The organism is Christiangramia aestuarii, from assembly GCF_009735585.1.
In the GTDB taxonomy this organism is placed as follows: Bacteria; Bacteroidota; Bacteroidia; order Flavobacteriales; family Flavobacteriaceae; genus Christiangramia; species Christiangramia aestuarii.
The window spans coordinates 518,861-576,531 of the sequence record NZ_VJVW01000002.1; the positions used below are offsets into that span (position 1 = coordinate 518,861).

The following is a 57,671-nucleotide window of genomic DNA, read 5'->3' on the forward strand; positions in this document are numbered from 1 at the left end:
ACGGTACACATCTATCTCATAACCGGTTAGCTGACCAGCCAATCTAATATTGTGCCCACCTCGACCAATCGCCTTGGAAACTTCTTCCGGCTTCAGCATAACCTCAGCGGTCTTAGCCTCTTCATCCATTTTAATGGAAGTTATTTTCGCCGGACTTAATGCTCTGGTGATAAATAACTGCTCATTATTGGTGAAATTGATCACATCTATATTCTCATTCCCCAATTCACGTACAATACTGTGAATTCTGGAACCTTTCATACCCACACAGGCACCAACGGGATCGATCCTGTCATCATAAGAATCTACCGCCACCTTGGCCTTTTCACCAGGAACACGCACTACTTTCTTGATCGTGATCAAACCATCAAAAACTTCAGGGATCTCCTGTTCGAATAACTTCTCAAGGAAACCTGGAGCGGTTCTGGACATTATAATGGTAGGCTTGTTACCTTTTAATTCGACGCTTTCTATGATTCCCCTTACATTTTCTCCTTTACGGAAGAAATCTGAAGGAATCTGACGGTCTTTAGGAAGCACTATTTCATTTCCTTCATCATCAAGAAGAATAATGGCTCTGTGCCTTATATGATGAACTTCTGCAGTATAGATCTCACCTTCAAGATCTTTGAACTGCTTGTAAATATTCGTGTTGTCGTGCTCGTGGATCTTTGAGATCAAATTCTGGCGCAGGGCCAGGATCGCTCTTCTTCCAAGATCTACCAGCTTCACTTCTTCAGAAACATCCTCACCAACTTCAAAATCGGGCTCGATCTTTCTTGCCTGAGAAAGGGAGATTTCCCTGTTAGAATCCTCAACTTCACCATCTGCCACTACGATTCGGTTTCTCCAAATCTCAAGATCTCCTTTATCAGGGTTTACAATAATATCAAAATTATCGTCTTCTCCATACTTTTTCTTCAAAGCATTTCTAAAAACATCCTCAAGGATCGCCATCAGCGTTACACGATCTATCAGTTTATCATCTTTAAACTCTGAGAATGACTCAATCAACGCGATATTTTCCATATCAATTTGTGATTAAAATGTTATTTTAACTTTTGCTTCCACAACTTCAGCATAGGGCAAAACCGCCTCTTTCTGAACTGTAACTTTGCCCTTACCTACCGGTTTTGGCTCTCTTGCTTTCCATGAAAGCTTTATTTCGTTTTCATCTGCAGATACCAGGTCACCTTCGAACTTTTCATTCTCGGTCTTCACCTTTAACCTGCGACCTATATTCTTTTTGAATTGTCTTGGCATTAAAAGAGGTTCGGAGACCCCTGCCGAAGTAACTTCCAGAGAAAAATCTTCCTCTTCCCTGTCCAGGTTGTGCTCTATGGCACGGCTCACCATGATACAGTCATTTACCGATACACCTTCATCACCGTCTATTACAATCTTGATATGATTGGCGGAGTTTACATCAAGGCTTATTAAAAATAAGGAATTATTTTCTTCGAATACCTTCTCTGCTAACTTTTCTACCTTATCCTTCAGCATATGTTTATAAAAAGAGGGGACTTCTGTCCCCTCGCTGTACTTTTTTTAGTTTCAACGCTGCAAATATAGCAATATTTTTCAAGTATAAAAACGTGAAAATAAATGAAATAGTAAGAATGTTTCACAGCCCGGCGCTTTTCAGAATATTTCTGAAGAGGCTGCTTCCATAAAAAAGGAAATATTTAAGAGGAGATAAATTATTCTTTGTAATTTTAATAATGCATTCACTCATAAGCTATTAACTACAGTCATGAAAAATATTCTTGTTCCCACCGATTTCAGCGACCAGGCTGAAAAGGCCTTAAAAGTTGCCGCGCAATTAGCAAAAAAATTCGACGGAGAGATCTATTTACTGCATATGCTGGAATTACCACTGCAGCTGATCGATCCCGTTGGCGGTGGAAGCCAGAATATTCCGGAAGCCATTTTCTTTATGAAACTGGCGCACCAGAGATTCGCCAAGATCATGAAGGAACCTTATCTGAAAGATATCAAGGTACATGAAGTAGTAGAGTTCCACCGAGCCTTTGACGGGATCATGGAAATAGGAAAAGAGAAGAATTGCGACCTTATCGTGATGGGTTCTCATGGCGCCAGCGGATTCCAGGAAATGTTCATAGGCTCCAATACCGAAAAAGTGGTAAGACATTCGGAGATCCCGGTACTGGTGATCAAGAACGAGATCCCCGATTTTAAGATCCAAAATTTCATTTTCGCTACAGATGCCAACCCAAAACATAAAGAGCTACTGGCCAAGGCCCGGAATTTTGCCAAAACCATGGGCGCCAAACTGCATCTTCTGTTCGTGAATACACCAAATGACTTCTTAACCAGTAAGGAAGCTCAGCAGAGATTGGAGAAATATATGGGTAATACCGACCATAAAGATCTGGAAGTGCATATCTACAACGACGTTAGCGTAGAGCAGGGAATTCTGAATTTCGCCAAAAAGCTGGATGCGGGACTCATTGGTATTGGCACCCACGGTCGTAAGGGCCTGGCCCATTTCTTTAATGGCAGTATAAGCGAAGACCTGGTAAACCATTCCAACCGGCCCGTGGTAACCTTCAAGATCTAAATAAAAGATTTAAAGGCTCCGGTCTTGACCATGTTCCAGAAGTAGTTCCAGAAAGATTTGGACTTATCCCTTTCTACGTTGATCTCTTTTTGGGTTTTCTCTCCCTTCACCGCCTTGTTGCGCACAATTAGATTGGCGAGTGCAGATATGACCTTGTTCTTTCGTTGCCCGTCCTTCCGGAGCACCTCGATCTTAAAATCCTTATACTTCAGCCTCATATCTCCCCTGGCCCAATCATTATTACCGTAGAAATTAAAATACATGTCCAGTATTTCTCCGGAAGCCTCCACATTCATGGCTGCAGTAAGGAACCTGTTCATTTGCCCTGCCTGCAAACGCCCCATCTCCCCGCTTATCTGAAATTCATCGGTAGGGTCGCTAATGTCGAATTTCCAGTCTATACTTAAAGGAGCGGCCTTCATAAAATCGGCCCTGGCCTTTACCCGGGTCTCCGGAAAATCCTGCCTGCTAAGATCAAGGTTGGTAATGTTCCAGATAGTTCCGTTTAAGTTGGAAAATTCTACTATGCCGGAAGGCCTGCCCGCCTGTATCCTTTCTTCATATCTTATATAAGAATCCCGGATCTTAATACTATCCAATTGCAACAGAAAAGGTAGCTGCCTTATCATTTTACTGTACATAGGCTTGGTAGAGTTATCATCTGGCGGCAGCTTATCCCGGTAGATATCAAAGTTCACCCCAGCAATTCGGGTAAATGGATTCTGAAATTTCAAGGAATCATTCTGTACAGACCAGTTAAGATCGTTAAATGAAATCGAGTCTATGCTAAGATCATACCGGTCTTTCTCTACCCTGATGGTTTTTTGGTGCCCGGCCTTAGAGTATTTCGGAATGATCCTAAAATCGCTGATTTGCACATTCTCGTCCCGCATAAGGAACTTGCCTATCGCCAGTTCGTGCTGCTGGTCCAGGTCGTAGAAAATACTGTCTACCTCCAGCCTGATGATCTCATAGTTAAAAGGAACAGTTTCATTAAGGGTCTTCGCATTCACCCGAACATTTTCCATCTTCAGCGAGGCAAGGCTGGTATAAAGCCTGTGCTCGTTACTATCCTTTTCGAAGATCCTGAAATCACCCCGGCTCACATTTACCTTTTTAATAAGGATACGGTTTTTGAAGCTGGATCTTTTTCGGGCAGAAGCAGAGTCTTTAGCTTCCTTCTCAAACCTGTAGAATTTCACCACCGGTTTAGAGATCCTGAGGTCACCAATGATAATGTCCTTATTCGAAATATAATCCCAAAGATGAATGTCATTTAATAGAATGGTATCTACTTTAAGGGTCTTTCCCTTTATCTGGATAAACGGGTTGATCACCTCTGCCGTGCGGTCCAGTAATTTCACATCTACCTTCTCAAAAGTAGCATTCGCCTTCTTTAGATTCTCTTCTATGCTGGACTTTATCCTTGCCTCCAGGTAATTATTCAGAACGACCAGGCTTATCGCAAGTACACCTATACCTATTAGAACACCTATGGCAAGTTTTTTGGATTTCTTCAATTTCAGATTGGTTTTGTGAAAACCAATTTACAATTCCGGGGCATTCTCAGAGCCGGTTTAAGATTTTTTAACTTAAAAGATTGTAAGACAGAAGTTACCAGAGTTAAATAATTGTCAAACTTGGTTCGGCGCTTTTTTGGTATAATAAATGGATGCTATATTTGGGACAGATATAAAAGGAAAATGTTTTTAAAAGTTGGAATAAAAATTTTGTTTGTGATCACCGAGATATTCCTTGGTTTTTACAGTTTAGTGGTCAGTGAAAGTTTACTGATCAAGTTCATCTTTTTTGCCGTTACCGCGGCGATCATTGCCTTTGGTATGCTTAAAACGATTAATAAGATCTTACCTGCAGACAGGGATAGTTTTCAATTAGACCCTGCAGCTGAAGAATTAGAAATAGAAAAAGAAGAATAGCATAAAGGTTTAGCATAAACCAGGAAGATCCACTGAAAATTTCAGTGGATTTTTTGTTTAACTTGATCCCAAATACTAATTATTTAATGAGGCTAATAGGTATTGCCGACACCCATAACAAACATCATCAGATCCCGATTCCGGATGGGGACATTTTAATTCATGCCGGCGACTGTACCGATGGAGGTACCCGGAACGAAACCAAGAATTTCCTGGAATGGTTTTCCAGGCAGCCTCACCAGTATAAATTACTGGTACCCGGAAACCATGATTTCTTTTTTGAAAAACCGGAATACCTTAAGAACATTCCTTCGAATATCCACTTGCTAATAGATAATGGAGTAGAAATAGAAGGTATCAAATTCTGGGGTTCACCGGTCACACCCGGACTATCCAACTGGGCATTTAACCGGGAACGCGGGGAACAGATTAGAAAGCACTGGGAACTTATTCCGCAGGATACAGATATCCTCATTACCCACACCCCGGCCTTCGGCATTCTGGACGAAATTAGCCGCGGAATTAACCTGGGCTGCGAAGAATTGGCTCAAATTTTAAAAGTTGTCCAACCATCTCATCATTTATTTGGACACATTCACCATGGTTCGGGCTCTGTTCTAAGGTCTGGCATCAGGTATTCCAACCTATCAGTTCTCGATGAAAGGCTGCAGGCAGTACATTCCCCCGCGGTCATAGATACTCACACCCAATGACTTCTTAAGACCGGGCTTGCTGAAGTTAAATAATTATTAAACTGGGAAGTATTACATTTTTTTTAACAGCTTTTATACTGTCTAATAGTAATTTAGCCAATGGTGAATATGAAGAATCAGACAGTTATGAATAGAATTACTACCCCGGAGATTATTGACGAAGTCAAAAATCTAATTTCTTATAGCATTACCCAGAAGGATACGAATAAATCGGAATTCCATACCCTGCATCGCGCTATTATCAAGAAATATTTCGAAGCCAAACACGTGAATATCGATTATAAAGAACAAACGATAGATCTTAAGCTTCCTGTGGGACAGAAAAAATATACCAGCATTACATTTGAATGCCAGGATATCGAGAGATTCCTGAAATCATGCCTTAAGAAAGACGAAAAAAGTCTTTTCTTTTATCAAAGCCTGCTGAATCAATTCAACGTGATCTCTGCGGCATAAAATTCGATTACCCCAATCTCGAAAATCTAAAGCTTGGTCCCTACGCCGGGCTTTTTTTTATGGATAGCCTCGCCGATATTCCTCAGCTTCTCTACGGTCATAGGCTTGGAAATAAAGCCCGAAACCTCGGGATACCTCTCTGCCCTCTCCCTGTCTGAATAAGCTATGGAAGAAGATACTATATAGATAGTAGTCCTGCATGAAAAATCCTCATACCTGGATTTTAATTTATCGATGAACTGCCATCCATCCAGCATCGGCATATTTATATCCAGCAGAATGACATCTGGAAGAAAGACCTGGGAAGAATCCAGTTGTTCCAGGACCTCCCTGGCACTTCTAAAATATAACTGCTCTTCGAAAACCTCTGACCTCCTGATCAGCTTTTTTATGATAAGCTGGTAGATCTCGTCATCGTCTATTACCCATACACTCTTTTTCATTTAAAACAGACTTTAAAAGTTGTACCCACCCCCGGTGAGCTTTCCACGCTAACACTGCCTCCCATGGCATTAATCTGGTTCTTGGTAATGAAAAGGCCAACACCCCTGGAATCCTTACGCTCGGTAAAGGTCTTATAAAGACCAAAAACCTTATCCCCATGCTGCTCCAGGTCTATGCCTATCCCGTTATCTGAAATTTCCAGCATCCAGTGACCATTCTCCCGGTAACCAAAAATTTCTATTTCAGGGTTTCGCTGTGGGTGGCTATATCTTAAGGCATTGGTGAGGAAATTGAGCAGGACGCTCTCCATATAAGAAGCATTGAAAGCTACCTGCATCTCTTCCGGAAGGTCGATCTTGATCTCAGCATCCTTCTTTTCTATTTGCAGTTGCAATACTTCCAGGGTCCTATCCAGATAATCTCCAACATTTAAAAGCTCCACATTTATGTCCAGGTTATTGTTGATGGAAACCACCTCGTTAAGATCGTACAGCGATTCATTCAGGTTTTTGGAGACATTCCCCAGCAAACTAATGTAGTTTTCCTTTTCATCAGGACAACTTTCAATTTCATAAAGCTCGAGAATAGATTCCAGATTACTGGAATGCGAACGCAGGTTATGGGAAACTATATAGGCGAAATTCAGCAATCGCTTATTCTGCTCCATCACAAAATCATAAGATTTTATAAGGTTGAGTTCAGCCTCCTGCTTCCCGGTGATATCCCTGAAATTTACCACATAGCCATTGATACTTTTCTCGTGGGTAAGATTGGTGATGGTAGCTTCTACCCAGATGTATTTCACACATTTGGTCTGCAACCTCATCTTGATGCCCGAAAAAGGAAATCCCGGGTTATTCCTGGAAGCCTTGAACTGTTCTATCAAACCGGGAGCATCCTCGGGATGGATAAGCGAAAAGATCTCGTTTTCCATGGTAGGCAACTCCCGGTAGCCGGTGATCCTCTCTAGAGACGGGGAAGAATATACGGTATGCCCCCTGGTATCTACGATAAGGATCACCTCGCTGGAATTTTCCACGAGTGAACGGAAGCGCTTTTCGTTCTCCTCTCTCTCCCTTTGCGCCTTTACCCTTGCTGAAATATCTTCCACTAGGGCGATATGAGAAGAAGCAGGTTCACCTTCAGACCAAAGTGCGGAAACATTCAGTTTTATCCAGATGATCTCGCCGTCCTTGCGAACCAGTCGCTTTTTTAGATTGTACTCCCTGATCTCGTTCTTCCGAAGCCTGTCCATCAGCTGAACGTTCTCCTGCCGGTCCTCGGGATAGGAAATGCTCGTATGGTCCTTTTTCACCAGTTCGCTGTTGTCGTAACCCAGCAACTGCTGAAACCTTTTGTTGGTCTCAAGTATCTTCCCGGTATTGGAATCTACCCTGGCCATTCCAATCGCCGCCTGGTTGAAAATAGTCCTGAAATGAAGTTCGCTTTTCGCCAGGTCTCCCGCCTGCTTTTTCACCTTCGCAGCCAGGATGGCCGGCTGCTTCATGGTATTAAAAATTATCCAGCCCAGGGCCGCCGCCATAAGCAGGATAAGAAAAGCCACGGGGATCACCGCAAAGAAGGGCTGATGTGGTTCCACCGGGGTAATATGTATCTTCCAGTCGCCATCGGGCAATAAAATACTTTCTGAATGTGAATTCTTAAGGTCGGAAGCCCTTCCCAGGAAGAATTCTTCCTTTCCGGTTAGTGGGTTTACCTTGGAGAACTTGAATTCGAATTTGCCAGCCGCCAGGTCCTGTACTCCAGATTGGGCTATAAGATTATCAAAATCGATGATCACGGCAGAAAAGCCCCAGAATTCATTATCTATGAAAACGGGCAAGCGGCCAACAATGGCCAGGCCACCCTGTTTTAATTTCAGCGGTCCCGCGAAAAACATCTTCCTGCTTTCTATGGCCTTATAAGCCTCCTCGTTACGGGTGGAATCCTTGAGAATGTCATAGCCGATGGCTTCTTTGTTTTCCCCGTATGGGTAAACCTGGGTAATAACCCCTCCGGGTACAATTTCTATGGCATCGATGTTAGGGTTACCATCCACGATCTGCGAGGCGATCCTGTCGAAATCTCGAATCTCACCATCATTATCTATTTGTAAAGCCAGGGAAAGTGCCGCGGAGTAGCTGTATTTGAGCGATTGGTCTATGTTCTGCTCCACCAGGTCTATCATTCCGGTCATTTCCTTTTCCCGGGTTTCCAGCAGGATCTGGTAGCGTTGCCAAAGCATAAAAAATCCCAGCGCAAGAAAGAATATTGCAGCGAGCAGGCCAACCATTAAAGGCTTCCTGGAGGTATTTGGGGGCATAGTCTTTGTCATTTAGATCAGCATTTCGAAAACTGAAATTCGGTGACCATCAGAAATTCGGGCAGGCAAATATAATTTAATTAATTGTGAACATGAAACTTAGAATTTAGTAGTGAGATGTTAGTATTGATATCTGAAAAAAACTTATTTATTGTTCATTGTTTATTGCTTGTTTGGGGCTTATTGTCATTTCGAAGGAGAGCAGCGACTGAGAAATCTTTTTCTTAATTGTTACTAATTACGAATCAGGTTTTTTTAAAGTTTCAGAAACGTCAGAATGGTCTAAAAAGGTTTTTAGAACAGATTTTGATGGAATATCAAAAGATCCTGAAATGAATTCAGGGTGACGGCTACTCCACTATTTACACCCGTCATGCTGAACTTGTTTCAGCATCTCTAAAAAAAAGCTTACTTCAAAAACTCGTGAATTCGCGGCTAAAGCCCTTAATTGATTTAGCAAGGATACCTTGATCCATATATTATTATGGCAAAACAAAGACAACCTAAGCAAACAAAAAACCCGACGCAAGGCCGGGTTGTAATTCTATTAATTTTCAGATTCTACCAAAAAGCAGCTCTATTTTTCAGTTTTCTCCAGAAATTATCATTCTCGTCTCCATAGGCGTAGCCGTATGCATATCCGTATTTATTTCCATAACCAAAATTGGCTGCCTTTACATCATTCAAAATAAAGCTAAGGTTCTGAAGCTTGCCTTCCTTCCTGGAATTTTCAGGGAAATCCAGAAGTTTCCTTTCCGTAAACCCAGCCCTAACCACGTAAAGCGTTAGGTCGGCATAATCATTTATCAGGAATGTATCAGAAACCAACATAGAAGGCGCTGTATCAACGATAATATAATCGTAGGCTTCCTCCAGGTTCTCAAAAAGATTTTTGGTTTTAGAATGCCTTAAAAGTTCAGAGGGATTGGGAGGAATGGAACCTGAAGAAAGCAGATCAAGATTCTCATGAAGACTCGATTTCTTTATCAGCCTGTTCAACTCCAGTTCTTCATTGGCCAGATAATCACTAACCCCCTGCCAGTGTTTGGCACCGGCTTCAAAACGCTGAAGCTGTGGATTTCGAAGATCTGCCCCCATGATAAGAACTTTCTTTCCTGAGTTGGCCAGGGTGGTTGCCGTATTAAAAGCAATGAAGGTTTTTCCCTCACCTTTTATAGTAGAAGTTATAAAGATCTTCACACCTTTTTTCTTGTTTCCACTGTTGACCAGCAAATACTGAAGATTGGTATGTAATATCCTGAAGGATTCCGCAAGTACCGACCTGTCATTTTTTTCGATCAGTTCAGCCATTCCTTTGCCTATACGCGGTATCTCTCCAACTATGGAGACGTTTGATATTATATCCTCAAGATCGGTCCTGCTTTCTACCTTATTGTTCAACAGGTTCCTGATGTAAAAGAAAGCAAATGGTACGCCAAGGCCCAGTAAAAGTGCGGTTAGGTAGATACTCCTAATATTAGGAGACACTGGTATATTTGAACTCAAAGCGGTATCAACAATTTTTGCTTTAGGGGCAGTAACTGCCAGCGACAAAGAATTTTCCTCTCTTTTCTGAAGCAGGAAAAGATATAAAGATTCCTTGATTTGCTGCTGACGTTCGATCCCGCGGAACTGTTTTTCCTGGGAAGGCACTGAAGATATTCTCGATCCTACCGAAGCCACCTGCTGATCCAGGTTACTCTTGGTGATATTCAGGTTCTTCTTTAATTGATTTAAACTGCGAACTATATTACTCTCCAATTGAGAAATTTCGGCATTCAGCTTTTTCACTACCGGATTCAATTCACTAGAGCCAGCCAGGATCCGGTTACGTTCCAGAACAATATCATTATATTGCGAGATAGCCTCATTAACATTAGCTTCTTCTATGCCAAGATTTGCAGGAAGCAGGTCTGAAGAGCTTTCATCAGAAATATAAGAAAGCACTGCATTCACCAGCTCCAGCTGTGTCGCAAGCCTTTCCTGCTTTATACGATACTCCTTAGCCGATTCCACATACATTTGTGACTCACTCTGTATATCGGTTAACCTGTTCTGCTCTTTGAATTCAACTTTTCCTGATTCTACAGAATCCAATTCTCCATTGATTATTTTTAATCTTTCATCTATAAAATTAGCTGTATTGGTAGCTACGAGGTTCTTATCTTCTATAGTTTCACGGTTATATTCAAGAATGAGCTGATCTAATATATCCTCTGCTTTCTTTCTAACCGGATCATTCAGGCTCAATTCGATCAAACTTGAGTTCTTCTCCTTGAGACTTACCGCCAGAGAATTACTGTAATGTTTGGCAAGATTCAAAACCGGGTGCACTTTAAATATGATCTCTCCCGGATAACCTGCCCATGAGATATTCTCATTTTCCTGAATACTGACAACTCCAAAATCCAGATCTACTGGCTTACCCAATTTGGCAGAAACCTCATTTCCATTAGACAGGTTGCTTATGATAATTCCGTCTCCACTCCGGCTTATCTTGTATTCATAGTAAATTGCATCATCCTTATTCTTCCTACTGAGAACTTTTATTTCCACCGGACTTACCTCATACAACTCAGAATTTCTCAAGGCATCAGCATCATGGTAAGTGATATTAAGGTCGAGGGCGTTTACCACATTCCTCATCAGCCCGCGGCTTTTCATAAGCCCAATCTCGTTCTCTATAGAATTAGAATTCATTCCGTTGAACAATCCCAGATCCTGGAATGCAGCCATTTCAGAATTCTGGCTGTTTTTACCGTCTTTGATGATAACACTGGCCGAGGCCGAATAAACCCTTGAGGTGTGTTGTAAGTAGAAAAACGCAATAAGAAGTGCCAATAGCGCACTCAAAACGAACCAGGGCCAGTATCTCAGATACTTTTCAAGCTCTTCCCTGATATTAATTTCGCTGGCTCTGGCCTGAATATTTCTTTGATCTTGTGCCATGATTAATTTGTAAATAATAATACTAACGAAATCGCCACAGATGCCACTCCCAGATATCTGGAAACAGTGCCAAGATATCCTGCACCCTGTTTTGCGGCACCGGTTGGCTCTACATAAACCACGTCATTCTGCTGTAAATTGTAAAACGGGGAATTTATCACATTTGCATCGGTTAGGTCCAGGTAGGCGTGCCTCTTCTCTCCATTTTTTCCTTCGCGCATCACCAGCACGTTCTTGCGCTTACCTGAGATCATAATGTCACCGGCCATACTCAGAGCCTGAGGCAGGCTTATATAATCATCTTCGACCTTGTACAGCCCTGGAGATCGCACTTCCCCAAGTACGCTGATCTTAAAGTTCAGAATCCGCACATTCACTATAGGATCTTTAACATAAGGCGAAACCAATTCCTTTATTTTAGAGGCTAGCTCAATACTGGTATACCCCTGTACCTCTACAGTCCCAATCACCGGAAATTCAATAGTTCCATCATTAGAGACCATATAGGTTTCCAGTTCCACATTGGCATTTCCCATATTACCACCTCCGCCAACTGTTTTGGTTAAATTAAAAGGCAGCGCAGCTTCCTGTTCGGGAGCAGAAACTCTTATGGTTAGAAGATCGTCTGGCTGAATTTCAATATTATTAGGCAGGCTTTTCTGGTTTTCCAGGTTCTGGAAGTAAGCCACCTTCTTTTTAGAAACACATGATGTTATAAGTAACAGGCAAAGAATCACCTGTACGATTTTAAAGATATTCATTAGTAGTAATTTCGGGTTGCGAATATAGCATTCATTCAACAAAAATTCACAATTTTTTAACGTTTATGTTCCAGGCCTAAAGCGATAAGCTGTAAACCTTAAGCGTAGGTATTTTTTGTTTGTTATTTATTGTTTGTTGTGGGTTGTGGGTCTTATCAAATCAGGAGTACCATAAATTTAATAAAGACTTTTCTTCATTGAACCAGGTATATATTATCCCATCTCCAAAGCATTCTCAAATTACCAGATTTTCAAATTATCTAATTACCTAATTGCTTTATCCAGGCTTCATTATAATTCCTTAACACATCAGACAGTCGGGGCATGCCGATCCGGAATTGTCTCGCTACAGGATCCTCGTTATTATAGGTGTATTCCCAGCGAAACTCCTCGGTTGTTCTAAGCTCAAGTTTTTTGCCCCGTATTATTTTTCCCGGCCAGAGTGAAAAAGCGAATTGAAACCCACCGGAAGTACCAATATCGGTACGGGCTGCAAATAAACCTATCTCGGCCATGGGGAATTGTTTGATCAGGTCCAGCCTGGCTCCCCTATCCTCATACAGAAACTGCCCGGCACTTAATTTTAAACTGGTATTTTCGATGCCGGTCCTCCATTCCACATCCACAACCCCGTAAAGCTTATCCATGGGTTCAGAGGAATATTCAAGTCCATATAAGCGGTAAAAGCCAGTTAGCCCGACGGCAAAGCCAAAACTCCAGGAAGAATCCAGTTGGTCATATCTATATTCCAAATCAAAACCGTAGCGATCATTATAAAAAGTACCGGCGCTAAAGCTAAAAAAGTGGGCATTCCAGGGCTGGGTGAAATAATGCAGCATGGTAGGTGCTGCACGCAATTTCATCCCGTGATTATCCAGGTTGTTAACAATGGGAATAGTGATGCCGGTTTGCAGACTCAGGCCCTGGGCCAGATAGACCCGGGTATCCAGGATCATATTGAACTTGGTCTCAAAAGGATCGGAATAATATCCAAACCGTGAAACCACTTCTGGATGAAGTCTGAAACTAAATCGGTAATTTTTAAAAGGCTTATTATTCCTATTAAAGAATTCTCTTTGCTGCTGGCTTATAGTTGTAAGCTGAAAGCTGGATGCTTCATACGCCCCTACCAGCTTATTATGATACAAAGGCAGCCACGTGATGTTAGTATTGTTGATCTCTGTCTCCTTCCCGGAGATAAGTTCAGCAAAATAAATACTATGCCCCGGATTCCTGAATTCACGGTTTTCGAAAAAAACATTCAGACTGTCCCGTTGCTCCTGGATTAGCACATTCTCAAAGCCTGCCTGCCATAGCTTATCCTCCAATTGCTGGGAGAAAACCTGCAGACTACAAAAAAGTAAAAGGATTTTAATCCATCCTGTCTTCATAGGCTCTTAAGCTTTTTGGAGATTTAGATAAGGAGAGGTTCAGTCCAGCCGTAAACCCCCAGGCTTTAGCTTCATAGGTATGGGCCTGGAGTGATAACCAGTTAAAAGGTTTTATGTAGATTCCCCCGTTCAGGCTGTTAGAATCATATTCCATCATGACGCCGGCAAAATCTACCGGGCTGTAGCTAATGGCGGAAAAAAAGCCACTCAGGTATTCAGCATTCAGATTGACCTGGGATTTCTTTTTTATCTCAAGATCAAAATAGGAATCACTTCCAGTTTTTTTCAGAAAAACGTAGGGAGATCCAAAGCCTACAGTAAGCTGTAATCGTCCTAAGTTGGTTTTAAAATTTTTGGTAGCCAGCAAATAGTCGTGGGTAAGGTAAGGCGCAACCGATCCAGGTGGGGTCCACCCCAGTACTATAGCCGGTAAAAATTCACGCTCCTTGGAAAGCCTGAACCTGAAATCTAGCTGCCGATCTCCAACACCCAGCTTATCGATCTCAGCTTTAGCAGGGCGATGAGCTACACTTAGGTTAACCTCGAAAAACGAAGTAAGGGAAGCTCTGAAACTATAGAAATTCACATCGGTCTTTTCATTCCCGAACATGCTATAGTCTCCCGGCAGGTGGCTAAAAGTAATTCCCAAAGGTCTGTCCGTATTCCAATTCGCCGAAGGCGTATTGATATAACCGGGCTTTCCCATGATGTTCACCTGAGCAAGTGATTTGAACGCCAGGAAGGATAATAAAAAAAATAGAAGTATGCGGGAACGCATTCTGTGGCAGTTAGTATTGAGTATTGAGATATTAGAAATGAGATGTTAGAAATGAACTCTGAGAACTCAATCGAGTATCCGAAAAAATTTCTCTTGTTTATTGTTCATTGATATTGACCAATGTCTAAGGTTGTTTGCTTATTCACCGAAGCATTAGTGTAGGTCGGCGGGCTGGAGCTGCCTTTAGGCTTCAGCCATCATTGTGAAAATAACGAAGCTATCTCCAGACTTTCTGTAAAAGGAATGATTTAAAAACAAAAGAGTTGTTTCCCGGGTTTTAAAGTAGATTCGACAAGCTGAACTCGTTCCAGCTTTCCTGTTGAACCAACAATATAAATGGGAAACAACCCTTTAAATTTTTTAATGCTTTCTAACTACCAGATCCCTGATCGTGGCATTCGTTAAGTGCTGCTTGCAGCTTATTCTGGGCCTCTTCTTTAATGGCTTCGAAATTAGCGTTCTCGATCTCCAGTTTTTCATCTCGAATCTCCTCTGCAGTTTGTACTTCAAGGATTTCCTTCTGATTGATCGTAGAAACTCCAGCCGCATACCATTCTTTAAGAGCCTGTCTTGAACTTACGGTAAAGATAAGGGCTAGTTCCCTGATTTCTTCAGCAATATCAGGGTTAGTATCAGCGTAACTATCGGCAAGTTCCAGTAATTGGATAGCTGCAGCCTGGAATTGAGATTTATAGTCTTCATAGGTCTGGTTCAGGGCTTCCAGCCTGTTATCTGCGCGAAGCTCAGCCTCTCCTACTCTTCTTACATAATTGGCTTCTATGATCCCAAGGTTTTCCTCGTGCTTGGCAATAGGATCGGCCATGGCCTTTTCGTAAGCTGCCTGGGCCGCTGCCTCACAACCAGAAGTTTGCTGTTTGGTAGAAGCTTTACCGCGAGTGAAATCATTTTGAACAACAGAACTTCCTTCGGTCACTACAAGGTTATCCCCAAGGTCTATTACCGGAAGTAAATTTAGAACTTCGGCCGGAGCGTTCTCCAACGCAGCCTCCAGGTCCTGAAGATCGGAACTCAGCTCTTCTGCATTAAATATTTCCTCGATCTTCTCTGAGGTAAGATCTGCTGCCGCCTGCTGATTTTCCAGAGAAAGTGTTTCTGAAAAATCCCCAACAGCTTCAAGGCTTTGTTCGGTCTCGGTACTAAGATCTCCACCATCGGCAAGATCGTTGGTAAGATCCTGCTTGGCCGCAGATTCCTCTACTTTCCCTGTATTAGGTTCAGTAATTTCAGGATCTGGATCATCCACATCTGGTAATTCGTCCAGGTCTTCAAACTGGTCTTCGAAATCGTATTCTGGTGGGTTATCATCATCTTTACTACAGTTAACTAACAATAAGCCAGCCAGGGCAAGGCTGAAAAAAAGTGCCGGCCTGGCGGTGGAGCGTAAAAAATTTAATTTCATAAGATTGGTTTAATAAAAATTGATAATTGAAAGAGTATTTAATTAATAAAAGTTTTAATATCTAAAGACTAAAAAAGCTGTTCTCCCTTACCAGTTCCCTTAACTGTACCCTAATTCCTTTAGGTCTTCTCGGTTCAGCTTGCTTCAATTCCTGAGCCCTTTTCTTGAGCATCTCGAACATCACTCCCACCACTAAAAAAAGAAAAATACAGAATGCACTCATCCAAAGACTGTTCAGTTCCCGGCTTACCAGGATACAAACCGCAATTATAAGAATATTAAGGCCACCAAGAACTAAACTGGCCTTTTTATGAGACAAATTATTGTCCAGTAGTACGTGATGCAGGTGATTACGGTCTGCCTCAAAAGGAGACTTGCCATCGCTTAAGCGAATTAGGATCACTCTTAAGGTATCGAAAATGGGAAGAAAAAGTACCGCCAGCACAAAAAGGGCCCTGTTCTCTGGCAGGAAGCCAATTTTCAACAATTCCGGAGATTCCGGCATCACCAGGATCTTGAGACTAAGAAAAGCGATAAGAAAACCTATGATCAATGAACCCCCATCCCCCATGAACATCTTGCGGTGACTATTGGAAAAATTATACCTTAAAAAAGCAGCCAGTATACCCACGGCACTAACACTTAGCAATACAAAATAGGGTTCTCTAACCAGGTAGAAAGCTAGTGCGAATATGCTGCAGATCACTATTCCGGCGATTCCGGCCAGGCCATCTATCCCATCAATTAAATTATAGGCGTTGATAAGGGCGACCACGATCAATAGCTTTAAACCATAGCCAATAATTAAAGGGATTTCCCCTATCCCTAAAAAACCATGCAGGTCGAGCATGCTCAACTCCGGGGAAAAAATGATAAAGCCTGCGGCAAAGACCTGACTTATAAATTTAAGTTTTGCCGAAGAAACAACAAGGTCATCCTTTAAACCTGCCATAAAAAGAAAGGTCAATCCAATAATCAAATGATTTCCGGTAAAAGAAGTTCGCAGACTTTGCAAAACACTGATAATAAGTATCAATACCAGGAAAAAAGCTACTCCTCCAAAGGAGGGTACCTCAAGCTTATGGGAACTGCGGTGATTGATCTCTGTAACCAATTTTTTCTCTTTGGTTACCCATAATACCTTTGGGATAAAATACCAGGTTAAACAAAATGCCAATAGAAAAGTTCCAGCGGCAAAAATTGCATAATAGCCCCGGAAGAGATCTAGAAGTACCTGGTGGTCTAAAATGTTCATAGGATTAGGTTGATATTGGTCTTAAAATTATAAACCTATCGGTAGGGCAATAAGTATTAGTTTAAATTAATATTTCGGAACGCTGGTAAAGATATAAAAGTCTTTCAATAATTCGTTCTGCTGTCTTCCCATCCCACAAAGGAATTTCTCTTCCCTTTTTCCAGTTACCCGCCATTAATTTTTCCAGGTAAGGCTGAAGGCTTTTTGGATCAGTGCCAACAAGTTCGTTGGTACCTAAGGTAATAGTTTCCGGTCTTTCGGTATTATCACGAAGGGTCATGCAGGGTACTCCCATAACGGTAGTTTCCTCGGTAATTCCTCCTGAATCGGTAACCACAGCTTTTGCATATTTTACTAGATAATTGAATTCCAGGTAGGATAAAGGCTCTACATAATGTAGATTCTTATGTTCTATTCCTAAATTCTTTAAAATTTTAGCAGTTCTCGGGTGAACCGGAAAAATAACAGGCAGGTTCCCGGAACCATCAATGATCGCCTGCATCATTTCCTTCAGCTTTTCTTCCTCATCCACATTCGCAGGTCTATGGAGGGTAAGCACCAGGTATTCTCCTTTTTCAAGGTTTTCTCCAGCAACTTTTATTTTCGGATTAACCAACCTTTCCTGATTTGCAAGGAGGGTATCTATCATAGTATTTCCCACAAAATGTATCCTATCCTCTTCTATACCGGCTTTTCTAAGGTTTTCATTCGCGATTTCTGAAGTTGTAAAAAAATGGTCGGTAATCGAGTCTGTCACCATACGGTTGATCTCTTCGGGCATGCTAAGATCTCCAGACCTGATCCCAGCCTCCACATGAACCACTTCAATATTCAGTTTCTTAGCCGTGATACTGCAGGCCATGGTGGAAGTCACGTCGCCAACTACCAACACTACATCAGAAGGATTCTCCAGTAATTCCTTTTCGAACCTGACCATTATATTGGCCGTTTGTTCAGCCTGACTTCCGCCGCCAGCTTCCAGGTTAGCATGAGGTTCAGGAATTCCAAGCTGTTCGAAGAAGCTTCCGGACATCTTTTTATCATAATGCTGACCGGTATGTACCAGTCTGAAATCTATAGCTTCACCTTCTTTCCTGGCCTTTTCAATAGCTTTGATGATAGGAGCGATCTTCATAAAGTTCGGCCGTGCCCCAGCGATTATAGTAATTTTCAACATATTAATTTAATTGTCATTCTCGAGCGAAGTCAAGAGGTTTATTAAAATTTATTTCTCTTAAGAAGATATAGAAACCTTACAAGATGTATCTGCCTTTTAATTCGAGAAGGTTGTTTCACTAATCGATAAGCCCATTCCAGGTTATTTTCCACCCACCATTTTGGGGCTCTTTCCACATTACCGGTAAAAACATCAAAACTACCACCCAAACCTTGGTACAAGGCTGGATGTTTTTTTTGTATTTCTTCCATAAGCAACTCCTGCTTAGGAGATCCCATCGCCACAAAAACAACATCAGGTTTCTTCAGAACAATATCGCTTATCAATTCTTGTTTCTCTTCCTTGGATTTAATATATCCATTACGATAATTAACAATTTTAATTCCTGCAAATTGTCTTTTAAGCTCTGTTACGGTTTCCTCTATGATTTCTTGTTTTCCTCCAACAAGGTAAAAAGTCTTCTCTTTATAGTAGGTTTTAATAATATCCAACCAAAGTTCACAACCGGGAATCTTTACAACATTTTCAATACCCTTTTGCTTGAGTGCCATCACTGCTCCGATACCGTCAGGATACCCCATATTCCTATTTATGATACCTCTGGAGGCACTTGTTGCATGCAGAATTTTCTCCGCATTAACTGCAACCAGGATCTTCTGTCCTTTCGTAGCAAAATCTATAAGTGATTCTCTTGATTCTGGAGCGTAGGTTTGTACCCCATTAATCGATTGCGACTGCATTTTTCATTTTTTGATCTTCCAACAAATAATGACTCATAGCATTGAACATAAAGGCGTTGCTCCACCTCATATAAGAGATTTTCGAACTTATCCCTTTTTTCAACTGGTAGTAAAAAAATCCTTTTCTATCCTGCATATTCTTAATGGACCAATCTAAAACTTTGGAGGCAAGCCCCCGATATTGATTAAACCTGTCTAATCTAGAAAGTGTAACAAATAATTGAGCCGGACAGTGAATATCGATCGGATAAGTTTTATCATGGTAATATTTTGGGGTACCGTCTTCCTTAAAAAAGTTACTAATGTAGAAATCAAATCCTTCCCTAATATTATCTTTAAAGGCAGTATCTCCAGTATTTTCCTGGTAAAACTGAATGGCATCAAGATTATAACCAGTATGGAAGCTATCTATCCAGGATTGAACAGGTAGCAATCCATATATCCAGGATCCATCTTCACGTTGGCCTTTACAAGCAGCCATCACGGATAATCGAGCTAAATTTTTATATTCTTCCTTGCCCGTGTATTTATAGCAGATACTGAGTAATTTAGTACCGAGTAATGATGCATTGTATACAGTATTATTGCCATTTAGTGGACTATAAGAAAATAATATCCCTTCATTATGCCTGGTCCGGTTTAGATCATTCACTATAAAATTTGCAGATGATAATGCAGTTTCCAAGTACTTTTTCTCTTTTGTTATCTCGTAAGCCTCAAACAATGCCGAGGCACAAAAGGTAGTTGCTACAACGGTTGGCGTTTCCTTTGGAAACAAGAACAACCTTCTAGCCTGCCAATCGAAATTATAGCCCCAACAGGCTCCAGAATAATTTTTACTCTGCTTCTCTATCAGTAAATCTGATAGAAAACAAATTTTTTCAAGAAATTCTTCTTTAGTACCAAAAGAGGTATCCCCAGATTTAGCAATTTTATAAAGATTACAATATCCACTGAGGAATAAACCAATACCTTTTGAATTAAATTCCTTTGGAACTAATAAAAGTTTGCGAAAATTAATCGGGCTTCTTTTAAACCCTTGTATCCACGCCAACCTGGCCAGATCCCAGTGTTGAAAACCGGTTGCTTTAAACACCTTAGAATTTAGACCATCATAGGGATCCCAGCCTTTAAACTCTTCAGATTCGCAATAATTCTTTAAATCTTTAAAAGAGGTGATATCCCTAGATTTCAACTTGTGCTCCTGCATTTTTTATTGATTCAAGAACTTTAAAACTCGCCTTAGTAACGGCATATAATTCTTCAAATGGAATAGGAGAAGATCCATCTTTAATTAGATGTTCCATAAAACTCTCAACCATTTCTTTTTGCCCTTTATTCTGATTTAGAAGCTTTTTCTTTGACGGTTTTCCCTTACCATATATTTTTAATTCTTTAAAATCATTGATCACAGCAGTTGTGCCCGAGGAGTATATTTCAATGTACTCCTTCGGAAGCTCTTTAGCACCATTGGCGTAGTAAGCCACTACCCCAGTTGAGCCATTTTCAAATTGAAGTAATATATTCGCAGTATCATTTAATCCCTGTGGATCGGGGAGTGCATTAGCAGAAAGTTTTACGGGCTTACTTCCATTAATAAAGGTTAGGTAATCTATAAAATGGCATGCTTCTCCAATTATTCTGCCACCACCAATTTCCATATCCTGAATCCATGTATCTTTGGGAATGGCACCTGCATTGATCCTATAGATCATTGACATTGGACCGTTCCCAATTTTCTTTTTTACAGTTTTACTGAAAGGTGCAAATCTTCTGTTCACGCCCATCATTATAGCTTTACCAGATCTTGCCTGCTCCTGCGCAATTTCCTCAAGTTCTTCCTGATTTAGACATAATGGTTTTTCAACAAAAATATTTTTGTCAGACTTTAAACCCTTGAGAACATACGAACCATGAGAATCATGACGCGTAGCTACAAATAAAGTATTTGTCTTGATATCGAGCACATCTTCCTCTCTGGAAGCGCAGAATTCAAAATTGAATTTTTCAGCAACTCTTTTAGATGTTGTGCCGTTATTAGTAAGAACTCCAATTCGTTGAACTTCTTTGGTATCAGGGAGATTTGGCAATAAATTGCCCTGGGCATAACTACCTGCTCCAATAAAAGATATATTAATATTCCCTGCTGGTTTTGAGGAGTTTGTAGAAACAGGATCCTTTAGCTGTTCTTTTTCACTATTATATTTTAAAGCTAATCCAATAAAAGGTTCGGTCTTATTGACTACTAAGTCAAAAGCCTTTGGTGCATCGTCGAAATCAAATTCGTGGGTCGTGAGGTAATCGATGTTGATTCTTTCCGTATTAAGTAAATACTGAAAAGCTTCCATATTTCGCTTTTCTGTCCATCTTACATATGCCACAGGATAATCCATTCCTTTTTCCTCATAATCCAGGTCATATCTTCCCGGGCCATAGGAACACGCCATCTTTAGTTCCAATTCTTTTCGGTAATAATAAGGATCACGATCAAAACCGGTAGGCACAGCTCCAAGGACTACTACTTTCCCTTTTTTTCTGGCAACAGCCCCAGCAAAATTTACCGGGTCTAAACTTGAAGTTGCCGCAGCAATTATAACCGCATCAGCTCCGATCCCATTTGTGACATTCGAAATCTTATCTTCAATTCCTCCTGTATTTCTACTAAAGCCGTGGTCAACTGCTCCATTCTTAACTGCAAGATCAACAGCAGCATCTGAAATATCGACCCCGATGACATTTACACCCGAAGCTTTGAGAATTAGGCAGGCTAACTGCCCTAACAATCCTAAACCAATGACCACACAACTTTCTCCCAGCCTGAGATCTGCCTGCCGGACTCCCTGCATGGAAATTGCTCCAAGCGTATTGTAGGCTGCGTTTTTTAGATCAGATTTTTCTTGCAGCTTTACGCAAAGGTTTACCGGTACAGAAACAATTTCGGCATGATTTGCATAGCCGGCTCCGGCACATGCCACCTTGTCTCCTACTTTAAATTCGGTAACTCCTTCTCCTACTTCTACCACTTCACCAGCGCTACTATACCCAAGTGGTGAGTAAGCATCTAATTTTTTAGTAACCGCTCTATAAGTTTGTACTGGTCCTTGTTTCTTTAAAACATCCAGCACTTGTTTAACCTGCTGCGGCCTTTCTTTAGCTTTTCCAATAAGGCTTTTGCGTGCCGCCTGAACGGTAGAACCTTCAGTTCCTGCACTAATAAGTGAATAATGATTTTTCACTATCACCATTCCCTTTCCCACTTGAGGATATGGAACATCCTGTATAATCATTTCGCCCGACCCGAGCTTTTGCGTAAGTTGCTGCATTAATAGTAAATTATTTTATTTCTTAAATCATCAAATAATTCGGATTTCATTAAAAATAGGCCTATAAAACCCCAAAGTAAAATGTTATAATAATAATAGTCTCCCGGTGTTAATCCGGTACAGTCTATCAGGTACATCGCCAGTAACATCAATAGAAAGGGCTTTACTTTACCCCGATATTTCAAACCCAATATTCCTATTCTGATAAAGAACAATGCATACAAGAAAACACCGATTATACCACTAACTAACAAAACCCTTAAAAATTCGTTATGTGCCGGCCTATTGATACCATCTCCAAAAAATTTTCCAATGGCACTTCTTTTCTCCCAGTTTTCTAACATTTCTTCCCATATATAACCTCTTCCTGCCAGGGTGTACCTTGCGTCCTCAATTTCTCCACTCTGGAAGCCGGTTTCTTTTGAAAAAAGTTGTTCAATATTAGATTCCATTTTTTCTCCAAGCAGTAAAAATGCACAAAGCGAAAAAGTAATTACCAAAAAAGCCGATTTAAGTTTATTTGGAGCATAAATCACATAGCAAAGACCGCTCATCACTAGAATAAGCATACCAGCTTTGCTGAATACATTATATATCGCGTAAACAGAGGATAACATTAAAAGAAATATTCCAAGTTTTGCATATGTCTTTGGCCTAAAAAGGAATAAATACAATGCCGAACCTATTAAGGTAAAATACCCATAAAACCTTACTGGAAAGGCATCATGATAAAGACCCACCATTCTAGTTAAACCAACCGTCTTTCGCTCACTCCAAACTATCCCGGTTTGTCCCTGGAATATACTTATCGCAATAGGAAATATTCCTCCTATCATTAAGGCAATAAGGAACTTTTTAAGCTTTTCTGGAGTATCTATTAAATAAGGGATTAGAAAAAAGGCCAGCAGGATATTTATATACTTAATGAAGGATTCAAGAGCATTAAGAGGATTAAACAAAAAGCCATAAGCGATTCCAAAACATAGCGCCACGAATAAAAGAATACCCAGATTTGCCCAGCCCTTTCCCACATAGTGTTTACTCATGGATTTATAAAACATTATCGGGATTAAAATACCTTCAATTGCAATAAGCGACAATGGGCCAATCTTTGTTTCCCAGGTTGCATCTACAATTGATTTAGTTGCAACAATCAAGAGAAAAGCGGCAAATGGTCCCTCTTTAATTCTTGTAATTATTATTGCAACAATTATTATGCAAGCCAGGTAGAATAGCATCTTCTTTCTTTAGTGTCTTTTCGGAAGTGAGTGATAAGGCTTTTTAAGCTCTTTAATAATCTTCACAGGATTACCGGCCGCCACAACCCCGGACGGTATATCTTTATTAACAACCGAACCTGCGCCTATTACAGCATGATCACCAATCTTAACACCGCGGAGAATAACAGTATTTACCCCTATAAAAACATGGTCTCCTATTTCTGTTATTCCTGTACCTGTATCATTGGGATCGATAACATGTGCTGCACCGTCATGAGATAAAATATAACAACCATGTGTAATAAGACAGTGATCACCAATCTTAACTTCCCCCCTTCTTACATCCAATTTAGCACCAAGGCTAATCATGGTGTTTTCCCCTATTGATGCACCGGAAGCTTTATAAAAACTCAACTGAATAAATCTTAGTAAATTACCCAACTGGTGTATTAATTTTCTAATAAGCAATTTCATTAGTTTAATGTTGAATTTAGTATTTCCGTAAAATCCTTTGCAATACGGTCTATGGAGAACTTTTCACGAGATACTTTGAAATTAGTTTGGGCCATAGAATTCCTTAATTCCTTATTAGCTAGCAAAGAACTTATAGCAGCTTCAAGCTCCTTTTTGTTTCCTGGCGGCACACAAACCCCATTTAAACCATCGTCCAATACTTCTCTGTGTGCTCCTACAGGAGTATAAATTAAAGGCTTTCCACAGGTCATTGCTTCTAATAAAGAACGCGAAAAACCTTCTGAGTAGGAAGCACTAATGAATAAGTCTGAGTTTTGAAAATGCTTTAATTTAACCTCACCATCAATGATCCCCAGATTACTATAGTTTTTAGCGTATTTCCCATTAATTATTTCTCTTTCTGCTACAAAAGGATCTTCATAATCAATTGGAGTTCCGTCAAACTGATTGTAAAACACTCCTCGTTCCCCTTTCCTCATGTTCCCTGCAAACTCAAATCGAACAAATGGAAATTTTTCTGCAATAGAAGGGATAATATCAACTATATCTGTATAGCCTTTGGCCTTGGTAAGGTGCCCTACCACTAAAATTTTCCCTCTGTTGAAATTAAAAATATCTTCATTGGGGAATTCCTCAGGAATTATTGATTGATAAAGTGTAAAGGTTTTTTCAGAACTCAAAAAAGGTTCAAATTCATCTCTTAAATAATTAGCCTGGACTATACCAACATCCACTTTTGATAGTGCATAACCAATTAGTTTTTTCGCGGCAGGATGAAATGACTTAAAATTAAGTTTAAAATGACTCCCCCTTAAATGTATGACCACTTTCGCTCCAAACAGCCTGGAAATAAGAATGGTCAAGACATCCCGTCCTAACCAGCCAATTTGGGTAGGGGTAATGGGATAATATACCACATCAGGTTTAAAAACCAGAAGCCGATAAAGAAGCTTATAGAAAAACGAAAAAAAGTTAAGGATCATGGAGGCTCCTAATTTTCCTTTTTTCGTATTATCCTTTCTGAAATTGGTTTTGAGAAAATTTATGGAAAAACTTTCATTAAGAATGGGAGATTCTGAAAGTTGCTTCATACTTAATTCAGGCCCGGAATAAGGAGGTGGTAAGGGACCAACAAATAAAACTTTTCTTTTCTTATGCATGCATTAGGGCTCTTGAAAATTGAGATCTCCAGTTTTCTACAGAAAGAAAATTACCCGTTCTTTCTGCATTACGGCAAAATGATTGCAACTTCTCTCTATCGAGCAATAAGTCTGCGATTGTTCTTACATTTTGATTTTGGTCTTCTGATAGTATCCAGCCATTTTTTCCATGTTGGAGATAGCTGATCTCAGGAGCATGATCTATAGACTCGAGTGTGATATATGGCCTCCCATAAGCAAATGCATGATTTATTGACAATCCAGAATGACCGGGCACGAAGACCAAAGAACAGTTCTTAATTATTTCTGAAATTTTATCCTCATTCACTAGAGCACCGTGCCATCGAATCTTTTCGTCTTTCTCTATTTTTTCCTGTACCAGTTTTGCCTCAGGTCCATCTCCAATTATGTCTAATTTTAAGCATTTTCCCTTCGACTTAAACAGTGCACTCAGATGAGAATAATATTCAAATAGAACGTCCAATTTTTTGGAGGGAATTAACCTACCTATAAAAAGAATTCTTGGTTCATTTTCATTAGGTAATTGAAAGTTATAAACCCTGGTAATTTCTTGGGTGTCTATGGTATTATTGGCCCAAAAAGCTTTTTTGGGGTTAATAAATTTATTCTCAATAGCCCACTTACAACTTTCTTCAGTATAAAAAATTACCCTATCCAATCTATTGAAGAAAAATTTGGTTAAAATTTTATCTAACAAGGTCACCTTACCTCCTTTTGACTTAAAAACAGGGTGGTTGTATGAAAAGAGTTTAACATGCTTATACCTTCTTTTTAAAATTAGGCAGTAAAGAAGTAATGGTAAATTCTTTTTTTCTGCTGGTAAAAGGACCCAGTTGAAGTTTTTAAATTCCTTTTTTAACTTCATTCGAACAATTGAGGAATTACCAAATTTTTCTTTTGGAATATTTACTCTTTCTAATAAAAAACTCCATTTCTCTGATTCAATTTCCTTATCCCCGTCCTTAATTCCACGACCTGATCCTGCTAACACAGTTAAACTTAGTTCTTCTGAGGAAAGACGAGAGAGAAAGCGTGCTTTATAATGGTTAAAGGTAGGGGCCATCCATAATACTTTAATCATAACCCCAAAATGTTATTATAGACTTCGAAATAATCTCTTTCCATTCTTTCTAAACTAAAGTTTTCGATGGCATACCTCCTACGCTCTAGGGCAGATTGTTCGATTTTTTTGTGATTATTGTAATAAAACAACATACGCTCTGCCATCGCCTGTTCACTTTTTAAGATATCCTCTGGTTCAAAAGGTTCAATTACTTCTCTCAACCCTCCGGAATCTTCAAATGCTAAAATTGGTTTGCCATTACTATAAGCCTCTACACCAACCAACCCAAAACCTTCATTATCTGATGGGTGTACACAAATATCAAATTCTTGATAGTAACTATTAACCTCTGTTATATAACCCGGCATTGTGATATATTTCTCTAGGCATTTTGCTTTGATCATCTGCCTGATGTTATCTGCCTCCGAACCATCACCTACAAGATAAAGAATACCTTTACCATTCATATTCAAAAATTTTTCAAAAGAATTAATTAGCCTATCAATTCTTTTCCGCCTGGTAAACCTTGAAACCATCCCAATTTTGAAACTAGGAGCGCATTCTTCTTTTCTTACTAAATTATTTTTAATTTCGATTTTAGAGCCGTTGAGAACCACAACTTTATATACATTTCCTAGGCCATAATGATTTCTTGAACAATTAAGAGTATACTGCGAATTCGCAATAAAACAACTCACATTGTTTAGAAGTTTCTTTTTTAAAGCTTCTCTTGAATGATATTTTATATAATTTTCTTTGCGGACCCCTTTTGAGAGCCCATGAATGGTATAGACATGTGGAAATTTCTGTGCTGCAAATAACTTAACTGGAGAAAAACTATGGAAATGTATTAGATCAAAATTTTTAAAGTCTTTTTTTAATCGCTTATAAATATTAAATCTAAAATCAAAACCTCCCTTCACCCCCGAATCTATAATATACAAACCATTATCCACTAAATCATTTAGATATTCACCCTTCCTTGAATCCAACATGATCGCCACATTTAATCCTCGTTTTTTCTGAGCAATAACAAGGTTCACGACAAGGCGCTCAAGTCCACCAATTCTTGGACTATTTAGGCAGTGCAGAATTTTCATTAATTTGTCTTAGGAAGTTTTCAACCATCACCTCTATGGTGTGATTCAAGTTAGCGTAGGATTGAACATTCTTTGAAATCGCCGAGTACGCATCCTCCTCTCCTAAGAGTAAGGAAATTTTTTTCGCAGCGGCTTCGATCGTATCTATGTCATAACCCAAATTGTTTTTCTCGATTACATTATCTGGATCAGCTCCCATGACTATAGTAGGAATACCTCTAAGCCAAGCCTGGATATAAGTATTTGAAAACCCCTCTGAGGTCGACGTATTTATTAATATTGCAGCTTCATCAAAATATTCTAAAGCTTTGCCAAAGGATACCTGTCCAGTTAAATCCAAGTTTGATGGTTTATTCTTAAATAAACTTTTACAGTAAGATACATCGGAGTGACCTCCAACCATTAAAAACTTAAGGTCGCTTTTCTCAAAGATCCTAGCTAATTCGATAAAAAGTTCTGGTCTTTTATGGCTTCCTAAATTCCCACACCATAAGACCGTTCTTAAATGAAATCTTTTTTCTGGCTGTATAACTACCTCTGGTCTTGGATGACCAGATACCATTCGCTGAGACTTTTTCCCGAATTGTTGTAGAAGAATGTTTTCCTGGACGTTATTTTGTGTAAAAGCTACATCGGCATATTTTATTGCTATCTGTCGTGCAAAATCAGAAGATAAACTAGCCGGAAAATTATAAACTATTTTGGCAAAATTTAGTTTTTGAAAAGAATTACGGATATTCTTAAACCTTCTAGGAGCGTTATTATCCGTACATATCCAAATAAATTTTTGATGATCATTTTTATATAAAATTGCCGAAAGCCCGAAGGAAGAGGACATTCTCTCAACAATATAATCTGGATCAATTTTAACCAGGGTTTTATAAATTAAACGCAGGTTTGCAATTGAATGCAAAGGTTTGTTAGGTAACCAATGTACTACAACATCATCTATAATACTTTTTGTAAAGGCCTTTTGAGAGGAAATCGAGCGACAAATATAATTAACAATAAAACCACTTTTGGCTAGTTGCTGGGATAAATAAAGTGCCTGCACTTCTGCACCCCCTCCTCGTTCTGATATATGATTTTGCTGAATAAAGCAAAAAGTCTTTTTTATCATTGACGATATTTGAGAATTTTTGCTGGATTACCTCCAACAATTGCATATTCGGGAACATCCTTAGTTACAATAGCTCCGGCTGCAATTATAGAACCTTTTCCAATTTTCTTTACCGAAGGTAAAATCATTGCCCTAGCACCAATCCAAACATCATCATCAACAACCACTGTTCTGAGAGGTGTCATTCCTTGTATTATCATTGGTTCTCTTAAATCATCGAATTTATGATTTGCAGCAAAGAATCTCACTTCCTCACCCATCATTACATTATTCCCAATTGTGGCATTAGAGACGGTACATTTTTTACCGATTCCCGAATCATCACCAATGGTTATTGTCGCACCGGTTCCTATAATAGCACCTTGCCCCACTTTAATTCTATTACCTGAAGTTAAAAACATCTGTTTACAAACAAAATTTCTAATTCTGTCTAATCCAAAAGAATAGAACATCGTATAGTGGGGCAAATGCCGCGCAAAAAAATAATATATAATTATCCAAAAACCTTTTCTAATCATTTTTCTATTGTGCAATTTTTTTTTGGTTTTCTTTTAGAATTTTTACCAATCGTAAACAATTTTGTCCAGTGTCGAATTTTTCTTCAGCAATTTTTCTCGAATTGTTTCCAAACTGGTTTATCTTCTCAGGATAATTAAGAAAATAATTGATAGCATCAACTAAATAATCAATATTCCTTTCTGGCACAAGAATGCCATTCTCATTATTTTTCACCAGATCTGGAATTCCGGCGTGAAAAGTACTGATAATGGGTAAACCAATAGCCATTGCTTCAAGAATTGCAGTAGGAGTATCTTCTTTGTCTCCAAATGGAATAGAAGTAGTACTAGGGTGTATGAAAACATGATGTAGCCTAAGCAATGAAACAACTTCTTCTTGACTTATATTACCAATTAGCTCCACCCTTTTAAAAAGCTCAGGGTTTTTCTTGATAAATTCCTCTATCTTCTCTCTTAAAGGGCCTTCCCCTACTATAGTAAATTTGAAGTTTTTATTTATAGATATTATTCTAATAAATGCTTTTAGAATTAGAATATGACTTTTTTTAGCAATTAATCTTGAAACAATAATAAATTTTACCGTCTCATTCGTCTGTACTTTTGGGGTACAATGTTCAAATTTATTTAGGTTTATTCCATTATAATCTAAAATGATCTTCTCTTCGTTACAACCTATTTCAACAAGGGTTTGCTGCGAAAAAGTACTTTTAGCAAATATGATATCTGACATTGAAAACAGCTGTTTATAAATTGCCGTAGAGCCGTATTGAGAAAGCCTTGATGAATAATCAAATCCAACAAAGTAAGTGCAAAATAATGCTTTAGGGTACAATTCTTTTAAAAAGAGAAAATTCAAACCAGTAGGTCCAAAAAAGCATATAAAAAAATCATGATTCTTATTTTCTAATTGCTTTAGCCTCAGATAAGAAATAGGTGCATTTCTTCTTTTTTGTAACGTAACAGAGTCATTCTTTAATCCTCTTCCTCCTAGGATTTTTTTTAAATAGAAGATAAAAAAGAGCTCTTTATTAAAAGCCTTCTGCCATCTTTTCAATGATATTCTAGGTGCTATAAAGAAATCTTTCAAGAATTCCTTAATTAAAAGATAGCCTTTATGTTTTTGAAAATATATAATATCCAAATTTGGATACTTATTTCTTACCTCATAGGATAAATGTTTATTTCCGCAAGTATTTGCATAAACTGTAACATTATATCCCATTTCTAAGAAAGAGAAAACCCTTGTGGAATTTGATACCTGACCGGAAGGAAATTCGGTAAAAATAAAAGCTATGTCCATTAGGTAAAGATTTTAATGATATTGAACCTTTTGAATTTTAAATACAATAGGTATAATACCGAAAAGGTAATGAGTTGAATCGCCAATTCTATTACATAAGAAAAATCTAACAAGTAATCCAAAAGAAAAGATGGTAGTGCTAAAAGTATGGCCATAAAAAAAAGAGAACCATAGTCTGCAAACTGTTCAGTTAAAGTATACCCTATTTCTTTTTTTGTGAAATATCCTGAAACTAATAATGTAATGACCCCGTTTATGACTTGCCCAATAATTACCCATTTAATACCAAAAGGAATTAGCCCGATCAATAAAATGAGACGGGTAACTTTACTTGTATTTTCTGAAATTAAGAATGATTTATCATTTCGAGATTTTAAAACATTTCTTAAAACCATTTGAGGGGCGAATAAACTAGAGGCAATAGCTAATATTTGAGCAAAGAAAATAGACTCTTCCCACTTGACAGTAAGTAACAATAATATAAGATTCTTTGAAATGGCTGCCAATACAAGGATAATAGGCATATAAATAATACATAACGTTCTTATTGTTTTCCTAGCAATAAAATTAACCTCATTACCGTCTTCAATTTTTGCATAAACAGGGAATATAGATTTTTGTACCACTTGTACAATTGCTTTTTGAGTAAAACTAGGGAAACTATGTCCTCGTGTATAAAAACCTAAAAGTTGAGCGCTAAAATAACGACCTATTATTATCTTGTTTAAATTATTAAAAATTGTACTTGTAATACTTTCAGAAAATATTTTGTGAGACCTTTTCCAAATCATATTTACCGAAGTACGATCCATAAAAAAATTAATTTTATGGTCTGATATGAAATTATGTAAACTTGTAGATAATAGGTTAGCAAAAAGTATTTGATAAATCAAACTCATTACTCCAAAGTCGTTATAAGCTAAAGTAATTCCTAAAATACCACTAGCTATAGCAGATACCACATCTATTTTCGAACGCTCCTTAAACAATAAATTGCGAACATTTAAATTAAATGGCACTATTTTAAATGCATTTATTAAAAGCAGAAATGATATTGGTAAAATTAAAGACTGAAGTTTCGGTTCTCTAAAGAAAATTGCAATATAATCGCTAGTAATATTTAATAGAATGAAACATATAATACCTAATAAAACGTTTAGAGTAAGAATTGAATCTAAAATCTTCCTATCAATATTTCGATATCTTACAACAACATATCCAAAACCACTATCAACAATTATGTCGAATAAATTAACAAATACCATTATCATTCCTAACAACCCGAAATCCATAGGATCTAGAATTCTCGCAAGTACAATTCCCACAGCGAATACGACAGTCTTTTGAGCTATATAGCCTACAAACGTCCATTTAGCACCGTGCTTAATGGCTTTTTTATGTTCAATCATAATTTTTTAAACTGTAGAATGATATATCCCTGAAAGTTGGTGTAAACTATTTTCCACAGTTAAATTTGCGACAGATTTAGCAATTGCTAATGAACGATTATTTAGTTCACTTCTTTTGTAGTATAAGCTTTCTAGCAAATTTGCGAGTTGATTATCAGGATTAGAAATTTGGTCATTGAAAAAATAGCCATTCATATTTTCTTCAATCACGTCGCATACACCATGCTTTTTTCCAACCACTATAGGTATCCCACATGCTAACGCCTCTAAAGCCGCACCGCTGAATGCCTCAACATAGGAGGTAGATACAAAAATATCACATGCTTTCATAGTATTTATCAATTCTGAATTTGGAAGCTCCAATTGTAATTTTGGAACACTAGGGATCATTCCTGTTAAAATAACCTGTTCCTTAATATTATAATCATTTAAAAGCCTTTCATAGTCACCTTTTGGGCCGATGCAAATACATTTAATCCTTAAATGTTTTAATTTTTTAATAGCTTTAAAAAGGAGTTTCATTCTCTTAACTGGGTGATTTCGCCCTAATGTCATTATTACAAATTCATCTGGTGATATCTTGTATTTTATTCTCATATCCTGGAAAGGAACTTCAGATATTTCCTTTGCTAAAACAGGGTTATGAATGATCTCAACTTTATCAGGATTGGCACCTAACTCGATAATATTGTTTTTATTAAGCGAACTAACTGCAATGATTTTATCACTATAATTAATAGTTTTAACTATTCTTTCTTTGACGTGGTTTTGAAGTGTGGCTCCGTAACCTATTGATGCCTCAACTTGAACATCTCCACCATGAGAATGAACAATACAGGGTTTATTTAATTCTTGGCTAGCTTTCATCGCTAAATATCCCCCCATATTTAACATAGATCCATGTAAAATGTTAAATCCATTATAACGAGAAAACCATTTAATTTGTTCTAAGTACCATCTATGGGTAACGTAAGAAAGCTTACGGAGTTTTATAAAATCATATCCATAATCTTTAGATTTAAAGCCGTCAACGGGACTCATTATAGTAAATCTTAAATCACTTTCTCTAATACTTTTCTGAGCCAATAAATGATTAACAATCTGCATGCCGCCTAGCTTAGGTAGATGGGTTGAAGCAATTAAACCTATTTTAAAAGTATTGGACATAAAAATTAAAATCGAATAATTGGGAAAGAAGATAATTTAACAAGTACCTGCTTTGTTTATATTTTTGATTGAAGAATTTAGAATATAGATGAATTTAACTAAGACAGTAATAATTATTATACCAATAAAGAAATCTTTCTACACCAATATCAATTGAAGTTTTAGGTAAATAATTAAAATCAGATTTAAGGTCTTCTACATCTGCCCATGTTTTTTCCACATCGCCCGGCTGCATAGGATACATTTCCTTAATTGCCTTTTCCCCGGTTTGTATTTCTATCTCTTCAATGAAATCTGTTAGTTTTACAGGTTTGCTGTTCCCGATATTATAAATAGAATAGGTCTTCTTGGCATCAGTAATAAGCGTCGAAATAATACCATTAATAATGTCGTCTATATATGTAAAGTCTCTATACAAGTCACCTCCGTTAAAAACTTTAATAGGCCTGTCATTTAGGATAGCGTCGGTAAATAAGAACATGGCCATGTCGGGTCTTCCCCAGGGACCATATACGGTAAAAAAACGTAATCCGGTGGTTGATATGTTGTACAGATGACTGTAGGTGTGGGCCATTAGTTCATTGCTTTTCTTTGTAGCAGCATATAAACTTATTGGGTGATCTACATTATCTGAGGTGCTCAAAGGCATTTTTTTGTTATTACCATAAACGCTGGAGGAACTTGCATAAACCAAATGCTTGATATTATTGTGACGGCAAGCTTCAAGGATATTCAGGAATCCAACAATATTACAGTCTACGTAGGTATGTGGATTTTCTATACTATACCGTACCCCGGCCTGGGCAGCTAAATTAACCACCTTGTCAAATTTTTCGGTCTTGAACAGATCCATTAATCGCTCTCTGTCTTCGAGGTTCATTCTAATAAATGAATAATCCGGATAAGTTTCACTTTGTACTTTTTCATACCAATTTTCAGCATGACGTGAAATTCCTGCATCTGCAAGTCGGGCATATTTTAACTCTACATCATAATAATCATTGATATTGTCAATGCCAACCACAGTATCTCCTCGCTCCACTAACGCCTTAGCTAAATGATGACCAATAAATCCTGCGGTTCCTGTAACCAGTATCTTCATATTATCAGAATTTAACCTGCTGTTGCAAGAGAAGTCAACTTTTTTTCCTTTGACATTTGTACGGCAGGCAATCCAATACTATTAGTTGCAAATCCGAGATTTGCTAACTTTTTTCTATCCAGTATGTTCCTACCATCAAATAAAAAGGCAGGTTTAAGCATACAGTTGTATATATTCTCCCAGTCATAGGCTTTAAACTCATCCCATTCTGTAAGCACTGCAATGGCATGAGCATCTTTACAGGCGGTGTACGGCTTCTCTACGACTTTTAGCAGATTGCGGTTTTCTTCAGGATTTCTGCTACCGAGGTAATCAAGATCAGCATATATCTGTTCCGCTTTTACCTTTGGGTCATAAACCACGATTTCTGCCCGTTCGTTTAACAGGTAATCGGCTACATAAATGGCAGCAGACTCCCGCGTATCGTTGGTGTCCTTTTTAAAGGCCCAACCTAATAAAGCTATTTTTTTCCCGGAAACGGTATTGAATAAAGTCTTTACTATATTTTCAGCAAACCTCCTTTTTTGATGATCGTTCATAATGATCACCTGCTCCCAGTAATCCGCAACTTCATTCAATCCAAAGGATTTGGCGATATAGACCAAGTTAAGAATATCTTTCTGAAAACAGCTACCTCCAAAACCTACAGAAGCTTTTAGGAATTTGGGCCCAATACGGGAATCCATTCCAATTGCCCTGGAAATCTCATTTACGTCTGCCCCGGTGTGCTCACAAAGCTCGCTCATGGCGTTGATACTGGATACACGTTGAGCTAAAAAAGCATTGGCGGTCAACTTAGAAAGTTCGGAGGACCAAACATTGGTGGTTAAAATTTTCTCTTCAGAAACCCAGGAAGCATAGACATCAACCAAAGCCTGTGTAGCAATTTTCCCAGCTTTTGAACTACTATCGCCACCAATAAGGATACGATCAGGATTATGAAGATCATCTATAGCGGTTCCTTCAGCCAGAAATTCCGGATTTGAGAGGATCTGGAAATTCACGCCATTCCCGGTATTATCCAGGATACTTTTAAGGGCTTCAGCCGTTCTAACAGGAAGCGTAGATTTTTCAACGATGATCTTATCTTCTTTTGCCACCCTGGCGATCTGACGGGCACAAAGTTCAATCCACTTTAGGTCGGCTGCCATACCTTTTCCAATTCCGTAGGTCTTGGTTGGTGTATTGACCGAAATAAAGATCATCTCTGCTTCATCGATGGCTTTATCCACTTCGGTAGAAAAGAACAGGTTTCTTCCCCTGGCCTCTGCAACCACCGCAGATAGTCCCGGTTCATAAATAGGAATATTCTCTACATTTTCATCATTCCAGGCAGCGATCCTTTCTTTGTTAATATCTACAACAGTAACCTTAATTTCCGGGTTCTTTTGCGCGATAACAGCCATAGTTGGTCCGCCTACGTAACCTGCTCCAATACAGCAAATATTCTTAATTTTCATTAATTGACCTTTTTAAGTTGTAGATGCTTCCAATACCATTTAACGGCTTCATTGAGACCAGAATCAATCTTGAACTTCGGGTTATAACCAAGTAAGTCTTGTGCTTTTTCCACTGAAGCCAGGGAATGAGGAATATCCCCGGCCCGATTAGGACCATGTATTATTTCTACATATTCTATTTTAGCATCGTACCTAGACAAATATTTCTTTAGTAACTGGGTTAATTCAAGTAGATTCGTCCTATCGCCGACAGCTGTATTATAAACCTGATTTATCGCCTCCTTATTTTCGGTTGTTAGAGCCAACAAATTCATCTGAACCACATTTTCGATATAAGTAAAGTCTCTGGAATAAGTGCCGTCTCCATTAATTACCGGGCTTTCATGGTTCATCAGTTGGATCACGAATTTTGGAATAACAGCTGCATAAGCACCATTAGGGTCCTGCTTTCTTCCAAACACATTAAAATACCTAAGTCCAATAGTATGTAAACCATAAGATTTATGAAATATATCAGCGTATAGTTCATTGACATATTTTGTAATAGCGTATGGTGAGAGGGGCTTTCCAATTTCATCTTCAACCTTTGGTAATTTCTCAGAATCACCATAGGTAGAAGAACTAGCGGCATACACAAAACGTTTAACTTCTGCATCCCTGGCCGCAACCAGCATATTTAAAAAGCCAGAAACATTCACCTCGTTACTAGTGATAGGATCATTTATAGATCTTGGTACAGAACCTAAAGCTGCTTCGTGTAAAATATAATCATGTCCAATTGCAGCTTTTTTACAGGTTTCCTGGTCACGTATATCACCTTCGATCAAGGTGAAATTAGGATTATCTAAAAATTCTTTTATATTCTTTCGATGTCCTGTTGAGAAATTATCCAGGCAAGTTACATTTGCATTCAGCGCAAGTAAAGCTTCGCACAGATTAGAACCTATAAACCCGGCACCGCCTGTAACTAAAACATTCTTACCAGTTAATTTCCTAATTTGTTCGTGCTGCATTTATAGTTTTCCGTTGGTTTGTTCAAGAATTCCTTTAACATCATAGATCACAGCTTGATCGTTTTTAAGTTTTTCCATATCCAAGCTTAAAAACTGATTGTGTGCTACCGTCAAAACTACTGCATCAAACTTTTCTGCTGGCAGCTTATTGATGGTTTCTAAATTATATTCATGCAATACTTCAGCAGGATTAGCCAGAGGATCGTAAATGGTGACCTCAGTTCCATAAGACTGTAACTCTCCTACCACATCTACCACTTTTGTATTTCGTACATCCGGGCAGTTTTCTTTAAAGGTGATCCCAAGAACCAAAACTTTTGCTCCTTTTACCTTCAAGTCGTTCTGCAACATCAATTTAATCACCTCCGAAGCCACGTATTTCCCCATGGAATCGTTCATACGTCTTCCCGCAAGGATGATCTCCGGATGATAACCAATTTCTTGGGCTTTCTGCGCCAGGTAATAAGGATCCACGCCTATACAATGCCCTCCCACAAGACCGGGTTTAAATGGCAAAAAGTTCCATTTGGTACCCGCTGCCTCCAGAACATCATTGGTATCGATATTCATTTTATTGAAGATCTTAGCCAGTTCATTTACAAAAGCAATATTTATATCTCTTTGAGAGTTCTCGATAACTTTAGCAGCCTCTGCCACTTTGATACTTGGCGCCAGATGAGTTCCGGCAGTGATCACGCTTTTATAAAGCTTATCTACTTTTTCTCCAACTTCCGGAGTAGAACCGGCGGTCACCTTCAAGATCTTTTCTACGGTATGCTCCTTATCTCCCGGGTTGATACGTTCCGGGGAGTACCCTACAAAGAAATCTTCGTTGAACTTTAGTCCGCTTACTCGCTCCAACACCGGCACACATTCATCCTCGGTCACTCCCGGGTACACGGTAGATTCATAGATCACCGTATCTCCTTTTTTCAATACACTAGCTACCGCTTCACTACTTTTATAAAGTGGCGTAAGATCTGGCCGGTTATTCTTATCTATAGGTGTAGGTACGGTGATGATATAATAATTACACTCCGTAATATCACCGAGATCTGAAGAGCAATATAAACCGTTTGGAGTTTTTGCTTCTTCCCCATCATTTCCAGTCTCAAAACCATTTACTCCAGAATCACTTAATTGCAAATGCAAAGATGGTTCAGTTACAAAAGGATAGGTTTTAAGCAAAACTTCTTTAAGTTTTTCATCTTCCACCTCCAGGGTAGTATCATGCCCTTTTCTTAATTCTTCAATCCTTTTAATATTGATATCGAATCCTACTACCGGATATTTCGTAGCAAATAATCTTGCCAGTGGTAGACCAACATATCCCAGGCCTATTACAGCTATTCTTGGTTGTTCAGTAAACATTTAATTTGAGATGTATTTAATAATAAAACAGGGCTTCGCCGCCGTGAGTCACATTTTGTAACTCCCGTAAATTTTTTGATAAGACCTGAGTGGGAAGATCATAGCCGGGACCGGCTAGTAATCGATAAGTAGGGTTAGTCAGGCTGCAATTTCTTACAGCCCGCAAATATAATTTGATGTCTCAATTAACACAAAATCAGAAGTGTTAAATTTTTAACTAATTATTAACGGCAATTAACGAAAGCGATGTAGTGGGTTAAAATCACTAATGAATCTTCATCCGATTAAGCTAAAACCTGTGTTTTCTGGGTTAAAGAAAAGCCAATAGTAAAACCTAACCCTCTGGTGTACAATTAAAAAGGATTTCAAGAAATACCTTAGAAAACCAAAAACCAGTTATTCAGTAAGTTTTCCCTATTATAAAGCATCTCTTTTTTTGTTTTGTAGTCCAATACCTTCTTTCCGGCATACTGGCAAATTGCCTGCCCGGCTGCCGTATCCCATTCCATGGTTGGCGCAAAACGCGGATATTGCTCTGCCCTGCCTTCAGCGACCATACATAATTTAAGGGAGCTGCCCTTGGAAATGGTTTCTACCTCGCCGTGCTCATCTTCGAGAGACCTGATGTATTCCTCAGTTTCAGGAGATAGGTGAGACTTACTGGCCACTACGGTATATTTTTTATTATTTATGGCTAAGGGCAATCTATCTGCCTTTTCAATCAACCCATCTAGGCTAGAATATTCCGTAATCCCTGCCAGTTTAAAAGAACCTATATCTTTAGAAGCAAAATAGAGCTCCTTAAGAGCGGGAACATAGATCACCCCCATGATGGGTTTCTGGTCTTCTACCAGGGCTATATTCACGGTAAACTCCCCGTTCCTTTTAATAAATTCCTTGGTGCCGTCTATAGGATCCACGATCCATAAGCGATCCCAGTTTTTCCTTTCTGAAAAAGGCAGATGCTTTCCTTCTTCAGACAATACCGGAATATCCGTCTTTTTCAGATATTCCATTATGATCTTATGCGAGGCCAGGTCGGCCTTGGTTAGTGGCGAATCATCACCTTTAAAGTCCACCTCAAAATCTTCATTTTCGTAGATCTCCATTATTCTTTTTCCTGCATCAAGAGATGCCTTTATCGCAATTTCGAGTAGTTCGTGCATTATATATTTTTATTGTTAAAGATTCGGTTTGGGTTGGATTCCGAATTCCAAATTCAAGATTTAGGACCAAAATGGCCAAATTCGAATTTCTTCACCTCCAATCCCACCAAATATTGCTAATTGATTATTGTTTATTGTTTACTGTTTATTGTCTCATTGTTTAAAGCCAGGTACCAGTCGATGGTTTTCAGGATGCCCGAATCAAAACTCTCCCGGGCTTTCCAGCCAAGTTCCTTTTTTATTTTGGAGGCATCTATGGCGTATCTTCTATCGTGCCCAGGCCGGTCCTGCACAAATTCTATCTGGTCTTTATAACTTCCGGAAGCTTTAGGCTGCTTTTTATCCAGGTGTTCGCAAATTAGCTTCGCGATACTTATATTATTCTTTTCCGCATCCCCGCCTATATTATAGACCTCACCAGGCCTGCCTTGTTTAAAGACCAGGTCTATCGCCCGGCAATGATCCTTAACATACAACCAGTCCCGGACATTCTTCCCATCCCCGTAAATAGGAATGGCTTCTCCAGCCAGAGCCTTGCGGATGATCGTAGGGATCAGCTTTTCCTGATGCTGCCTGGGACCATAGTTATTCGAGCAATTGGTAATTAGGGTATTCAGCCCGTAAGTATGGCGGTAACTACGAACCAGCATATCTGAAGAAGCCTTGCTGGCCGAATAGGGTGAATTAGGCGCGTAAGGGGTCCGCTCGGTAAAGTAACCCTTTTCCCCAAGGCTGCCGTAAACCTCATCTGTGGAAATATGATGAAAACGATTTTCCTCCTGTCCCTTTTTAGGGCTGAACGGCGAATCCATCCAGTACCTGTAGGCCACATCCAGTAAGGTAAAAGTCCCGTTCACGTTGGTCCTGATAAAAACTTCGGGGCCGGCAATGGAATTGTCCACATGGGATTCTGCCGCGAAATTGATCACTCCCGTAATCTTATATTTCTGAAAAACCTCCCTGACCAGCTCGCGATCGCAGATATCACCCTTTACAAAAGTATAATCTGGATGAGCATTTACCTGCTCCAGGTTTTCCAGGTTGCCCGCATAGGTAAGCAGGTCGAGATTTACCAGCTTTACCCCGGGGTTGTTTTGCAGGAACAGCGGGATAAAATTGGAACCTATGAAACCCGCTCCTCCGGTGATCAAAATAGATCTGTCTTTTAAATTCATTTCGCAGCTCTTTTCAGTAAATATTCACCATAACCGCTTTTCCTAAGAGGTTCGGCAAGCTTTAGAAAATCTTCCCTGGAGATATAGCCTTTTTCATAGGCTATCTCTTCCAGACAGGCTACTTTAAGCCCCTGCCTTTTTTCGATGATATGTATAAAATTAGAAGCCTCCAGCATAGACTCGTGGGTTCCGGTATCCAGCCAGGCGTAACCCCGGCTTAAGATCTCCATTTTCAGCTGCTCCTTTTCCAGGTAAGCATTTATTACCGAGGTGATCTCTAACTCGCCACGACCACTGGGCTTCACTTTTTTGGCTATATCCACTACTGAAGAAGGGAAGAAATACAGGCCTACGATCGCGAAATTGCTTTTTGGATCTTTTGGCTTCTCCTCTATGCTCAATACCCGGCCGGAATTATCGAACTCGGCCACCCCATATCTCTGGGGCTCATTCACATAATAACCAAAGATCGAGGCTTTATTCTCCTGCTGAACATTCTCCACAGATTTCTTTAACAGGCCGGTAAAGCCATGCCCATAAAAAATATTATCTCCCAGCACCAGACATACATCATCCTCTCCTATGAAATCTTCACCAATGATAAAGGCCTGGGCCAGACCTTCAGGTTTTTCCTGTACGGCATAAGAAAACTGCATTCCCAGTTCTGAGCCGTCACCAAGCAACTTCTGAAAACTGGACAGATCATCGGGCGTGGAAATGATCAACACCTCCCTGATACCTGCCAGCATAAGGACAGATAAGGGATAATAGATCATAGGTTTGTCATAAATATTCAGTAACTGCTTGGAGACTCCCCGGGTAATGGGATATAACCTGGTACCAGAGCCGCCGGCAAGAATAATTCCTTTCATTTAAACTAATTTTTCAGCTTTTTGCTTCTGGGTTTTTATCCATTTAAAGGTCGGGATAAGACCATCCCTTAATTTTTGTGATGGTGCCCAACCCATTTTTTCACTAAACAATGCATTATTAGAATTACGACCCCGCACTCCTAACGGACAGGGAAACCCGTACTTTTCTTCAAATTCCCTTCCGGCGATATTTTTGATCCTTAGATCCTTTCCAGATATTTCGATGGCCATCCTGGCTAGCTCGTTTATCGACACCATCTCTTCAGAACCAATATTAACAGGACCTCTGAAATTATCCTGCCTCACAAAACTAAAGATTGCCTTCACGGCTTCCTCTATATAAAGGAACGATCTTGTCTGGCTGCCATCTCCCCAAACCTCAACTTCATTCTGGGCTTCGATGACCTTTCTACACATGGCCGCAGGAGCCTTTTCCTTGCCGCCCTGCCAGGTTCCCTTGGGCCCAAATACATTATGTAATCTTGCTATTCTTATATTTAGCTTATAATTTCGATGATAAGAAAAGAACAGTCTTTCACTAAACAGTTTTTCCCATCCATATTCTGAATCCGGGTTGGCTGGATAGGCCGTATCTTCCCGGCAATCAGGATTGCTGGAATCCATTTGATTAGCCTCGGGGTACATACAGGCTGAGGAACTATAAAAGATCCTTCCTGCACCTACTTTCGAAGCTGTCTTTAAAAGATTGAGATTTATAAGCACAGAATTATGCATGATATCAGCATCATTCTCACCGGTAAAAACATATCCGGCTCCACCCATATCTGCAGCAAATTGATACACTTCATCAAAGCTTTCAGCCCCATCCTCCTCCAAATGCGTGGGAAGCCTAAGCACTCTTTCCACAAAAGCAGGTTCGCGAAGGTCTCCTTCAAGATATTCATCACATATATCTTGCTCACTCCAGAACTCATGCTGGGCTTTTATATCGGCAATACGTACCCAAAAACCCTGATTTTTTAAATGGTAAGCAATGTGCCCGCCAATAAACCCGGCCCCGCCAAGAACTAAAGCTGATTTTTTCATAATATGAATATGGAATCCTTCACAATTTATCCTAATGTGATGTTTTCAAAATTAGGATTAAATTTTACAATTGCCGAGGATGGGCGAAATTTTAGAAAAAATTAGGGATTAAAAGACATTTAGAAAAAGTAAATAGAGGCGAATAGGATGCAGACTTTAGATCACATCCTGAATATTGGCTGTAAGGGTCCAGCCAATGTCGGGCAGGATTAGTTTAAGCTTTTTGCTGCCCACCTCTTTGATGATAGCTTCTTTTTTAGCGAAGGTACCGGTTTTTATTTCCACCTTATCGCCGGCGTTTAGCTTGCTTACTGTAAAACCGTCCAGTTTATCATTATTAATCCAGGACCTTATCGCCTCTATTTCCTCATCCTTGGCCAGGGCGGGCTTATCCAGCCATTTTAAGAATCCAAGCACGCCTGGAGCTTCAAAAACCTGGTTCCTTTTCGCCGGCTCCATACTCACAAAGATATAGGTACGGAATAATGGCAATGTCACTTTTTTCTTACGATCTGACCACTGCCTGACCTCGGTAACCATAGGACAGTACACCTCCATGCCGAGATCTTCCAGGAGCTGAGCCGTTTTGATCTCGTGCTGCGGTTTTGTACGTACTACATACCAGGGCATCTTCAGGATTGTTTAGCCTAACAAAGAAAGAAAATATTGAACGATTATTAAAGGGGAATTTAACCCTTTCGGGGTATTGAGCATTAATTATTGCTATTATCTATTCATTATTGCTGATTAGAAAATGATGGAAGCAATAAATTAATTGACCATTGAAAAAGGATAATTGACAGGCATTAAATATGGATAGCTTATTCCTTAAAGCCTATAACTAAAAAAGCCTGAACTTTCGTTCAGGCTTTTTGCATTTTGTTGGCCTACTAGGGCTCGAACCTAGACTCTTCTGGACCAAAACCAGACGTGTTGCCAGTTACACCATAGGCCAATGCTTGAATGCGGATGCAAATTTAAGACAAAGTTTATTTCACACAAACTTTTTTGAGAAATTTTCTGGAAAAAGTTGAGATTTATTTTCTGCCTTCTCGCCCCGGCTTCATTTTCAGCTTATTCCAAAATAAACGCTTTTGTTTGCCGTTTTGAAAGCATTCAGCATTTTATTATTAAATTCGCCCCTTTAGTACAATTAGGCTAATATTTATGACAGATCTTAACTTTAGCAAGTGGAACAAAATCCTGGGATGGCTGGTTTTTGTGATCGCTTTGACTACCTACACGCTTACGCTCGAACCTACGGCAAGTTTCTGGGATGCCGGTGAATATATTGCAACCTCTGCGAACCTGGAAGTAGGTCACCCTCCCGGTGCCCCTTTTTATCAGATGATGGGAGCATTTTTCTCCACTTTTGCTCCAGATGAAACCCAGGTCGCCCTGATGGTGAACTTTATGTCTGGTTTTGCCAGCGCCATAGCGATCATGTTCATGTTCTGGTCTATCACTATGCTGGTACTGAAGGTCGCCGGACCCGTAACCAAATTATCACCCGCCAGGAAAATGGCCGTACTGGGAAGTTCCCTGGTAGGATCCCTGGCCTTTACCTTTACCGACAGCTTCTGGTTCAATGCCGTAGAAGCCGAAGTTTATGCCATGGCCGCCTGTTTTATGAGCGTCATGTTCTACCTGGGCCTTAAATGGGAAAGGGATATGTTTACCCCCAGGGGTAACCGCTGGATCATCCTGATCTCCCTGGTGATAGGACTCTCGTTCGGGGTCCACTTTATGGGACTGCTTACCCTGCCCGCTATCGGCTTTCTTTATTTCTTCAAGAACTATAAGGAGGTAACCGTTAAGAATTTCCTTATCGCCAACGTGGTGGTGGTAGCCGTACTAATGTTCATCTTTAAACTGCTTTTACCTTATACCCTTACCTTTTTCTCGGCTTCAGAACTATTCTTCACCAATACGCTGGGAATGCCATTCAACACAGGTACCATCGTGGCGCTGTTAGTGATCGTGGCCGCCTTCTATTTCGGGATCAATTATACCCGAAAAAAGAACCTTTACAAATACAATACGCTGTTGCTTTGCATCCTGTTCGTGCTTATAGGTTTCTCCAGCTGGGTCATGCTCCCTATAAGGAGTAATGCGCCTACAGTGATCAATGAGAACAGTCCCGACAATGCCCGGGAACTTCTGGCCTATTATAACCGTGAACAATACGGCGAAACCCATTTATTTTATGGCCCACAGTGGTCTGAAATGTATTCTGGCCTGGACCCTGAAAATCCTTACGAAGACGCCAAGCCTAAATACGAAAAAGATGAGGAACTGGGCAAATATGTTATCGTGAACGATTACAAGAATGCCAAGCAGAACCTGGATGACGATCATAAAGCCATCCTGCCAAGAATGTGGAGTACAGAGCATGCGGTTAACTACATGACCTTAACCGGTCCGCTTGATTTTAAGATCAAGGCTGAATACCAGAACGAGGAAAGACTGCTGCAGGCGGTGAACCAGTTCAGAAGCCAGTTTGCCCGCGGAGAAAGGGACCTGGAAGATTATCATAATTTCCTGAAACAGTTCAGCGAATATATAGATGTTGAAAAGCCAAGTTTCGCCTCCAACATAGGCTACCTGCTGGAATACCAGATAGGTTATATGTACTGGAGGTATTTTATGTGGAATTTCACCGGCCGACAGGACGATATTCAGGGAAAATATACCGACCTGCATGGAAACTGGATCAGTGGGATAGACTTCATCGACAAATGGCATATTGGTACGCAGGACTTCCTGCCTTCAGATGCCAGGGACAATAAGGCGAGAAACACCTATTTCTTCCTACCCTTCATTCTTGGATTGATAGGACTCGTGTTTCACCTGAAAAGAGATAAAAAGAACTTCTGGGTACTGATGGTCTTTTTCCTGTTCACCGGGATCGCCCTGAAGATCTATCTTAACGAAAGGCCTTTTGAACCGAGGGAAAGGGATTATGCCCTGGTTGGTTCTTTCTACGTATTCGCCATCTGGATAGGCTTCGGTGTTTATGCCCTTTTTGATAAGCTGAAAAGCTTTATCACCCCTAAGATCGCTGCGCCGGTAGTAATCGCGGCAAGCCTGCTATGCGTGCCGGTATTGCTGGCTTCAGAAAACTGGGATGACCACGACCGTTCGGGCAGGGACAGTGCCCTGACCATGGCCAAAATGTACCTGGATTCGGTAGATGAGAATGGGATCTTATTCACCATTGGTGATAATGACACCTTCGCGCTCTGGTATGTTCAGCAAGTTGAAAAATACAGGACAGATGTTCGTATCGTCAACACCAGCCTGCTGGCTACTGACTGGTATATAGACCAGATGAAACGCAAGGCTTTTGAAAGTGATGCCCTGCCTTCTCAACTGGAAAATGATTTTTATAATGGTAAGAACGATGCCATTTTCCTTAGGGAAGTTACCCAGGACACCATTCCAATCGATACCTGGATGAACTATATAGAAAATGAGGATCCGCGAACCCAGGCAGAACTGCAGAGCGGAACCTTTATCAATACCTTCCCTTCAAGACATGTCCGAATCCCGGTAGACAAAAAGACCGTCCTTGAAAACGGGATCGTAGACGAATCTGAAGCTGATGAGATCGTAGATCATATTGATATCACCATTGGAGACCAGATTTTATATAAGAACAGATTATTAATGCTGGACATCCTGGCCAACAACGACTGGGAAAGACCTATTTACTTTACCGGTGGTAGTTTTGGGGACGATGATTACCTGTGGATGAAAGACTACCTGCAACTGGAAGGAGTGACCTATAAACTGGTACCTATCCGTACGCCTCTTAATCCGCGTAACCCGTTCGATATGGGAAGGGTGAATACCGAGAAGATGTACAACATCGTGAAGAACTGGGACTGGGGCAATATGGGCTCAGATGATATTTACCATGACCCTGAAACCAGGAAAAATTCCATCACTTACAGGAGCAACCTGGCCAGGCTTACAGAAAACCTGCTGCAGGAAGGGGATACCATCCACGCCGAAGAGATCCTGGACCTGGGCATGAAGCATATGCCGGTTGAGCATTATGAATATTACACTTTGCTGGAGCCGTTCATTTCCGGATACTATGAAGTGAACAAACCTCAAAAGGCCAGGGAGATCTGGGAAAAGGTGGCGAGCAAATACCAGGAGAACCTGAAATTCTTCAGCAACTGGGAGGTAGAGCGCCAATACCGTTATGCCGATGAGATCATAACCGATATGGAGCGTTACCGAGGCCTGGTAGATATGATGATGATGTATGAAGACCGGGAAACCGCGAAAAAGAAGGCAGAGGAATTCAATAATTACCTGAAACTTTTCAGGCATTTCTACAGGGAAGATGAACAGATAGACGCTAATGCCAAGTCGCCTGAAGAAGAATTGCTGGAAGCGCTCGATGGCGCCACTCCGGTAGAACCAAATATCGACAGTACGGCTCTAGACTCTGTGGAAGAGTAGCAGGAAGTTAGGAGTTTGGAGTTTGGAGTTTGGAGTTTGGAGTTTGGAGTTTGGAGTTTGGAGTTTGGAGTTTGGAGTTTGGAGTTTGGAGTTTGGAGTTTGGAGTTTGGTAAGTTATTGAAGGATTGGTTATTGTGCTACAACCTGTAACAGAACTTATCAATTACTATGTACAATTATAAATTGAGTTCCTTAGTCTGCGGAAGGGTCGAAGGCTTTCCCCTGGTTTGGTTAGCCATTCATTGTTCCTGGGAATATCAAAAGACTTATTCGTGAATTCGTGGCCATTTAAATGATCTTGATTCTTTATTTCGCCACGAATGCATTTATAGATTGTAAATAGCATATCTATATCTGGTCCTTAAATGATCAATTTTGGATATTTAAATCCTCACCAATAAACTTGAAATTTATCTTTGAAAATCTTCCGTGCAAAATACCCGTCTTTTCTTAAGCTTCCGTACCCGGAAAGACTTACACGCATCGGGAACGAAAAGGCGATCTACCTTACTTTTGATGATGGCCCGGTTCCGGAAGCGACGCCATGGGTGTTAGAACTGCTTAGTAAATATAACGCCAAAGCCACTTTCTTTTGCATAGGCGATAATGTGAAAAAACATCCGGATATCTTCCGAACAATTATTGAGGAAGGACATTGCGTAGGGAACCACACCTTCAATCACCTCGACGGCTGGAAAACCTCTGTATCAGATTATTTAGAAAACACCAGGCAGGCCGAGAAGATCTTAATAGAAACAGGTGAACAAACTAAAACTCATAAACCCAAAACTAAGAACTCCGAACTAAAAACCCCGAACTACCCCCTTTTTCGTCCGCCCTACGGGAAGATCAAAAATTCACAGGCAAGATCATTAAATAAGCAGGGATATAGAATTGTCATGTGGGATGTGATAAGTGGTGATTACGACCAGGAATTTTCAGCCGAGGAATGCCTTGAAAATGTAACCAGAAACGCTACAGCAGGCAGCATCATCGTTTTTCACGACAGCATTAAAGCCATGAAGAATTTGAAGATCATCTTACCGAAGATCCTGCAACACTACCATAATAAAGGATGGGAATTCAGAAGTCTTAAAGATGCTCTTTAAGCAGGCCAATAAGCGTGTTGGCATCCTGCTCTCCACTGTGCCGCCATTTCATCTCTCCAGACTTATAGATCATTAGCGTAGGAAGCCCTTTTACGCGAAGCGCTTCTGCCAGCTGTGAATTCTTATCCACATCTATCTTGATCACCTTCGCCTTGTCGCCCATCGCCGCGGCAACATCCCTAAGCACGGGGTGCATCGCTACCGAAGCGTCATTCCATTCTGTATAGAAGTCTAAAAGAACAGGAATTTTAAGGTCTACTAATTCGCCAAATTTTGACATAATTCAGGATTTATTTTTTCGCCTGCCGGCTACCGGGTAGGCCAGCTTAAATCAAATATAGGAAATTCTTCTAATTATGCGGGCTTAGAACCTTTTTTCAGTTCTATGACACTAATTTCCGGCCAGATGCCCACACGCCCGGGATAGGCCAGGAATCCGAATCCCCTGTTCACGTTGATATACCTGCCGGCTTCCTCGTAGATCCCGGCCCAGTGTTTATATCGATATTGCACGGGACTCCATTTGAACCAGCCGGGGATCTCTATCCCGAACTGCATCCCATGGGTATGCCCGCTCATGGTTAAATGATATTTCTTGGGATCGCTCTTCACCTCCTGCTCCCAGTGAGAAGGATCGTGGCTTAGCAGGATCTTGAAATCATTCTCATCTACCCCTGCTCCGGCCTTTTTAAGATCACCCGCTTTTTTGAATCCACCGGCACCCCAGTTCTCCACTCCTACCAGGGCGATACGCTCACCCTTCTTCTCGATGAACCTGTTCTCGTTCAGCATAAGATTCCAGCCCATTTCGGCGTGGGTATTTTTCAGCTTTTCCAGGTTCTCTATTTTTGCCGACTGACTTTCCCAGTTATGATAATCTCCATAATCATGGTTTCCTAATATCGAAAACACCCCGTCCCTGGCTTTTATTTCAGAAAAAAGCTCTTTCCAGCCATCCATTTCTGAAGCCTTATTGTTCACCAGGTCACCGGTAAATACCACCAGGTCGCTGTCCTGCTCCTTTAGAAGCTCCACGCCGTACCTTATCTTTTCCTTATTATCGAAACTACCACTGTGAATATCGCTGATCTGGCTTATGCGGTAGCCGTCGAAAGCTTCGGGAAGGTCCTCGAAATAAAGGGTGTACCTGAGCACCCTGAAATTATAACGCCCTTTGTACATCCCATACAGCAATCCGGCAAAAGGGATCGCAGCCAGACCCAGGGCGATCGTACTAAGGAATTTCCGGCGGGAGGGCATTTCAAAACTTTCGGAAGTACCAAAAAGCTTCTGCACCCCTGCCATAGGAACCCTTACCACATCTTCACCCAGCATGATAATGGTAAGCACCAGTTTTCCGACGAAAAAAGCAAGGAAAAGACCAATGGCATAACCACGGCCACCTCCAAAACCATCATTTGGCGCAGGCTGATTGAACTGGTAGAAAAGATTGGCGATAAGAAGGGCAGAAACCAGGAAATAGATCACTCCCACCCAGGTATTCCTGGAAAAGACCCTGAGGGCCTGATACGCATAAATATCTATGACCAGAAAGATCGCAATCAGGATGAACCAACGCATTATAGGACTTTTTTGCGAAGATATTGGGAATCTCCCTCCGGGAGTAATTTTTTAGTTCATTTTAACTAATAACAAGATAGGCAGGACAAATAATTGCCCTGCCTATCTGCAAACATCCCAAACTAAAAATTTACTGTGCGCTCCAGCCCCCGTCGAGCACGTATGCCGAGCCGGTAATGGCCGAAGAGTCTTCCTTGGCGAGAAAAAGTGCCAGTTCGGCGATCTTCTTTTCGGGAATAAATTCTTTTACGGCCTGCTTTTTAAGCATCACCTGTTTTATTACTTCCTCTTCAGAAAGTCCGTGAGCTTTCGCCTGGTCTTTGATCTGGCCTTCAACCAGCGGAGTTCTCACATATCCGGGGCAAATGGCATTGCAGGTAATATTGTCGCCGGCGCCTTCCAGTCCCAGCACCTTGGTAAGCCCTATGATGCCGTGCTTGGCCGACACATAGGCCGATTTGTATTCTGAAGCTCGTAACCCGTGTACCGAAGAAATATTGATAATACGCCCGAAACCATTGCGCTTCATAAAAGGCCAGACGGCCCGGGAAGCCACAAAGGCTGAAGTGAGATTGATCGCGATAATATCGTTCCATTTTTGCAGGGGGAAGTCCTCAACTTTTGAAACATGTTGTATTCCTGCATTATTGATAAGAATATCGATCTTCCCGAATTCTTTGACCGCTTCTGAAACCAGTTCATTTATCGCGTCCTGCTCTTTCAGGTTGGCGTTAGAGAATGCGGTTTTCACCGAATACTCCTCTCCTATTTTTTCAGCGATCTGCGGTCCATCTTTTTCCAGGCCATGAAACATGATATCATAACCCGCATCGGCAAAAGCGATGGCGATAGATTTCCCTATTCCGCTGGTACTTCCTGTGATCAGGGCTGCTTTATTCATGACTTTAAAAATTTTAAAACTGCTTTATTAAATTGTTCCGGCTGGTCCATGGTCACTCCATGCCTGGAATTTTGTATTACCACCACCTTGGCATCGGGCATTTTTTCAGCATAGGATTTCTTTAAATCCACCGGGGTATAATCCATGTCTGAAGCAACTACCAATGCGGGAACCTCGATATTTCTGATCTTCTCCCCTATTCCCCAGCCCATAAGGGTGATGAATGAATGGTAATAGGCATCCAGATCATTTTGATGGGCACGCTCGAAGAATATTTTCCGAAGATGCTTTTGCTTCTCTTCAGGAAACATTCCTTCTGAAACTTTAGCAGCCATGGCCTCCATGCCTTCAGACCTCAGCAATTGGGTACGGTCCTTAATCATCTGCTCTCCCATCTCTCCCAGGGCATTAAAATCTGGTGCTGTATTCACGATCACCAGTTTTGAAACCAGGTCTTTATACTCAGCAGCCATTTGAAAGGCCACAGCTCCTCCCATGGAAAAACCTACGACCATGCAGCTTGAAATACCAAGTGATTCCAGCAGGAGCTTCATATCTTCGGCACATTTCGGAATGCCATAAGCATCCTTTCCACTGGGCCTGGAAGAATTTCCATGCCCCCGGAGGTCTGGTGCAATGATCCTGAAATCTTCGGAAAAAGCATCTTTCTGAAAATCCCAGTCGGCCCTGGTGGAGCCAAGCCCATGAAGAAGAAGAACCACTTCTCCTTCTCCCTGGTCGAGGTACTCCAGACTAATCCCGTTGTTTAATTCTGTTTTCTGGATCATCTGTCTAACAGGATTAAATTCTTAATTCTTTCCTATTGGCAGGTGATATTTTAGCTCCACCATGAACAATCTCCCGATCTCCGGAGAAGCCACGAACTGTCTTACTTCAGAATCCAGCACGTTGGTCACCGAAGCTCCCACGGTCCAGTTCTCGTTGAAATTATATCCCAGGGTAAGGTCCAGGTTGAAGAATCCTCCTAAGGGCCCGTAGTTCCAGGTTCTGCCATTCCTGGCTCCTTCAATAACATCGTTCACGCCATCGCCATTAAGATCCTGGGTTTCTGCTGCGATATTGATCCCGGAGAAGAAATCATATTCCTGTACATATCTTCCGTAAAGCGATCCGAAGAATTTTGGCCCCGTATAGTAATAGCCGATGCCGAACTTATTTTCCGGGGTGTTCAAAGGAAGGTCTGTATCCAGAACCAATCCATCCCTGTTCCCGTCGTTGGCCGGGTCGTTCTTATCTATATCATAGCCGAAATAGGAATAGTTAAAAGAAAGCCTGTTCTGATCGTTTATAAAGTAATTGATTCCAAGATCTGCCCCGTAAGTATCCACTTTTCCAAAGTTCAGGTAGGTAAGTACGAACGAACCGTCAGACCCTGGAATAAGCTCTTCTATAGGAGTATCCCCTCTTAGAGCTACCGGAGAGGTCGCTGAAATATTGATCAACGGGCTCAGGAAGTCTTCAGACTGGTTATAATAGGCGTTGGCTTCGAAGAAGGTCTTGTCTCCAAAAAGTTTTCCTTTATACCCAATCTCCCAGGACTTGATGGTTTCAACTTTAAGTTCAGGAATCTCTGTACCATCTTCAAGCGTAAAGCCTTCCCCGTTTCCAAGGACAAGTCCGCCGAAAAGGTTACCACTAAGGTTTAGAATAGATGGAGCAGCGATACCTTTCCCGTAAGTCAACCTGAAGCTACCAAAATCGAAATTCTTTACCACGGCTGCTTTTGGAATGAAGTTTCCTCCGTAAAACTCATGATCGTCATACCTGGCCACGAAAAGAAGGTCAAGGTCTGCCTGCTCAAAAGTATATTCCAGCTGCCCGTAAACTCCCACCTGGTCTATGGTGATCTCACCATCCTGGTCTAAAAGGTAAGTCCCCTTTGAATCGGCATTGTCCTGCTGGTACTGTGCTCCTATCACGTAAGTTAGATTCCCGAAATTATTGTTATACTGGGCTTCTGCGTTCAGCCTGGTAGAGGCATCCTTAAATACGGATCCTCTTGGGAGGCTGATCCCGCCATCTGGAATTCCCTCGATAGGGAACCACTGTTCGGTAAAGGATCTTTCCAGGGCCTCTGCTTCAGTAAATCCGTTATTGATAAAAGAAACGTAGTTCTGTGTACGCTGGTTGATCGCGTAAGTCTCATCGGTCTTACTCCAGGTGTGGTAAAGGTTTCCGTAGAAGTGTGGAGAGACATATTTTAACTGAAGGTAATCTATAGACCAGTCCTTGATCTGGTTCCTTCCGGCATTGGTCACCCCAAGATTGGAGTTATTACTGTGACCGTAAGAAGCGATAAGGTCGTTGGTCTCGTTAAAGGTGAAATAGGTAGCCGCCCCAAACTTTGTAGTAGAGAAATCCCTGTCCAGCTCTAGTTCGTCATATGCTTCGGTACCTACATAAACAGAATCCACATATTCGAATTCCTCTCCCTGGGTTCTTTCTCCCCAAACCTTGAAAGCGAAATTATCGCTCACCTTCTGGGCATACCTACCCCTGGCTGTAAATTGTTCCTGGTTTCCGGCTCCCACCACCAGGTCCAGACCCTCTGAGGTCCTCGGATCTTTTGTTAGGGTATTCACCAGACCATTGTGGGCATTAGGCCCATAGAGAGCGGCGTTTGGCCCAAGAATGATCTCCACCCTTTCTATATCTTCTTTGGTAATGGTAGTGAAAGACCCAAGCGGCAGCCCGGTTGCGATTAGAGAAGATATCCTTCCGTCTTCTACCTGCAGGTTTTTGGAGTTAAAGGCAGAGTTGAATCCGCGTATGTTCAAACCTGTTCCCTGCACCCCGGTACGAACAAAGTCCACACCTTTCTGGCGTGCAGCCAGCTCACCCGGGTTGGGCCCGGCAAAGGATTGTATCTGTTCAGAAGAGATCACGTTCACCGTGGCCGGAGCCCTGGTGATCTTTTGCGGTCTCCTGTTCGCCGAAACTACCACTTCTTCCATCACCGATGAAGACTGGTTTAGGCTGAAGTCCATGGTCATATCTTCCCCGGCTGCTATAGTAATATCCCTGCTAATGGTCTCGTAGCCCATGAAGAAAACTTCAATGGTATAATCATCAGGTTCGAGCTCAAGTTTATAATATCCATTTTCATTGGTCGTAGCCCCGGTATTAGTTCCCCTAACTACAATATTGGTCCCCAGCAATGGTTCCCCGGTAGCGGCATCTGTAACCGTACCGCTGATACTTCCCGTCTGAGCGTACGCGAATACCCCGAACAGCAAGCTCATAATGGTGAAAAGTCTGATCTTCATAAGAGATGTTTTTAAATTATTTTAAGACGAATTTAACAAGGGAAGTCAGCAATAAGGAAGCAGGAGAAAGATAATGAAGTATGACCCTAACCTGATTTAAGCACAGGAAGCTGGTAATATTCAAAATAACCTAGTAAATAAGGGCGTTTTGCTCAAAGTGCGACTTTAGTCTGGAAAAGAAACGGGGAAGGCTAAAGGCCAGTCTATCTATGAATTCCAACAGGGCTTCTGTTCCTTCAGCATCAAGCTGGGCAAGGTCTATGCTCCCGGTTAGCTGCTCGAACAACCTGTCTTCTGAACTCTGCCCGTTCAGGTAATTGGCCAGGTGATAATACCAGTGGATCTTAGGAATAAAATTATCCCGGCACATCGCCTCGGTTTCCCTCTCCAGCAGGTTATATTTTTTTGTAAGACCAATCACCTCAGCAGGTTTTTCGGCGGTAGTTAACAACATAAGGTAATTAGAAAAGAACCGGCTCCAGCGATGTTCAAAAACATGTTTCCGGTTCTCATACAAGAAATTCCTGGCAAAGGTCTCGGCAATGGCTATACGCTTATTCCTGACCAGCGTTCTAACATAGTGAGTAGCAAACCCCAGTTTCTGGTGATGGTTAAAGGAGTTCTTGAATAGCTTATAGTTCCCGGTGAGCAGGTCCAGGGCTTCTTTGTTCTTTTCCTTTTTAAGAAGTATCGCCACCAGGTTGTTCAGGTAGAATAACTGGTCGCTGTTCTCCTGTTTTACCGAAAGGTGAGCATAATATTCTGCCTGGTCCAGGTCCTTGAGATTGGAATGCAGGATCACCCGGTTCGCGTAATAGTTGAACAATACCCTTCGCGAATACATAAGCCCGTTCTTAAAACATTCATCTATATAATCGAAAACCTGCCGGGCCTTTTCGTATTCCTTATAATTGAAATACAGGAACACCAGCCTGATAAAGGCATGATACTTATTGCGGCCATCAAGCTCGTCATCATATAGATATTCCAGCAGCCTGGATTCCCAGGGCTTGGTATTGGTATTCTGGGAGGTATACTGCCGGGTAAGGTCTTTGGTGGCATGAAAGATCTCATCCTTGACCTTTAGGGCTTTTTGATAATATTTCTGGTTCTCCTTTAAAAAAGCCTCGGTGATCTCACAATCCTGGTACCTGAACCTCACCAGAAGATAATCCTGGTATTCCCTCACCAGTTCGTAGAATTTTTGGAAATAAAAGGAAGTCTGGTCATAAATATGGATATACTCCAGCAATTCCTTTTCCTCGGAAGATGAGATGGTATCGGTAAGTATCTGTTTTTCTATATGGCTAAGATATTCCAGGTGGGCATCCACATCTGCCCTTTCCAACTTCTGGCCTATCCATTTTTTGATATAGGCATATTTGCGTTTATCGATCTCTTCGTCGAACTCTTCAGAAGTGAAAAAACGTTCGGCATTTCTGCAAACCCTTTCCAGTATCTCTGACTTTTCTCTATCCCTTATCCTGTTTTCCTTTTGAAGATAGGAGGCTTCATGAGGCAGGACCCCTTCAGCAAAATCGGTAAATATTTTAAGTTTAGACTTCATTAATTCAGAAAATCCCTAATGGCCTGGTTAACCTCTTCGGCCTTTTCAAAATTAACAAAATGACCAGCTTCGTCAACGGTTTTCACCTCTAGCTGATCGAACTTTTGCCTGGAAGTTTCAATAAGTCCGTCAATGCTCTGGGAAGGATGAAAGTATTTATTCGGAATAAGCATATCGTTATTTCCGAAGATCATCAAAACCGGGAGATCGATCTTACTAATTTCTGAGATCACCGGTTCATCCAGCATCGCATGAATGTTGTTCACCACGGTTTCGGCATAATCAGGAAAATCTTCCGCAGACTTCATGGCGATACGCTGATCAACCATCGGCTGGGCGTCTTCAGGAAAAGAATAAAAGTTCAGTTTATAGTTGGCCAGCACCTGCTCGTCACTGGCATTTATCACCATGGCGGGAGTATAGGCCGATTTCATCACGGTTGCCTCCTGTTCGGTAAATGTTTCGATACCCGCAGGTGCGATAAGAACAAGATTTTCAAAAGTTTCAGGGTATTGAATAACCGAATGCATGGCGATCTGCCCGCCCATGCTATGCCCCACCAGGCTCACTTTTTTAAGGTCCAGTTTCTGCGCCAGCTCCTTTAGCATACCGGCGTATTCTGCCAGGCTGAAATCGGTTTTTCCCCGGGAAGATTTCCCGTATCCTGGCAGGTCGATGGCGATACAGCGAAAATCATTTTCCAGCCCCTTTACATTCTTCTTCCAGGCATCGAGGTTACTGGAAAGTCCATGCACGAACAACAGGCTTTGCTCCCCGGCTCCCTGGTCTGTATAGGCGATGGTTTCAGAATTTATTTGGATACTTTTCACTGGTAGGTCGTAGGTTACTGTTTCTTTGATCTTTTGCTGGGCTGTTAGCGCGGTGATAACCAGACACAACAGGCTAGCTAATATTCCTTTTCTCATGTTGTATTTGCTTGAACAATTGTTTTAGTTTCTTTCGGTCTATTTTACCGATACCAGATTTAGGCAGGGAATCCAGGTAAATGAAGTGCCGGGGCACCTTATATGAAGCCATTAAAGACCTTAGTTGTTGGGCTAATTCTTCATCGCTCAAAGCATGTTTTATGCCAGCCATAAAGGCCACACCAACTTCTCCCCAGTTTTCGTCCTCCACGCCAACAACAGCCACTTCTTTTGCGAAGTGGTTTTTAAGTAGCAAGTTCTCAATTTCCAGCGGATAGATATTTTCACCTCCAGATATGAACAACTGGTTCTTGCGCCCCAGCATGTAAAGAAATCCCTCCTTGTCCATCTTCACAATATCTCCGGTATGGAACCATCCGTCCTTGATTTTCTCAAAGGTGTAGGCCGAATTGTTCCAGTAACCCGGGGTAACTATATGACCTCTTATACAGAGTTCTCCTTTCTCACCAATTTCAACTTCCAGACCCTCATCATCAATGATCTTATGGTCTACATAGAAATTTGGCTTCCCTATGGAACCTTTTTTCCAGAGGGCGTCATGGTGATGCAGGGAGGTGATGCAGGGGCCGGCTTCGGTAAGACCATAACCCTGTCTTAAGAGTATGCCATTTTCGGCCCACTTATCGATCAGCGAAATGGAAAGGTCCTCTCCTCCAACGACGATATATTTTAGCTTCGAAGCACTAAAATTTTTAAAAGCAGGATTTTTCACCATCATCCTGAGCATGGTGGGAATGGCCAGGAAAAGACTTATGGATTGGTCCTGAATATAATTCAGCACCTTTTTCGGCTTGAAAGATCTAATAAAATCTACCCTCGCACCACGATGCAACATGGGCAGAAGCAGTACATTCCAGCCAGAGGTATGATAAGGCGGCAGGGCATTTAACGTAAAATCTACGGAAGTGATCTCCAGCTGCACCGAGGTATTCAGGCTATTCCAGAACAGCATACGGTTGGTATAAAGCACTCCCTTAGGTTTGCCGGTAGTGCCTGAAGTATAGAAAATAAATACCGCCTGTTCCGGCTCGATCTCGGCAGGCAGGGCTCCAGAATCAAATCCGGCCGCCTGTTCGAAGATATTCTGAAATTCAACAGACCTGGTAAAGATCTCTTCTTTGACCGGCTTCAGGATATGCCCGAATTCCTTTTCAACAATAAAAAGCACGGGTTCCACATCCCTGATGCAATAAACAAGCTCAGGAACCGAAGCCCGGAAATTCAGGGGCACTAGGATTGCGCCCATACGTTGCGCCGCAATGAACAAGACAAGGTATTCTGGAGAATGGCATGCCAGCACGGCGATCCTGTCTCCTTTCTGAATGGAATATTCCTCCCGAAGACATTTTTCTACCTGGACAGAAAGCTGGTTCAGCTCTTTATAGGTATAGGTATTACCTGTATCTACAGAAGCCACCGCGGTTTTACAGGGTGTATAAACAGACCATTTTGCTATCCAGTCGAAATAATTCATGCTTTCTTTCTACTCATTAAATATAGAGAATTACCAATTATGAACGAGGCTACCACGGCAATGGCCGCAGAAACTCCCGGGTTGTTCACCGGCTCCTGCATATAGGGCGTGATCCTGCCGTAATAGATGATAAAATGCAGGGCCACCGCAGAGAAACTGGCGATAAAAACCGCGTTCTTGCTAACCTTCTTAAAATATATTCCGAAAAGCACGGGAACAAAAGCCGCCGCGAAATAGGCATAGACCCCATTCTGGGCAAAGATCGCCACACTAACATTGGGATCAATGATCTGGTCGTAGCTTAAAAAGAAACTAACCACCGC

Annotated in this window: 49 protein-coding genes and 1 tRNA gene (2 of these 50 running past the window's edge); 6 read left to right on the top strand and 44 right to left on the bottom strand. The window is 40.8% G+C overall.

Annotated features, from left to right (window positions below):
- Positions 1-1,029 carry the 5' portion of a transcription termination factor NusA gene (gene nusA / locus FLP08_RS06285; RefSeq protein WP_156275113.1) on the bottom strand. The gene continues 204 nt to the left of window position 1, outside the view, so only the first 1,029 of its 1,233 coding nucleotides appear in the window; the start codon lies at positions 1,027-1,029; its stop codon lies beyond the left edge, outside the window.
- Between the two features lie 12 nt (positions 1,030-1,041).
- Entirely contained in the window at positions 1,042-1,503 is a 462-nt protein-coding gene (rimP, locus tag FLP08_RS06290; protein ID WP_156275115.1) for a ribosome assembly cofactor RimP, read from the bottom strand.
- Positions 1,504-1,753: 250 nt separating this feature from the next.
- Between rimP and FLP08_RS06295 the strand changes: the two genes are divergently transcribed.
- Positions 1,754-2,581 (top strand): universal stress protein, encoded by an 828-nt coding sequence (locus FLP08_RS06295; RefSeq protein WP_156275117.1) that lies wholly within the window; start codon positions 1,754-1,756, stop codon positions 2,579-2,581.
- Here the strand turns inward: FLP08_RS06295 and FLP08_RS06300 are convergent.
- Positions 2,578-4,101, bottom strand: coding sequence for a hypothetical protein (locus tag FLP08_RS06300; protein WP_156275119.1), 1,524 nt, complete (start codon positions 4,099-4,101; stop codon positions 2,578-2,580). The genes FLP08_RS06295 and FLP08_RS06300 overlap by 4 nt on opposite strands.
- 216 nt (positions 4,102-4,317) lie before the next feature.
- On the opposite strand from FLP08_RS06300, the gene FLP08_RS06305 reads away from it, so the two are divergent.
- The 3 genes from FLP08_RS06305 (at position 4,318) to FLP08_RS06315 (ending at position 5,687) form a co-directional block, all read left to right on the top strand.
- Complete coding sequence (locus FLP08_RS06305; protein ID WP_341484978.1) at positions 4,318-4,518, top strand: hypothetical protein; 201 nt, start codon at positions 4,318-4,320, stop codon at positions 4,516-4,518.
- 86 nt (positions 4,519-4,604) lie between these two features.
- Positions 4,605-5,231, top strand: coding sequence for a metallophosphatase domain-containing protein (locus FLP08_RS06310; protein ID WP_156275123.1), 627 nt, complete (start codon positions 4,605-4,607; stop codon positions 5,229-5,231).
- Between the two features lie 126 nt (positions 5,232-5,357).
- Positions 5,358-5,687 carry a hypothetical protein gene (locus FLP08_RS06315; protein ID WP_156275125.1) on the top strand — a complete coding sequence of 110 codons (330 nt, stop codon included), beginning with the start codon at positions 5,358-5,360 and terminating at the stop codon, positions 5,685-5,687.
- A gap of 26 nt (positions 5,688-5,713) precedes the next feature.
- Here FLP08_RS06315 and FLP08_RS06320 read toward each other — a convergent pair whose 3' ends face one another.
- From FLP08_RS06320 to FLP08_RS06475, 32 genes are all read right to left on the bottom strand, one after another.
- Positions 5,714-6,130: a response regulator gene (locus tag FLP08_RS06320; RefSeq protein WP_156275127.1), complete on the bottom strand. Its 417-nt coding sequence runs from the start codon at positions 6,128-6,130 to the stop codon at positions 5,714-5,716.
- A complete protein-coding gene (locus FLP08_RS06325; RefSeq protein WP_238388456.1) occupies positions 6,127-8,454 on the bottom strand; it encodes a PAS domain S-box protein in 2,328 nt (775 codons plus the stop codon). The genes FLP08_RS06320 and FLP08_RS06325 overlap by 4 nt, the downstream gene beginning before the upstream one ends.
- 561 nt (positions 8,455-9,015) lie before the next feature.
- Complete coding sequence (locus FLP08_RS06330) at positions 9,016-11,403, bottom strand: GumC family protein (RefSeq protein WP_156275131.1); 2,388 nt, start codon at positions 11,401-11,403, stop codon at positions 9,016-9,018.
- 2 nt (positions 11,404-11,405) lie between these two features.
- Positions 11,406-12,164: a polysaccharide biosynthesis/export family protein gene (locus tag FLP08_RS06335; protein WP_156275133.1), complete on the bottom strand. Its 759-nt coding sequence runs from the start codon at positions 12,162-12,164 to the stop codon at positions 11,406-11,408.
- Between the two features lie 260 nt (positions 12,165-12,424).
- On the bottom strand, positions 12,425-13,555 hold the full coding sequence (locus FLP08_RS06340; RefSeq protein ID WP_156275135.1) for a YjbH domain-containing protein: 1,131 nt from the start codon (positions 13,553-13,555) through the stop codon (positions 12,425-12,427).
- A complete protein-coding gene (locus FLP08_RS06345) occupies positions 13,536-14,333 on the bottom strand; it encodes a YjbH domain-containing protein (RefSeq protein WP_156275137.1) in 798 nt (265 codons plus the stop codon). The genes FLP08_RS06340 and FLP08_RS06345 overlap by 20 nt, the downstream gene beginning before the upstream one ends.
- Positions 14,334-14,703: 370 nt before the next feature.
- Entirely contained in the window at positions 14,704-15,753 is a 1,050-nt protein-coding gene (locus FLP08_RS06350; protein WP_156275139.1) for a hypothetical protein, read from the bottom strand.
- A gap of 61 nt (positions 15,754-15,814) precedes the next feature.
- Complete coding sequence (locus FLP08_RS06355; RefSeq protein ID WP_156275141.1) at positions 15,815-17,008, bottom strand: glycosyltransferase family 4 protein; 1,194 nt, start codon at positions 17,006-17,008, stop codon at positions 15,815-15,817.
- 61 nt (positions 17,009-17,069) lie between these two features.
- Positions 17,070-18,185 carry a non-hydrolyzing UDP-N-acetylglucosamine 2-epimerase gene (gene wecB / locus FLP08_RS06360; RefSeq protein WP_156275143.1) on the bottom strand — a complete coding sequence of 372 codons (1,116 nt, stop codon included), beginning with the start codon at positions 18,183-18,185 and terminating at the stop codon, positions 17,070-17,072.
- 41 nt (positions 18,186-18,226) lie between these two features.
- Positions 18,227-18,925 carry a WecB/TagA/CpsF family glycosyltransferase gene (locus tag FLP08_RS06365; protein ID WP_156275145.1) on the bottom strand — a complete coding sequence of 233 codons (699 nt, stop codon included), beginning with the start codon at positions 18,923-18,925 and terminating at the stop codon, positions 18,227-18,229.
- Complete coding sequence (locus FLP08_RS06370) at positions 18,906-20,135, bottom strand: glycoside hydrolase family protein (RefSeq protein ID WP_156275147.1); 1,230 nt, start codon at positions 20,133-20,135, stop codon at positions 18,906-18,908. The genes FLP08_RS06365 and FLP08_RS06370 overlap by 20 nt, the downstream gene beginning before the upstream one ends.
- On the bottom strand, positions 20,110-22,248 hold the full coding sequence (locus FLP08_RS06375; protein WP_156275149.1) for a bi-domain-containing oxidoreductase: 2,139 nt from the start codon (positions 22,246-22,248) through the stop codon (positions 20,110-20,112). Before FLP08_RS06375 ends, FLP08_RS06370 begins: the two co-directional genes overlap by 26 nt.
- Positions 22,248-23,486, bottom strand: a complete 1,239-nt coding sequence (locus FLP08_RS06380; protein WP_156275151.1) for an O-antigen ligase family protein — start codon at positions 23,484-23,486, stop codon at positions 22,248-22,250. Before FLP08_RS06380 ends, FLP08_RS06375 begins: the two co-directional genes overlap by 1 nt.
- 9 nt (positions 23,487-23,495) lie before the next feature.
- A complete protein-coding gene (locus FLP08_RS16550; protein ID WP_156275153.1) occupies positions 23,496-23,942 on the bottom strand; it encodes an acyltransferase in 447 nt (148 codons plus the stop codon).
- On the bottom strand, positions 23,942-24,925 hold the full coding sequence (locus FLP08_RS06390; protein ID WP_162430954.1) for a glycosyltransferase family 4 protein: 984 nt from the start codon (positions 24,923-24,925) through the stop codon (positions 23,942-23,944). Before FLP08_RS06390 ends, FLP08_RS16550 begins: the two co-directional genes overlap by 1 nt.
- A 169-nt stretch (positions 24,926-25,094) precedes the next feature.
- Positions 25,095-26,186 (bottom strand): glycosyltransferase family 4 protein, encoded by a 1,092-nt coding sequence (locus tag FLP08_RS06395; protein ID WP_162430956.1) that lies wholly within the window; start codon positions 26,184-26,186, stop codon positions 25,095-25,097.
- A 14-nt stretch (positions 26,187-26,200) separates the two neighbouring features.
- On the bottom strand, positions 26,201-27,286 hold the full coding sequence (locus FLP08_RS06400; protein WP_156275159.1) for a glycosyltransferase family 4 protein: 1,086 nt from the start codon (positions 27,284-27,286) through the stop codon (positions 26,201-26,203).
- Positions 27,261-28,406, bottom strand: coding sequence for a glycosyltransferase family 4 protein (locus FLP08_RS06405; RefSeq protein WP_156275161.1), 1,146 nt, complete (start codon positions 28,404-28,406; stop codon positions 27,261-27,263). The genes FLP08_RS06400 and FLP08_RS06405 overlap by 26 nt, the downstream gene beginning before the upstream one ends.
- Positions 28,403-28,939 carry an acyltransferase gene (locus tag FLP08_RS06410; protein ID WP_202912751.1) on the bottom strand — a complete coding sequence of 179 codons (537 nt, stop codon included), beginning with the start codon at positions 28,937-28,939 and terminating at the stop codon, positions 28,403-28,405. Before FLP08_RS06410 ends, FLP08_RS06405 begins: the two co-directional genes overlap by 4 nt.
- The gene (locus tag FLP08_RS06415) at positions 28,929-30,224 is read right to left on the bottom strand and encodes a glycosyltransferase (protein ID WP_156275162.1); all 1,296 of its coding nucleotides are present in this window, start codon (positions 30,222-30,224) and stop codon (positions 28,929-28,931) included. Before FLP08_RS06415 ends, FLP08_RS06410 begins: the two co-directional genes overlap by 11 nt.
- Positions 30,224-31,633, bottom strand: a complete 1,410-nt coding sequence (locus tag FLP08_RS06420; protein WP_156275164.1) for a lipopolysaccharide biosynthesis protein — start codon at positions 31,631-31,633, stop codon at positions 30,224-30,226. The genes FLP08_RS06415 and FLP08_RS06420 overlap by 1 nt, the downstream gene beginning before the upstream one ends.
- A 6-nt stretch (positions 31,634-31,639) precedes the next feature.
- Positions 31,640-32,800, bottom strand: coding sequence for a glycosyltransferase family 4 protein (locus FLP08_RS06425; protein WP_156275165.1), 1,161 nt, complete (start codon positions 32,798-32,800; stop codon positions 31,640-31,642).
- 94 nt (positions 32,801-32,894) lie between these two features.
- Positions 32,895-33,902, bottom strand: coding sequence for an NAD-dependent epimerase (locus FLP08_RS06430; protein WP_156275166.1), 1,008 nt, complete (start codon positions 33,900-33,902; stop codon positions 32,895-32,897).
- 11 nt (positions 33,903-33,913) lie between these two features.
- Positions 33,914-35,362, bottom strand: a complete 1,449-nt coding sequence (locus FLP08_RS06435) for a nucleotide sugar dehydrogenase (RefSeq protein WP_156275170.1) — start codon at positions 35,360-35,362, stop codon at positions 33,914-33,916.
- On the bottom strand, positions 35,362-36,375 hold the full coding sequence (locus FLP08_RS06440) for an SDR family oxidoreductase (protein WP_156275172.1): 1,014 nt from the start codon (positions 36,373-36,375) through the stop codon (positions 35,362-35,364). The genes FLP08_RS06435 and FLP08_RS06440 overlap by 1 nt, the downstream gene beginning before the upstream one ends.
- Positions 36,376-37,746 (bottom strand): nucleotide sugar dehydrogenase, encoded by a 1,371-nt coding sequence (locus FLP08_RS06445; protein WP_156275174.1) that lies wholly within the window; start codon positions 37,744-37,746, stop codon positions 36,376-36,378. It lies immediately after the preceding gene.
- Positions 37,747-38,123: 377 nt separating this feature from the next.
- A complete protein-coding gene (gene cysQ / locus FLP08_RS06450) occupies positions 38,124-38,912 on the bottom strand; it encodes a 3'(2'),5'-bisphosphate nucleotidase CysQ (RefSeq protein ID WP_156275176.1) in 789 nt (262 codons plus the stop codon).
- A 131-nt stretch (positions 38,913-39,043) separates the two neighbouring features.
- Positions 39,044-40,087: a dTDP-glucose 4,6-dehydratase gene (gene rfbB / locus FLP08_RS06455; protein ID WP_156275178.1), complete on the bottom strand. Its 1,044-nt coding sequence runs from the start codon at positions 40,085-40,087 to the stop codon at positions 39,044-39,046.
- On the bottom strand, positions 40,084-40,959 hold the full coding sequence (rfbA, locus tag FLP08_RS06460; protein ID WP_156275180.1) for a glucose-1-phosphate thymidylyltransferase RfbA: 876 nt from the start codon (positions 40,957-40,959) through the stop codon (positions 40,084-40,086). The genes rfbB and rfbA overlap by 4 nt, the downstream gene beginning before the upstream one ends.
- On the bottom strand, positions 40,960-42,006 hold the full coding sequence (locus tag FLP08_RS06465) for an NAD-dependent epimerase/dehydratase family protein (protein ID WP_156275182.1): 1,047 nt from the start codon (positions 42,004-42,006) through the stop codon (positions 40,960-40,962). It lies immediately after the preceding gene.
- 156 nt (positions 42,007-42,162) lie between these two features.
- A complete protein-coding gene (locus FLP08_RS06470; RefSeq protein WP_156275184.1) occupies positions 42,163-42,636 on the bottom strand; it encodes a UpxY family transcription antiterminator in 474 nt (157 codons plus the stop codon).
- A gap of 252 nt (positions 42,637-42,888) precedes the next feature.
- Positions 42,889-42,961, bottom strand: a tRNA-Gln gene (locus tag FLP08_RS06475).
- A 212-nt stretch (positions 42,962-43,173) separates the two neighbouring features.
- Here FLP08_RS06475 and FLP08_RS06480 point away from each other — a divergent pair.
- Positions 43,174-46,482, top strand: coding sequence for a DUF2723 domain-containing protein (locus tag FLP08_RS06480; protein ID WP_156275186.1), 3,309 nt, complete (start codon positions 43,174-43,176; stop codon positions 46,480-46,482).
- A gap of 416 nt (positions 46,483-46,898) precedes the next feature.
- Positions 46,899-47,591, top strand: a complete 693-nt coding sequence (locus FLP08_RS06485; RefSeq protein ID WP_156275188.1) for a polysaccharide deacetylase family protein — start codon at positions 46,899-46,901, stop codon at positions 47,589-47,591.
- On the opposite strand, the gene FLP08_RS06490 is transcribed toward FLP08_RS06485, so the two are convergent.
- The 9 genes from FLP08_RS06490 to FLP08_RS06530 all read right to left on the bottom strand — a co-directional run.
- Complete coding sequence (locus FLP08_RS06490; RefSeq protein WP_156275190.1) at positions 47,575-47,871, bottom strand: thioredoxin family protein; 297 nt, start codon at positions 47,869-47,871, stop codon at positions 47,575-47,577. The two genes, FLP08_RS06485 and FLP08_RS06490, sit on opposite strands and share 17 nt — an antisense overlap.
- 74 nt (positions 47,872-47,945) lie before the next feature.
- Positions 47,946-49,172, bottom strand: coding sequence for a metallophosphoesterase (locus FLP08_RS06495; protein WP_156275191.1), 1,227 nt, complete (start codon positions 49,170-49,172; stop codon positions 47,946-47,948).
- A 130-nt stretch (positions 49,173-49,302) separates the two neighbouring features.
- Positions 49,303-50,073 carry a 3-hydroxybutyrate dehydrogenase gene (locus FLP08_RS06500; RefSeq protein ID WP_156275192.1) on the bottom strand — a complete coding sequence of 257 codons (771 nt, stop codon included), beginning with the start codon at positions 50,071-50,073 and terminating at the stop codon, positions 49,303-49,305.
- The gene (locus FLP08_RS06505; RefSeq protein WP_156275194.1) at positions 50,070-50,861 is read right to left on the bottom strand and encodes an alpha/beta fold hydrolase; all 792 of its coding nucleotides are present in this window, start codon (positions 50,859-50,861) and stop codon (positions 50,070-50,072) included. The genes FLP08_RS06500 and FLP08_RS06505 overlap by 4 nt, the downstream gene beginning before the upstream one ends.
- A gap of 21 nt (positions 50,862-50,882) precedes the next feature.
- Positions 50,883-53,360: a TonB-dependent receptor gene (locus FLP08_RS06510; protein ID WP_156275196.1), complete on the bottom strand. Its 2,478-nt coding sequence runs from the start codon at positions 53,358-53,360 to the stop codon at positions 50,883-50,885.
- 130 nt (positions 53,361-53,490) lie between these two features.
- On the bottom strand, positions 53,491-54,927 hold the full coding sequence (locus tag FLP08_RS06515; protein WP_156275198.1) for a hypothetical protein: 1,437 nt from the start codon (positions 54,925-54,927) through the stop codon (positions 53,491-53,493).
- Entirely contained in the window at positions 54,927-55,853 is a 927-nt protein-coding gene (locus FLP08_RS06520; protein ID WP_156275200.1) for an alpha/beta fold hydrolase, read from the bottom strand. The genes FLP08_RS06515 and FLP08_RS06520 overlap by 1 nt, the downstream gene beginning before the upstream one ends.
- A complete protein-coding gene (locus FLP08_RS06525; protein ID WP_156275202.1) occupies positions 55,831-57,348 on the bottom strand; it encodes a class I adenylate-forming enzyme family protein in 1,518 nt (505 codons plus the stop codon). The genes FLP08_RS06520 and FLP08_RS06525 overlap by 23 nt, the downstream gene beginning before the upstream one ends.
- Positions 57,345-57,671, bottom strand: the 3' portion of a protein-coding gene (locus FLP08_RS06530; protein WP_156275204.1) for a sodium/pantothenate symporter. The gene runs 1,155 nt beyond the window's last position; 327 of the gene's 1,482 nt are visible here — the last part of the coding sequence; its start codon lies beyond the right edge, outside the window; the stop codon is at positions 57,345-57,347. Before FLP08_RS06530 ends, FLP08_RS06525 begins: the two co-directional genes overlap by 4 nt.

Coding starts and splice junctions, on each gene's coding strand:
- rimP (WP_156275115.1), bottom strand. CDS start 1,503: ATGCTGAAGGATAAGGTAGAAAAGTTAGCAGAGAAGGTATTCGAAGAA.
- FLP08_RS06295 (WP_156275117.1), top strand. CDS start 1,754: ATGAAAAATATTCTTGTTCCCACCGATTTCAGCGACCAGGCTGAAAAG.
- FLP08_RS06310 (WP_156275123.1), top strand. CDS start 4,605: ATGAGGCTAATAGGTATTGCCGACACCCATAACAAACATCATCAGATC.
- FLP08_RS06315 (WP_156275125.1), top strand. CDS start 5,358: ATGAATAGAATTACTACCCCGGAGATTATTGACGAAGTCAAAAATCTA.
- FLP08_RS06320 (WP_156275127.1), bottom strand. CDS start 6,130: ATGAAAAAGAGTGTATGGGTAATAGACGATGACGAGATCTACCAGCTT.
- FLP08_RS06325 (WP_238388456.1), bottom strand. CDS start 8,454: ATGCCCCCAAATACCTCCAGGAAGCCTTTAATGGTTGGCCTGCTCGCT.
- FLP08_RS06330 (WP_156275131.1), bottom strand. CDS start 11,403: ATGGCACAAGATCAAAGAAATATTCAGGCCAGAGCCAGCGAAATTAAT.
- FLP08_RS06335 (WP_156275133.1), bottom strand. CDS start 12,164: ATGAATATCTTTAAAATCGTACAGGTGATTCTTTGCCTGTTACTTATA.
- FLP08_RS06340 (WP_156275135.1), bottom strand. CDS start 13,555: ATGAAGACAGGATGGATTAAAATCCTTTTACTTTTTTGTAGTCTGCAG.
- FLP08_RS06345 (WP_156275137.1), bottom strand. CDS start 14,333: ATGCGTTCCCGCATACTTCTATTTTTTTTATTATCCTTCCTGGCGTTC.
- FLP08_RS06350 (WP_156275139.1), bottom strand. CDS start 15,753: ATGAAATTAAATTTTTTACGCTCCACCGCCAGGCCGGCACTTTTTTTC.
- FLP08_RS06355 (WP_156275141.1), bottom strand. CDS start 17,008: ATGAACATTTTAGACCACCAGGTACTTCTAGATCTCTTCCGGGGCTAT.
- wecB (WP_156275143.1), bottom strand. CDS start 18,185: ATGTTGAAAATTACTATAATCGCTGGGGCACGGCCGAACTTTATGAAG.
- FLP08_RS06365 (WP_156275145.1), bottom strand. CDS start 18,925: ATGCAGTCGCAATCGATTAATGGGGTACAAACCTACGCTCCAGAATCA.
- FLP08_RS06370 (WP_156275147.1), bottom strand. CDS start 20,135: ATGCAGGAGCACAAGTTGAAATCTAGGGATATCACCTCTTTTAAAGAT.
- FLP08_RS06375 (WP_156275149.1), bottom strand. CDS start 22,248: ATGCAGCAACTTACGCAAAAGCTCGGGTCGGGCGAAATGATTATACAG.
- FLP08_RS06380 (WP_156275151.1), bottom strand. CDS start 23,486: ATGCTATTCTACCTGGCTTGCATAATAATTGTTGCAATAATAATTACA.
- FLP08_RS16550 (WP_156275153.1), bottom strand. CDS start 23,942: ATGAAATTGCTTATTAGAAAATTAATACACCAGTTGGGTAATTTACTA.
- FLP08_RS06390 (WP_162430954.1), bottom strand. CDS start 24,925: ATGATCCTTAACTTTTTTTCGTTTTTCTATAAGCTTCTTTATCGGCTT.
- FLP08_RS06395 (WP_162430956.1), bottom strand. CDS start 26,186: ATGGCCCCTACCTTTAACCATTATAAAGCACGCTTTCTCTCTCGTCTT.
- FLP08_RS06400 (WP_156275159.1), bottom strand. CDS start 27,286: ATGAAAATTCTGCACTGCCTAAATAGTCCAAGAATTGGTGGACTTGAG.
- FLP08_RS06405 (WP_156275161.1), bottom strand. CDS start 28,406: ATGATAAAAAAGACTTTTTGCTTTATTCAGCAAAATCATATATCAGAA.
- FLP08_RS06415 (WP_156275162.1), bottom strand. CDS start 30,224: ATGGACATAGCTTTTATTTTTACCGAATTTCCTTCCGGTCAGGTATCA.
- FLP08_RS06420 (WP_156275164.1), bottom strand. CDS start 31,633: ATGATTGAACATAAAAAAGCCATTAAGCACGGTGCTAAATGGACGTTT.
- FLP08_RS06425 (WP_156275165.1), bottom strand. CDS start 32,800: ATGTCCAATACTTTTAAAATAGGTTTAATTGCTTCAACCCATCTACCT.
- FLP08_RS06430 (WP_156275166.1), bottom strand. CDS start 33,902: ATGAAGATACTGGTTACAGGAACCGCAGGATTTATTGGTCATCATTTA.
- FLP08_RS06435 (WP_156275170.1), bottom strand. CDS start 35,362: ATGAAAATTAAGAATATTTGCTGTATTGGAGCAGGTTACGTAGGCGGA.
- FLP08_RS06440 (WP_156275172.1), bottom strand. CDS start 36,375: ATGCAGCACGAACAAATTAGGAAATTAACTGGTAAGAATGTTTTAGTT.
- FLP08_RS06445 (WP_156275174.1), bottom strand. CDS start 37,746: ATGTTTACTGAACAACCAAGAATAGCTGTAATAGGCCTGGGATATGTT.
- cysQ (WP_156275176.1), bottom strand. CDS start 38,912: ATGCACGAACTACTCGAAATTGCGATAAAGGCATCTCTTGATGCAGGA.
- rfbB (WP_156275178.1), bottom strand. CDS start 40,087: ATGAATTTAAAAGACAGATCTATTTTGATCACCGGAGGAGCGGGTTTC.
- rfbA (WP_156275180.1), bottom strand. CDS start 40,959: ATGAAAGGAATTATTCTTGCCGGCGGCTCTGGTACCAGGTTATATCCC.
- FLP08_RS06465 (WP_156275182.1), bottom strand. CDS start 42,006: ATGAAAAAATCAGCTTTAGTTCTTGGCGGGGCCGGGTTTATTGGCGGG.
- FLP08_RS06470 (WP_156275184.1), bottom strand. CDS start 42,636: ATGCCCTGGTATGTAGTACGTACAAAACCGCAGCACGAGATCAAAACG.
- FLP08_RS06480 (WP_156275186.1), top strand. CDS start 43,174: ATGACAGATCTTAACTTTAGCAAGTGGAACAAAATCCTGGGATGGCTG.
- FLP08_RS06490 (WP_156275190.1), bottom strand. CDS start 47,871: ATGTCAAAATTTGGCGAATTAGTAGACCTTAAAATTCCTGTTCTTTTA.
- FLP08_RS06495 (WP_156275191.1), bottom strand. CDS start 49,172: ATGCGTTGGTTCATCCTGATTGCGATCTTTCTGGTCATAGATATTTAT.
- FLP08_RS06500 (WP_156275192.1), bottom strand. CDS start 50,073: ATGAATAAAGCAGCCCTGATCACAGGAAGTACCAGCGGAATAGGGAAA.
- FLP08_RS06505 (WP_156275194.1), bottom strand. CDS start 50,861: ATGATCCAGAAAACAGAATTAAACAACGGGATTAGTCTGGAGTACCTC.
- FLP08_RS06510 (WP_156275196.1), bottom strand. CDS start 53,360: ATGAAGATCAGACTTTTCACCATTATGAGCTTGCTGTTCGGGGTATTC.
- FLP08_RS06515 (WP_156275198.1), bottom strand. CDS start 54,927: ATGAAGTCTAAACTTAAAATATTTACCGATTTTGCTGAAGGGGTCCTG.
- FLP08_RS06520 (WP_156275200.1), bottom strand. CDS start 55,853: ATGAGAAAAGGAATATTAGCTAGCCTGTTGTGTCTGGTTATCACCGCG.
- FLP08_RS06525 (WP_156275202.1), bottom strand. CDS start 57,348: ATGAATTATTTCGACTGGATAGCAAAATGGTCTGTTTATACACCCTGT.